Origin of the sequence: Mesorhizobium sp. B2-4-7 (assembly GCF_006442685.1) — a bacterium.
Taxonomy (GTDB): domain Bacteria; phylum Pseudomonadota; class Alphaproteobacteria; order Rhizobiales; family Rhizobiaceae; genus Mesorhizobium.
The window spans coordinates 1-55,664 of sequence record NZ_VFVH01000012.1 but is presented as its reverse complement, the minus strand read 5'-3'; the positions used below and the strand labels follow the sequence as shown (position 1 = coordinate 55,664).

Genomic DNA, 55,664 nt, shown 5'->3' with positions numbered 1-55,664 from the left:
GGCGCCGGGCCTTTGCGGATGCGGCCGGCGGTATCGTATTGCGAACCGTGGCACGGGCAGAACCAGCCGCCGAAATCGCCTTCCTGGCCGAGCGGAATGCAGCCCAGATGCGTGCAGACCTGAACCATCACCATCCAGGCTTCCTTGCCGGGCGTGGTGCGGTTGGCGTCGGTCGCCGGCGCGTCGGCCGGCAGGTTGGCGTTGCGGGCGATCGGATCCTTGAGATCGGCGAGATTGACGGCCTCGCCGTCCTTCATCTCCTTTTCGGTGCGGTTGCGCACCACGACCGGCTTGCCGCGCCACTTGACGATCAGCGACATGCCCGGCGTCAGCGAGGAGACGTCGACCTCGACCGAGGCGAGCGCCAGCGTCGAGGCATCGGGGCGCATCTGGTCGATGAACGGCCACGCGACGGCGCCCGCGCCGACCACGGCGGCCATGCCGGTGGCGACGTAGAGAAAATCTCGACGGTTGGGATCCTGGGTGTCGGTTGCGCTCACGGGTGCCTGATCCTTTCGCCTCTTCCGTGCCGGTGGCGAGCCTTGTTCCCCGCTCATTCACGCCAACCCGACAGCGCATGGCGAACAGGCTAGCGAATTCCTCCGGCATTTGGACTTCGGTTTATGCGTGAAGCCCGTTTTTGTCCAGACGGGTGAAGGCACAAGGGCAGATTGTCGCGGGGACGAAATCCGGCACCGCGCGACAAGACGGCGAATGGCTGTGAAACACCGCCAAACAGCCGGGAAACAGTAGCGAATCCAGGGGCCAGCTTCGCCTCGACACCTGGCTTCGGGGGGTCTATCCTGCCCCCATGGCGCATGTCATAGACCGCGAGGAATGGGCTGTTCGCCCCGACCGCTGGAAGGGCGAGTTGCAATGTGCCCCCTACGGTTCCAACTCCTGCCTGATCTTCAACTACCTGCCGGAGACCGGCGGCGGACCGCGCCTGCATTCCCATCCCTACGCCGAGATCTTCGTCATCCGCCAGGGCATCGGCCTGTTCACGGTCGGCGGTGAGGAGATCGAGGCCTCCGCCGGCCAGATCGTCATCGTGCCGCCCGGCACGCCGCACAAATTCACCAATCTCGGCCCCGGCCCGCTGGAGACGACCGACATCCACGAGAACGGCACTTTCATTACCCAGTGGCTGGAGTGATCCAGGACCAGGTGATTCCTGGAAAAGCGCAATTCCTGGAAAAGTATGAAACGGTTTCCGTCCGCAAACGGGTCAAACAATCCAGCCCTGTCGGTCTTCCGATCGCCGCCTAGATCTATGGCATAGGCAGCCGGCAGGGTCAGGACATGCAAACCTCGAACATCGAAATCGAAGGGCTTAGCATAGCGATCCGCGAGGCGGGCCCGGCTGAAGCGCCTGCATTCCTGCTGCTGCACGGCTGGCCGCAAAGCTCCTATGCGTTCGAAGGGGTGATCGGCCGGCTGGCTGCCGAGTACCGTGTCGTCGCACCTGACCTGCCGTGCATCGGCGGCTCGCAAGGCATGCCTGAGGCCGGCGACAAGAGAACTCTGGCGAGGCTGATGAGAGGCGTTGCCGAGGCCTGCGGGCTGCGGCACCTCTTGGCGGCCGGTCATGATGTCGGCGGCCAGATCGTGTTCGCCCTGCTGCGCGACCATCCCGAGATCCTTTCCGGCGCGGCGATCATGGATGTCGCTGTTCCGGGTGTCGCGCCATGGGAAGAGGTCATTCGCAATCCGCGGATCTGGCACTTTGCCTTCCATGCCGTCCCGGCGCTGCCGGAAACGCTGGTGAGCGGCCACCAAAGCACCTATTTCGACTTCTTCTTCAATGTGCTTTCGAAGGATCGGACATCGATCCCGGCGCAGGCCAGGGAAATCTATGCGAGAGCCTATTCCCGGCCTGAAAGCCTCCAGGCCGGTTTCGATTGGTATCGCGCCTTCCCCGAAGATGCCAAAGCCAATGCCGCGCGGCCCGCGACGCCGACAGCGATTCCGGTGCTGTATCTCAGGGGCTCGGCCGAGTCCGGCGATGTCGGCGACTATGTCGAGGGCCTCAGGGCCGCCGGGCTTTCGAATATCGAGGGCGACATCATTGCCGACAGCGGGCACTTCATCGCCGATGAGAACCCGGAGGCGCTCGCCGCCCGCCTGGCGAGATTCCACAGAGAGATCGGTGCAGCAAGCGCCAGCCTTACATCGCGCCAAGCCTGACCAGCACGGCCTTCGGGATGTTGTATTCGCGGATGACGGCATCGTGCTTCCGAAGGCCGCACAGTTCGCGCTGGATGAAGTAGCCATGCACCGCCACCGCCGCCTCCTTGAGCAGCCGGGGACGCAACTGCTCGTCGCCATTGTTGCGCAGCCGGGCCAGCGTTTCTTCGACGCGTTGTCCGGCGCGGCCGAGTGCCGCCGCCTTCTCGGCGAGGACTTCATGGCCGAGCGCGTCGAAGGCGGCTTCGGCGGCCGAGGCGCTGGTCAGACGGGACGGCGGGCGCAGGGACATTTTCAACCTCCTTTCTCGAAGATCATCCGGTGCGTGACGAATTCTTCGCCCGCCACCGGCGCGAAGCCAAGCCGCTCATAGAAGCCGAAGGCTTCCTGCGGCGCACGGGTGTTGAGCACGGCGAAATAGTGGCGTGCCCTGTCGACAACGGTCTCGACCAGCATGCGGCCAAGGCCCGTGCGCCGATGGCGCGCGCCGACGAACAAATGCCGGACCCGGCCATGGTTCCTGCCCTCGAAATAGGGATCGATGTTCAGCCCGCACACGCCGGCGAGTTCGCCGCCGTGCCATGCTCCGAACAGTGCCTCGCCGTGTTTCAGGAACTTGTTGCGGCCGCCTGCCCAGCCGTCGCGAAGCCGCACCAGCATCCAGTAGCCTTCCCGCCGGCTCTCTTCCATCAGCGCATCGAAGGCCGGTGTCGTCGGCCGCAGCCGTTTCAGCAGATAGTCGGTCTCATGCGTCGCGCCCATGCCGCTACTCCGCCGGCCGCGTCTCTTCCAGCACGGCTTCCTCATGATAGAGGAAGCCGCCGGACTGACGCTTCCACAGCCGCGCGTAGAGCCCGTCGAGCGCCACCAGTTCGTCATGCGTGCCTTGTTCGACAATGCGGCCGCCGTCGAGCACGACGAGGCGGTCAAGCGCGGCGATCGTCGACAGCCGGTGGGCGATGGCTATGACCGTCTTGCCTTCCATCAGCCGCGTCAGGTTTTCCTGGATCGCCGCCTCGATGTCGGAATCGAGTGCCGAGGTCGCCTCGTCCAATATCAGGATCGGTGCATCCTTGAGGAAGACACGCGCGATCGCCACGCGCTGGCGCTGGCCGCCCGACAGTTTGACGCCGCGCTCGCCCACATAGGCCTCGTAGCCCTGTCGGTCGCGATTGTCGCGCAAGGTCAGGATGAAATCATGCGCCTCGGCTTTCCTGGCCGCCGCGATCACCTGCGCGTCGGTGGCGTCGGGCATGCCGAGTTTGATATTGTCGCGCAGCGAACGGTGGAAAAGCGCTGTGTCCTGACTGACGACGCCGATATTGGCGCGCAGCGAATTTTGCGTCACCTGCGAGACATCCTGGCCGTCGATGGCGATCTTTCCGCCTTCGAGTTCGTACAGCCGCAGGATAAGGTTGGCGAGCGTGGTCTTGCCGGCGCCGGACGGCCCGACCAGCCCGACCTTTTCGCCCGGCCGCACCACGAGATCGATGCCGTTGAGCACGCCGAACCCCTTGCCGTAGTGGAACTCGACATTCTTCACCTCGATGCGCCCGCCGGCCACGAACAGTTCCCGGGCGTCGGGTGCGTCGACCAGACCGAGCGGCTGCGAGATCAGCGCCTTGGAATTCTCCAGCACACCGAGATTGCGCAGGATGCTGTTGAGCTGCATCATCAGCCGGCCAAGCAGCATGTTGAGCCGCAGCACCAGCGACAGCGTGAAGGCGACCGCGCCGACGGTAATCGAGCCCTCGACCCAGAGATAGACGGCAAAGCAGCCGATCGCCGTGATCATGATGCCCGACAGCGTCGTCAGCGCCATGCGCACGCCGGTCAGCCGGCGCGTGAACGGGCGCAACGCGTCGAGATAGATGTCGAAGCCGCTCCTGATGTAGCGGTCGTCGCCATCGGCGGAGAACAGTTTCAACGTCTGCACGTTGGAGTAGGAATCGACGATGCGGCCGGTGATCATCGACCCCGCCTCGGCGGTCGCCTCGGCATGTTTGCGGATTGCCGGCAGATAGAGCCTGGCCAGCCAGGCGAAGGCGGCGATCCAGATCAGCACCAGCACTGCGAGCCTGATATCGAGCCCCGCGACCAGCGCCAGCGTCGTCACCGTATAGACGATCATGAACCAGACGACCTCGATGAAGCTTTCCATCAGGTCGCCGGTCGCTTGCCCAGCCTGCCAGACTTTTGTCGCGATGCGGCCGGCGAAATCGTTCTGGAAGAAGGAGTAGGACTGGCGCGACACGTGCCGGTGCGCCTGCCAGCGCACCAGATTGTAGAAGCCGGGCGTGATCGTCTGCTCGTCGACCAGGGCCGACAGGCCGACGACGATGGTGCGGACGACCAGCACCACGACGATCATGAACACAAGTTCCGGCCCGGCGGCCGTCCACAGCGCATGCCAGCTGCGTTCGCCGGGAAGCTGGTCAAGGATGTCGACCAGCCGCCCGACAAAGTAGAACAGCCCGGCCTCGACCAGCGGCGCGATGCCGCCGATGACCAGCATGGCGAAGAAGGCGAACTTGGCCTGGCCGACATAGTGCCAGAGAAAGCCGGCGACGCCGGACGGCGGCCGAAGATTCGTGGGCTCCCTGAACGGATAGACCCAGTTCTCGAACCAGCGATAGACGGCTGTCATCATGCGGCGGCGGCCATCATTCAGCGGCTTGTCCCTTTGCGCCAACGTCATTGGCAACAATGTCGTTTGCAACATTGATCGGGCCTTCATCGAGCAGGAAACCGCCCGACTGGCGCTGCCAGAGCTGCGCGTAGAGCCCGCCCTTGGCCACCAGTTCCTCGTGCGAACCTTCCTCGATGACGCGGCCCTGGTCCATCACCACAAGCCTGTCCATCGCCGCGATGGTCGACAGCCGGTGGGCGATGGCGATGACGGTCTTGCCTTGCATGAGCTTGTAGAGGTTCTCCTGGATGGCCGCTTCCGCCTCGGAATCCAGCGCCGACGTCGCCTCGTCAAGGATAAGTATGGGCGCGTCCTTCAACATAACGCGAGCGATGGCGATGCGTTGCCGCTGGCCGCCGGACAGTTTGACGCCGCGGTCGCCGACATAGGCGTCGAGTCCCTTGCGGCCGCTATGGTCCGAAAGCCCGGCGATGAAGTCCAGCGCCTCGGCGCGCCGCGCAGCCTCGACAAGCATGTCGTCGCTGGCGTCGGGCCGGCCATAGAGGATGTTTTCGCGCACCGAACGATGCAGCAACGAGGTGTCCTGCGTGACCATGCCGATCTGGGCGCGCAGCGAATCCTGTTTCACCGCCGCGATCTCCTGGTCGTCGATCAGGATACGGCCGGCTTCGAGGTCGTAGAACCGCAGCAGAAGATTGACCAGCGTCGACTTGCCGGCGCCGGAGCGGCCGACAATGCCGACCTTCTCGCCCGGCTTCACCGCCAGCGACAGGTTCTCGATGACGCCCTTCTGCTTGCCATAGTGGAAGCGGATGTCCTCGAAGCGTATCTCGCCTTTGGAGACCGTGATCTCCTTCGCACCGGGCCTGTCCTCGACAAGGCGCGGCAGCGAAATCGAGGCGATGCCGTCCTGCACCGTGCCGATATTCTCGAACAGGCCCGACATTTCCCACATGATCCACTGCGACATGCCCCACATCCGCAGAACCAGGCCGATGACCACGGCGACCGCGCCGATCGTCACCGCCTGGCCCAGCCACAGCCACAACGAGATGGCGGTAACCGAGAACAGGAGAAGCGCATTCAGGATGTAGAGCGAGCCGAACAGCACCGTCACCAGCCGCATCGACCGGTAGACCGTGTCGAGGAAGCCCATCATGCCCTCCTTGGCGAAGGAGGCCTCGCGGCGGGCATGGCTGAACAGTTTGACCGTCTGGATGTTGGAGTAGCTGTCGACAACGCGGCCGGTCATGACCGAGCGCGCATTGGCCTGTTCCTCGCCGACCTTGCCCAGCCGAGGAATGAAATAGCGCAGCAGAAGGATGTAGCCGACCATCCACACGCCGAGCGGTGCGGCCAGCCGCCAGTCGGCCGAGCCGACGATGAGCAGCATGCCGAGGAAATAGACGATGACGTAGTTCAGGACGTCGATCACCTTGATCACGCATTCGCGCACGGCGAGCGCCGTCTGCATCAGCTTGGTGGCGATGCGGCCGGCGAATTCGTCCTGGTAGAAGCTCATCGACTGCTTGAGCAGATAGCGATGCACCTGCCAGCGGATACGCATGGGATAGTTGCCCATCAGCGTCTGCTGGTTGAGCAGCGAATGCAGCCATACCGTGCCAGGCAGCGCGAACAGCACGATGAAGGCCATGCTGGCGAGCTTCCAGCCCTCCGTCTGCAGGAAGGTTTCGCGGTTCTGCGCCGAAAGCCAGTCGACGATGCGGCCGAGGAAGCCGAACATCCACACTTCCGCGATGGCGATTGCCGCCACCAGCACCGCATCGACCAGGATATAGGGCCATGCGCCGCGCGTGTAATGCAGGCAGAAGGCAACCAGCGTCTTGGGCGGCTCGACCGGCTCCGCGCCCGGGAACGGATCGAGCCTTTTTTCAAACCAGCTAAACAACAACATAGGTCATGCTCATGAAATCTGTTTCCGCTCACGCGGCGCGTGAACGTGCGAAGTCCTCGGACCGCATGGCGCCGAGGGCCGACGGTCCGGAATCATCCGGACCGTCGGCCCTGCTTCGCGCTATATAGGGGTTCGCGGGCTTTTCGCCGACAGGCTCTTTTGTTGATCCTGACGGTGCGGTGTCGACAAGGCGGATCTTCGCGCCCGGCCGGATCGCCCGGATGAGACGGCGCACCAACGAGGGCCGGCTCGGGTCGGGAACCGCGCGCGAGAAATCGACATCCGGCAGCATGCCGCGATGCGGACGCCGGCGAACCTCGGCGTGGACCGCCGACGAATAGGTTTCGCCGATCAGCAGCGCCCAGGTCGGCAGCCGGTGGATATGCAGGCTCCTCGAGCCCGGTATTCTGTAGGGATCGAACATCGGTCCGTCCTCCGTGCGAAAATAGAGAAAAAAAGGGTGTTCGACGTCCTGCCGCGGGATCGGCAGCTGATCAGTCGAGACGCGTTGGGGCGGGGCCATCGGCCCCTTCGGCAGCTTGAAAAACATCGCAGGATTCCTTCGAAGACCAGGGAATGGTTTCGGCGGAAATCGGTGCGGAAGCGTCTAAGAGATCAGGAGAACCGTCGTACCGAAACCGCCAGCGGGCATGTAGGCCCACGGAGAGGGTGCTGGATGTGCATGGCCATCATGAATTACCCCTCCTTCGGTTCGGGTTGACAATGTACGCTGTATACCCGACTTCGCAGAAAATGGCCACCCGCAGGTCCAGCAATTTCCAAAACCGCGAAGCCGCTGTGGCCGATTTGCCACTTAATAGAAGGATGCGGAAATGAACGACCGTCTCCGCATCGCCCTCTACCAGCCTGACATCGCCGGCAACACCGGCACAATCCTGCGCTTCGCCGCCTGCCTCGGGATCGGCGTCGACATCATCGAACCGGCCGGCTTTCCGCTCTCCGATAAAGCGCTCAGGCGCGCCGGCATGGATTACCTCGAAATGGCTGCCCTGACCCGGCATGTCGACTGGCACGCCTTCGAGGAGTGGCGCAAGGCCCGCGCGCGCCGGCTGGTGCTGCTGTCGACCAAGGCCGCGACCCCATACACCAGCTTCAACTTCGCCACTGGCGATATCCTTTTGTTCGGCCGTGAATCCGCAGGCGTGCCGGATCCGGTCCATCAGGCGGCGGACGCGCGGCTGACGATCCCGATGCAGGCCGGCGCGCGCAGCATCAATGTGGCGCTCTCCGCCGCCATGGTGGCCGGCGAAGCCACGCGACAACTGGGCCAGAATGCCATCCGCTGAAGCGGCGGCCACGGTCCCGCCGGCGCCCGCGACACGGCCCTCGCCCGTCATTCTCACCCAGGCGCACATCGCCATCTCCTGTCGTTTGCATGTCGATGGCTTCTTCGCTACAAGCTCAACTTAACTTGAGGTCAAGCGGAAAAGTGCGAGATGGCGCCAGCAGCGGAATTAACGGTTGGCCAAGTGGCCGCGCGCAGCGGTGTCGCGGTGTCGGCGCTGCATTTCTACGAAGCTCGCGGCCTGATCCGCAGCCACCGCACGGCAGGCAACCAGCGCCGCTACGGCCGCGACGTACTAAGGCGCGTGGCCATCATCAAGATCGCGCAGGAGGTCGGCATTTCGCTGGCCGAGATAGCGACGGCGCTTCAATCCCTGCCCGAGGGCCGCACCCCGACGCGCGACGACTGGAGCCTGCTGTCGACCGCCTGGCGCGACGGGCTCGACCGCAAGATCGGTCAATTGAAGAAATTGCGCGACGGGCTGACCGACTGCATCGGCTGCGGCTGCATGTCGATCGACAAATGTCCGCTCCGCAACAAGGATGACCGGCTGGCCAGGGAAGGAACAGGGGCGAGAAGGCTGGTTCTTCCTTCTCTCGGTTCACGGAGAGAAGGTGCCTGAGCGTAGTGAAGGCGGATACAAGGGGCGACGCCTGTATTGGGTTGTCCCCGTAAACAGGGCGAGGAATTCTAATCCGCCGCCGGCAGGCGCCTTATGGTGAATTCGATCAAATCGCCCGGCCGTTCGAACCAGCTTTCGATCTCGGTCCAGTAAGCCTGCTTGGGGAAGCGCTCGAACCATTCCTTTGCCTTGAGGCGAGCGTCCGAACGCGGCAGGACGAAGGTTTCGCGCAAAAATCCGTCGCGCGGCATGCGCGCGCGTTCAGCCCGGCTTTGATCGAGCCTTTTCTTCAGGCCATCCAACGGCGGTCTTGCCGGGGTGCGCACGAAGGTCTCCTTGCTCCGATCAGATCAGACTTGACCCTTTCCCCTAAGAGATTAGGGATCGCGCCGGCAAAAGACGAGTCATTTGTAGGGGCCGGCCGCCCCGAAACCGGAGACAGCACTTGGAACGACCTGAAATACCGGTTGGCCTGCCCGCCGACATCGAAGAAAAGAAGATGAAGGCACGGCTGTGGTTCGAGGCGCTGCGAGAACGCATCTGCGGCGCCTTCGAGCAGATCGAGCAGGATCTCCAGGGCCCGCTCGCTTCATGGTCGCCGGGCCGGTTCGAAAGGACGCCGTGGGAGCGTGACTCCGGCAAGGGCGGTGGCGGAACCATGTCGATGATGCACGGCCGAGTCTTCGAGAAGGTTGGCGTCCACACCTCGACGGTTTACGGCGAATTCTCGCCCGAATTCAGGAAGCAGATGCCCGGCGCCGAGGAGGACCCGCGCTTCTGGGCATCCGGCATTTCGCTGATCGCGCACCCTTGGAACCCCAACGTTCCGGCCGTGCACATGAATACGCGCATGGTCGTCACCTCGCGCCACTGGTTCGGCGGCGGCGCCGACCTCACCCCGGTGCTCGACCGACGCCGCACACAGGACGACCCTGACACAATGGCCTTCCACCGCGCCATGCAGTTCGCCTGCGAGAAGAACGCCGGCATCGCCGACCATGCGAAATTCAAGGCCTGGTGCGACGAGTATTTCTTCCTTCCGCATCGCAACGAGCCGCGCGGCACCGGCGGCATCTTTTTCGACTGGCTGCATTCGGGCGAGGACAAAGGCGGCTGGAATGCCGATTTCAACTTCGTCCAGGATGTCGGGCGCGCTTTTCTCGTGGTCTACGGCCATCTGGTGCGGGGTAATTTTAACGAGAACTGGACCGATGGCGACCGCGACGAACAGCTCATCCGTCGCGGCCGTTACGTCGAGTTCAACCTGCTTCACGATCGCGGCACCATCTTCGGCCTGAAAACCGGCGGAAACGTCGCCTCGATCCTCTCCAGCCTGCCGCCGGAGGCTCGCTGGCCGTAAAAAGATGGTGAGCGCGCCGTGAGCCGCATTGATGTCCCATTCGCTGCGAAATGGGCACCGAATGTGGCGCGGGAGCCGTCGCAAAGTTTCTTTTTCGTCTAATAGGCATCGGAAAAGACTAGGCTATTTGTCGGGACGGGTCGGGAAGCGCCGGCGGTTCGCCTGCGCAATTCCAGGAGTGCAGAGCGGTTCTCCGTTCGGAATTGCGTCAGAACGAAGCGGATCGCGACTCGACGCAACCGGACGGCCCAGGACGATGCGGGACACCTCTGCCAAAAGGGTGCCCGCGCTTTCCAGGAGTACTTCGCAATGCGCAAGATCATTGTTTCGGCCGCAGCGGCTGCCATTCTTGCTTCCGGTTCGGTGGCATTCGCCGCCGTCAAGCACACCACCGGCACGATCAAGACCTTTGATACGGCGTCCAAAAGCCTGGTTCTCGACAATGGATCGTCTTTTACGCTTCCCCGGACCTTCAAGGATCCTGGCCTGAAGGTCGGCGAGAAGGTCAGAGTTTCATGGGACATGAGCGGCAAGGATAAGGTTGCCGAGGCAGTCAAGATCATGAAGTGATGACCTGCCCATAGGGCTGGCGTAAGAGGGCGGAGCAGCGCTGCTCCGCCTTTTTGTCGTTGACGGCAATCAATGCCACCCCATCTGTGTTATGGTTTCACCCGCTCGTGGTCCAACCAGTCTCAAGGTCGGACAACGCGCCAAGAAGATGCGGAGTCCCTGCCGCCTTTTGCAGGACGGTCGACCGGACTCCATGGAGGAAAAGGAGAAATCCCATGAAGGAATTCCACTGCGGCTCGCTCGTTCCAGGTTGTGAATGGCACACGCGCGCCGAGGAGGAAGCCGAGGTCATGCGCCGTGCCGTCGAACATATGCGCGAGACGCATGGCGAGACGATCATCCGCGAAACGATGATCGAAGCGATCCGCTCGCGCATCGAGAAGGTCCGCGACGCGGCCTGATTTGGAGCAAGTTCCGGAAATCGCGGCGATTTCCGCCCGGATTGCGTTGACTGATGCTTTATCCGGCCTTCAGGGCCTGCGCGGCGCGCTTGAGCAGCGCGTCGCGATCGGGCCCAAACCCGGCATCGACCCATTCCGCTTCGAGATTCCTGAGGATCGCGCCGAGTTTTGGCCCGGGCATCCCCCCGATCGCCGTCAGATCGGCGCCCTTGAGCGGAAACACGGGCCTTTCCCATCTCAATGCGAAGGCGAGAAGTCGGGAAAAGCCGCCTGCCTCGATGAGCGCATCGGTCTGGTCCACCGCGCGCACCCGTGCCGCTGCGAGTGACAGGCGAAGCCGGTCGACGACCCCCTGCCGGTCGCCGCGGTAGAGCGTCTTGGCCAGTTCGCCTTCGGTCGTTTTCGGCGCGATCCCCGGCGTAAGCGCCCAGTCGCGCAAACGGTTTGCTTCCGCCGTCGACAGTCTCAGCCGCTCGACCAGCGTCTTCATGCGCGCCGCATCCGGCGGCACGATCGCCTCCAGCCTGAGCAGCGGGTCCGCGGTCCAGCCCAGATCCTTCTCGGCTCTGGCCAGGCCGTGGATCGCGTCGATGCCCCATTTCTCGCTTTCCGGCAGCACGCTGGTCAAAACGCTCGCCTGCCGCATCCACAACAGCGCGCGGGACGGATCGGCCGCCGACAACAGTTTCTTGAGTTCGGACCAGACGCGCTCGGCCGAGAGCTGCACGAGCCCTCCCTTCAGCCGGGCGCAAGCCTTCAGCCCCTCGGCGTCCGGCCGGCCTTCGCCATACCAGGCGAAGAAGCGGAAAAAGCGCAGGATACGCAGATAGTCCTCGCGGATACGCGCTTCCGGATCGCCGATGAAGCGCAGCCGGCGCCCCTCTATGTCGGCGACGCCGCCGACCAGATCGACGACCGTGCCGTCGGCTTCCGCGTAGAGCGCATTGATGGTGAAGTCGCGCCGTTCGGCATCAAGCTTCCAGTCTCGCCCGAACGACACCTTGGCGCGGCGGCCGTCGGTCTCGATATCCGCGCGCAGCGTGGTGATTTCATAAGGCTTGCCGCCGGCAATCACGGTGATCGTGCCGTGCTCGATGCCGGTCGGAACCGTCTTGAACCTCGCCGCCTCGGCGCGGCGGATTGTCTCCTGCGGTAGGCAGGTGGTGGCGATGTCGATGTCGGCGACGGGCTGGCCGATCAGCGTGTTACGCACCGCGCCGCCGGCGACCCGCGCTGCCTCGCCGCCGCTCGCCAGAATGGCAAGCAGGCGCTGCAGATGCTTGTCGCCGAGCCAGTCGGCCCTGTCAGCGATCGAGACCTTCACCCATAGAGCCTTTCATAGAGCGTGCGGATGATGCCGGCGGTGACGCCCCAGATGCGCCGGTCGCCATAGGGCATATCGTAGAAGAACCATTCGAGATCGTTCCAAATGCGGCTGTCCCTGATGTGGTTGGCCGGATCCATGAGGAAGCGCAGCGGCACTTCGAAGGCCAAGTCGACCTCCTCGGCATTGAGTGTCAACTGGAAAGGCGGCCGCACGATGCCCAGCACCGGCGCGATCCTGTAACCGCTGCCCGCGACATAATCGGGCATGCGGCCGATGACCTCGATATGGTCCCGGCCAAGGCCGATTTCCTCGAAAGCCTCGCGCAGCGCCGCCGCTTCCGGACTGGCGTCGGTCGGATCGATCGTCCCGCCGGGAAAGGCCACCTGCCCGGAATGGTTGCGCAGCGTCTCGGCCCGCTTGGTCAAAAGAACCGTGGCATCGTCCTGGTGATCGACGATCGGGATCAGCACCGCCGCTTCGCGCAGCGGTTTCGCCCGGTGGAGGCGCGGATGGCCTGGATTGAAGCGATGATCGCCATAGTCGTCGCCGGCATGCGCCTGCGGCTGCGCGGCAAAGCGCGCGCGCAAATCGGCAATGGAAAAGGGCGTCGGCGTCACCTGGTCCATCATGAACTGTCCGTCACGCGCTCAGCTGCCTCAGCCTGTCGGCCGGCATGATCGGATAGGCCTGGCCTTTCGAACGAACGGCAAACATCAACCTGCCGCCGATCTCGATCTCCTCGCCATGCTCGACCAGTTCGTACATCACCGGCCGCGCCACCAGCGCCTCCAGCCGCCCGCGCACCAGCACATAAGGCTTCAGCCCGCCGGTCTCGTGCTCGTCGACGAAGCGCAGCGGCCGCTCCGGTCCGGCCTCGACGACGTCGCCGACATTGGTGCGGAACGTGATGATCTGGCCCTCGCCGCTGCCCGAGACATCCATCTCGACGGCGATGAAGGGTGCGTCGGCGACGCGGATGCCGACCTTTTCCACCGGCGTCACCAGATAGGTCCTGCCGTCCGCGTCCTTGCGCAGCACCGAGGAAAAAAGCTGTACCAGCGGCATGCGGCCGATCGGCGTGCCGAGATAGAACCAGGTGCCGTCAGCCTTGATTTCCATATCCAAATCGCCGCAGAAGTCGGGATTCCAGCGCTCCACCGGGGCCGGCCCCTTGCCGGCGCGGGCCGCACGCGAGATCAGCGCCTCGAGGCCGCGCGCCTCGGTCGCGGCCGCCAGGCTTTGCTGTCTTTGTTCGGAGCCCTCTGCCATCGTCACGAAATAGTCACTGTTGTTGCGCTTGTCAGCCTAACTCTGTGATTTAAATTTGAAGGCAGGCGCCAGACGGAGCCGAATCGCGGCATTCTGCGTCAAGCTGGTATTTCCAACCACAAGGATCGATGCTGCATGAGCGTGATGGTCAAGGAAAGCCCGATCAGCGAAAAAGACATGATCGCCGAGGCCGAGAAGGCGCTGGCCGACATTTCTAGGGTCCGCGACGGGGTCGGTCGCATCATCTTCGGCCAGGAAAGTGTCGTCGAACGCGCTCTGGTGGCGCTTCTGGCCGGCGGCCACGCGCTGCTGGTCGGCGTGCCGGGCCTCGCCAAGACCAAGCTGGTCGAGACGCTGGGCATCGTGCTCGGCCTCGATTCGCGCCGCATCCAATTCACCCCCGACCTGATGCCCTCGGACATTCTCGGCTCCGAGGTGATGGAGCAGGACGAATTCGGCAAGCGCTCCTTCCGCTTCATTTCCGGGCCGATCTTCGCGCAGTTGCTGATGGCCGACGAGATCAACCGCGCCTCGCCGCGCACCCAGTCGGCGCTGCTGCAGGCCATGCAGGAGTATCACGTCACCATTGCCGGTGCCCGCCACGACCTGCCCTCGCCTTTCCATGTGCTCGCGACGCAAAACCCGCTGGAACAGGAAGGCACCTATCCGCTGCCCGAGGCACAGCTCGACCGTTTCCTGATGCAGGTCGACATCCTCTATCCCGAACTCGAGGCCGAGCGCCGCATCCTTTTGGAAACCACTGGGGTCGAGGACGCGAAGGCACAGAATGTGCTGCAGCCGGCGCGGCTGAGGGATATCCAGACGCTGATCCGCCGCATGCCGGTGCCTGAAAGCGTGGTCGAGGCAATCCTGGCCCTGGTGCGCTCGGCGCGCCCCGGCCAGGGCAACGCCGAAACCGACAGGCATGTCGCCTGGGGCCCGGGTCCCCGCGCCAGCCAGGCACTGATGCTGTGCACGAGGGCGCGCGCGCTCTATGATGGGCGGCTGGCGCCGTCGGTCGACGATGTGCGGGCTCTGGCCGAGCCGGTGCTCCAGCACCGCATGGCGCTGACCTTCGCCGCCCGCGCCGAAGGCACCAGCGTGCGCGATGTGGTGGCCAAGCTCGTGAAAGGGATTTGATGGCGCGCATCGGCGAGCTCCAGGCTCCGGCAGCGACGCGCGACGCGCTCGCCCGCGGCCGGTTGCGGGCTTCGCTCGTGCCCGACTTGCTGGTCGAGGCGCGCCGCATCGTCAACACCGTGATCGCCGGCTGGCATGGCCGCCGCAAGCGCGGCATCGGCGAGAATTTCTGGCAGTTCCGGCCCTATGTCGAAGGCGATTCCTCGCGCATCGACTGGCGCCGCTCGGCCCGCGACGACCACACCTATGTGCGCGACCGCGAATGGGAAGCGGCCCATACGGTGTGGCTGTGGGCCGACCCCTCGCCGTCCATGCTCTACAAATCGACCGGTGCCGCCGTTTCCAAGCAATCGCGCGGCCTGGTGCTGGCGCTGGCCATGGCCGAGCTGCTGTCCCGTAGCGGTGAGCGCATCGCCTGGCCCGGCCTTACCGATCCGTTCACCGCCCGCAACGGCGCCGAGCGCATCGCCGCCCAGCTCATGCATGCCGGCGACTTGCCGGCCAAGCCCGATCTCTCCGGCATCCGCCGCTTCTGCGACATCGTCATCGCCAGTGATTTCCTCGACCCGGTCGAGGAAACCATGGCCTGGCTCGACGTGCTCGCCCGCCATGGCGTGCGCGCGCATCTGATCGAGGTCGCCGACCCGGCCGAGGAGACATTCCCCTATGCCGGCCGCACCGAATTCACCGACCCGGAGAGCGGCGAGAAGCTGACCGCCGGCCGCGCCGAGATGCTGGCCGATGAGTATCGCCTGCTCTATGGCGCCCGACGCCAGGAACTGGCCAGCTGGTGCAAGCGGCTCGGCTGGAGCTTCACCGTCAACCACACCGATCGGCTGGCTTCCGACGCCCTGGTACGCCTGCACATGGCGATGACCGATGGCGGTCAGCCCGGGCTGACCGCTGTTGGCCGCGCCGGCATGATCGCTGGTGGCGATCAGCCCAGGCCGATCGCTGGCGATCGCGGCGGCATGATCGCTAGTGGCGATCAGCCAGGAAAGGCCGTCGCATGAGCTGGCTGCCGCTTTCCTTTGGCGCGCCCATGCTGCTGTGGGGTCTTTTGGCGCTGCCGGTGATCTGGTGGCTGCTCAGGCTGACCCCGCCCAGGCCGCAGACCGAGGTGTTTCCGCCGCTGAAGATCCTGGCGCGCGTGCTGAAGCGCGAGGAAACCCCGCAGCAGAGCCCCTGGTGGCTGACGCTGCTCAGGCTGCTGATGGCGGCGCTCATGGTCGCCGCCCTTGCCGAACCGGTCTTCAATCCGCGCGAGAAACTGCCGGCCGAGGGCGCGGCCCTGGCGCTGGTCGTCGACAATGGCTGGGCAAGCGCCGCCGACTGGAACAAGCGCATCGCAACCGCCGAGCGGCTGATCGCCGACGCCGGTTCGAACGGCGTGCCGATCATCATCGCCTTCACCGCCGAAAAACCCAATGCCGAGATCGGCCCCTTCGATGCGGCCGCGGCGCTCGACCGCCTGCGCGCGGCAAAGCCCCGGCCGATCCCGACCGACCGACCGGCGGTCTACGCGCGCGTCGCAGCCGCCCTGGAGCGCCTGCCGGGCGCCAGCGTCGCCGTGCTGGCCGACGGCCTGGCGGCGAAGGGCGACGAGGCCGCCTTCAACACGCTTCTGTCCAAAAACGCTGCCCGGGTCGTGTGGGCCGTCGCCGACCGGATGCCGCTGACCGGCCTGACGGGCGCCGAGAACGAGGTCGACGGTTTTGCCCTCACCGCCATCCGGCCGCCCGGCGATGCGGCCCCGGCGCAAGTCACCGCCGGCGCCTTCGACGACAAGGGCCGCCGCATCGCCGATGCGACGCTGACTTTCGCACCCGGCCAATCCACCGCCACCGGCACCATGGCGGTGCCGTTCGAGCTGCGCAATGATTTCGCTTCGATCGCGCTCGATGGCGAGCGTCAGGCGGGCGCGGTGCGCGTGCTGGACGAAAGCTCCAAGCGCCGCCGCGTCGGACTCCTGTCGCAGGCCGAGGCCGACCAGGCGCAGCCGCTGCTGTCGCCGCTCTACTACATCAGGCGCGCGCTGCAGCCCTTCGCCGACCTGGTCGAACCTTCCAGCGCCGACCTGGCCGACGCCATTCCGCAGATCCTCGACCAGAAGCCGGCGATGATCGTCATGGCCGATATCGGCACCATTCCCGCACAGATCAGGCCAAGGCTAGTCGACTGGGTTGAAAAGGGCGGCACGCTGGTGCGTTTCGCCGGGTCGCGGCTGGCCGCCGCCGGCAATGACGACGACCTTCTGCCGGTGCGTCTGCGCACCGGCGAACGCTCGCTCGGCGGCGCACTGTCATGGACCACGCCGCAGCCGGTCACCGAATTCCCCAAGGCTGGCCCCTTCGCCGATCTGGCGCCGCCGACCGAGGTGACCGTTTCCAGGCAGGTGCTGGCCGAACCGACGCCCGATATCGTCGAGCGCACCTGGGCAGCGCTTGCCGACGGTACGCCGCTGGTCACCGGGCTGAAGAAGGGCAAGGGCACGCTCGTGCTGTTCCACGTCACGCCCGAAGCGACCTGGTCGAACCTGCCGATCTCCGGCAGCTTCGTCGAGATGCTGCGCCGCATCGTGCAGCTGTCGCGCAACCAGGGGGCCGCCATCGCCAATGCCGAAGCCGCCGCCACCTCGCTGGCGCCCTACCGCATGATAGCGGCCGACGGAATGCTGGTGCCGCCGACGCCGGATGCGCGCCCGCTGGTGCCGGGCGCCGGCGCTCTGCCGGTGACCTTCGAGAACCCGCCCGGCCTCTATGGCTCGGAGGCCGGCGTTTTCGCCCACAATCTGCTCGATGCGACAAGCACGCTTGCGCCGCTGGCGCGCCCGCAAATCACTGTCCCGGTCACCACAATTCAGTATGCCTTTGACGAATCGCGTAATTTGAAGGGCGCGCTGGTGGCCGCTGCGCTGGCGCTGATGGTGCTCGATACGCTGGCGGTGTTCTGGATGGGCGGCCTGTTGACGCGCAGGCCGCGCCGCGCTGCGGCCGTAACCACCATGGCGGCCATTCTGATCGGGCTCGGCGCGCTGTTCGGCCATGTCGGCCCCGCGCGCGCCGACGATGCCAAGCCTGGCGACACCGCCGCGATAGAGGACATCTCCAAGACCCGGATCGCCTATGTGCTGACCGGCGTGCCCGGCGACGATTCGATCAGTCGCGCCGGGCTCGAGGGCCTGACCCGCTTCCTCATCGAGAAGACCGCGCTCGAGCCGGGCGCGCCGGCCGGCGTCGACATCTCCAAGGACGAGCTTTCGTTCTTTCCCCTCATCTATTGGCCGATCGATCCGGCCGCAGCCATGCCCAGCCAGGCCGCGATTGCCCGTATCGATGCCTATATGCAGCAGGGCGGCACCGTGCTGTTCGACACGCGCGACCAGTTCGCCAACGGCATCGGCGCCGACTCGACCAGCCCCGCCACCGAGCGGCTGCGCGACATCCTCGGCAACCTCAACGTGCCGCCGCTGGAGCCGGTGCCGTCGGATCATGTTCTGACCAAATCCTTCTTCATCCTGCCCGAATTCCCTGGCCGCTTCGCCGGCAGCCCGCTCTGGGTCGAGGCATCGCTCGACGCCAGCAATGCCGAAAACCGGCCGGTGCGTACCGGTGACGGCGTCTCGCCGATCATGATCACCGCCAATGATTTTGCTGGCGCCTGGGCCGTCGACGAGAATGGCGACCCGCTGCTGCCGACCGTGCCCAACGATCCGATGCAGCGCATCTATGCGCTGCGCGCCGGGGTCAACATCATGATGTACATGCTGACCGGCAACTACAAATCCGACCAGGTGCACGTGCCCATATTGCTTGAACGGTTGGGCCAGTAAGATGACGCTCCTTCTTGCGCCCGCCCCGCGGATCGGCCCTCCCTGCAAGGGGGAGGGTAAGACGTGAACTGGTCGATCTCCTTCGAACCGCTGATCTCCTGGCCGCTGCTGGCCCTGGTGCTGGTGCCGCTGGCCCTGCTCGCGGCCGTCGGCCTGTGGTTTCGCCAGCGCGGCGCGGTCCTGCGCCTCGTCGCATTGCTGGCGCTCGCCGCCGCTCTCTTCAATCCGGTGTTCCTCAACGAGGAGCGCGAGCCGCAGCAAAGCGTGGTTGCCCTGATCGTCGACCGCAGCCAGAGCCAGGACATCGGTGAACGGACCAAACAGACCGACGAGGCGCTGGCCGGGCTTGAGCAGCGCCTCGGCCGCTTCAAGCAGTTCGACGTCCGCGTCGTCGAGGCCGGCAAGTCGGAAGCCGCCGAGGAACGCACGGAAACGCGGCTGTTCGGCGCGCTCGAAAACGCCTTCCGCGACGTGCCGCCCTCGCGCATCGGCGGCGCCGTCATGATCACCGATGGCGAAGTGCATGACGCACCCGCCGGCGCGCCTGATTTCAATGCCCCGCTGCACGCCTTGATCACCGGCAACGACCACGAGAAGGATCGCCGCATACGTTTCGAGAACGCGCCCCGCTTCGCCCTCGTCGGCAAGCCGCTCGATATGACCTATCGCGTCATTTCAACCAGCAACGAGACCGGGCCGGTCGATGTGCGCGTTTCGGTCAATGGCGAGCAGGTCGCGGTCGAGCATGCCACCGTCGGCCAGGCCATGCCGCTGCACGTGACCATTCCCAGCGCCGGGCGCAACATCATCGAACTCGCCATCGATCGCGAGCCGGGCGAGCTCACCGACACCAACAACCGCGCCATCGCGCTGGTCGACGGCATTCGCGAGAACCTGCGCGTGCTGCTCGTCTCCGGCGAGCCGCATGCGGGCGAGCGCACCTGGCGCAATCTGTTGAAATCCGACGCCTCGGTCGATCTCGTCCATTTTACCATCCTGCGGCCACCGGAGAAGCAGGACGGCACGCCGATCAATGAATTGTCGCTGATCGCCTTCCCGACGCGGGAACTGTTCGTCGAGAAGATCAAGGATTTCGACCTGATCATCTTCGACCGCTACCAGCACCGCGACGTGCTGCCGATCCTCTATTACGACTACATCTCCGAATATGTCGAAAAGGGCGGCGCGCTGCTGATTGCGGCCGGACCCGAATATGCCGGTGAAAGCTCGATCGCGCGTACGCCGCTGATGTCGGCGCTGCCGGCGATGCCGACCGGCGAGGTCGTCGACAAGGCGTTCTATCCTCGCCTCACCGACATCGGCCAGCGCCATCCGGTGACGCGCGGTCTCGACGGCTCTGCCAGCGAGCCGCCGCACTGGAGCCGCTGGTTCCGCACCATCGGTGTGCAGAATCCCGAAGGCGAGGTGGTGATGAAGGGAGCCGACAACCGGCCGCTGCTCCTGCTCGACCGCAAGGGAGAAGGTCGCGTCGGCATGCTTCTGTCCGACCAGGGCTGGCTGTGGGCGCGCGGCTTCGAAGGCGGCGGCCCGCATGTCCAGCTCTACCGCCGAATCGCCCACTGGCTGATGAAGGAGCCAGAACTCGAGGAGGAACGGCTGACCGCCGACGGGCGCGGCATGGTGCTGGAAATTCGCCGCCAGACCATGGCCGACGACCCCGGCCCGGCCCAGATCATCACGCCCTCCGGCAAGACCATCACCGTCAAGCTCGAGAAATCCGAACCCGGTGTCTTCCTGGGCAGCGCCCAGACCTCCGAGATCGGCCTTTACCAGGTCGGCAATGGCGACCTTACCGCGCTCGCCCATGTCGGGCCGGTCAACGCACCCGAATTCGCCGACGTCGTTTCCACGCAGGACCGGCTGAAGGCTCCCGCCGAAGCCACCGGCGGCAGCGTTCGCAGGCTTGCGGGATCGACCCTTGGAGGCGGCGACGTGACCTTGCCCTCGATCGTCCCCATACGGTCCTCGGGCGAAGCGTCCGGCGCCGACTGGATCGGCCTGCGCACCACCGACGACAGCGTACTCAAGGCGGTCTCGCGCGTGCCGCTGTTCAGCGGCTTCCTCGGCCTCGGCCTGCTGCTGCTGGCGATGGGTTCGATGTGGTACCGCGAGGGACGATAGGAGCATTTTCCCTCCTCCCCTTGTGGGAGAAGGTAAGAAACCTGCTCTACTCCTCCGGCTCCGTCGTGAACATTAGCGGATAGCCCTTGGCCTTGCCGGCGTCGGTGGCCCGTGTCGCCTTTGTCTCGGCGACGTCCTTGGTGAAGACGGCGACGACGCAGACGCCGCGCCGATGCGCCGTGATCATCACCCGATGCGCCTGGTCTTCGCTGAGCTTGAACTCGCCCTTCAGCACCGTCACCACGAATTCACGCGGCGTGAAATCGTCATTGAGCAGGATGACCTTGTAGAGCTTCGGCCGCTCAGTCTTGGGTAGGGTCTGCGTACGGGGTTTTGTCGTGATTTCAGGCATGGGAACCGGCAATTGCGCGAGCCTCGGCTACGCCCCTATTTTCGCACGGGCGAAAGCGAGCGTCCAATCACAGAGCTATGTGGGAAGTGCGGCCCGCGGTTCAACGGCCCTGGCGGCCGAAGCCGCTCCGGGAGGGCAAGTTTCCGGCAGCATCCGACCGGCGTTCCATCCAGGATGCGACCGGCCAGGCGACGACGCAGATCAGCGTCACGCTGGCAAGTGCGATGAGCAGCCAGGTCTGCGCGGGCGTGATGTAATCCCAGTCGGTGGAAATCACAGGCGCGAACAGTGACGGCTCGGTGCGGCCGCTGGCCGGATCCGGCACGGGACTGGCGGTGAACAGGATCATAAGCCGGGCGGCGCCGGTGGCGACCAGGCTGCCGAACACGATCGAGCGCAGAATGGACGAAAGCCGCCTCTTCATGCGGATTGTCCTACGGCGCCGGCCTTGCAATCGGGTTAAGGCCGATCGAGACAAAGCCGCCGGCGCCGGCTTCGGCCACATCGTTCGGACCTGTCCGTTCGCTTCACTGCCGATACACGGCCTTCGGCTTTTTCGGACAGGAAGAAGGCCGCTCCAGCAAAACGCGACTGGAGCGGCCTTGTCATAAGGCAGGCAGTGTGCCCGACCTGGATTAAGCCTTCGGAGCGACCTTCTTGTCGGTCTTCTTGACAGTCTTCTTCGCCTTCTTGTGCTTCTTGGCAACGACCTTCTTCACCGGAGGCTTGGCGGTCGTGGTCGCCGGAGCGGTGGTCGTCGAGGAAGCAGCCGGAGCGGCGGTCGTGGTGGCAGCGGCGTTGCCGAGAGCCGGCATGGCGAAGGCGAGAGCAACGGCGAGACCGGTGGCGGAGAGGATGGACTTTTTCATGGCTTCATTTCCTTTTCATGCGGGTCGGGTTTCGAGTGTCACTGAACCGGGTCGTTCGGTGTCACCCCCAGCAACTTCAAAGCGTTGGCGAGCATCCGGATACCCTGTGCCTGTCTCTTGGCGGCGCAGTACCGGTTGCCCTTTCTCTGAAGTGCCTTTGCCGCGGTGACCTGCGTTGCCGTGGCATGGGTTTCGAGGGCTTCATCGAATTGGTGGCTGAGATTGGCACACCGCTCGGTCCGGGTGGTGGGCGTCACTTTTGCATCCGATTGTCCAGCAGCGGCTGTGACGAGCGAAATGCCCATCAACGCACCCAACAAACTGATCGACAACCTTGGCATCGGTTAATCCGTGAACCCGGAGACTTGCGTCGCGGCCAAATGACCTGACCGCCACGGCACCGTTATGCCGGCCTAGTTTTTCAGGAGTTTTTCCCGATTATAGAATTTTGTTTCTGGATTGTGTCTGTGCGCCCCGGCGGGAGGCCTCCAGCGCATTCGGTGTGGAGATTGCCAGATTTACCTTGCCTTGAAATCCAAGGCACTGGCCAACATATGGCCCGAATTCTATCGTGTGGGTGGCCGCCTGCCGGCTTGGCAGGTCAACGAAGACAGGATCCCCGTGAAATCCGACGCACACATACTGATCGTCGACGACGACAAGGGCATTCGCGACCTGCTGCAGGAGTTCTTCCAGAAGCGCGGCCTGCACACATCGGTTGCCGCCGACGGCACCGAGATGGAAACGATCCTGCGCCGTGCACAGGTCGATCTCATCGTGCTCGACGTCATGCTGCCCGGCAGGAGCGGGCTGGAACTGTGCCGTGACATCCGGGCCCAGTATTCGACGCCGATCATCATGTTGACCGCCGTCACCGAGACGACAGACCGCGTGGTTGGCCTCGAGATGGGCGCCGACGACTATGTGCCCAAACCTTTCGACCCCCGCGAATTGCTGGCCCGCATACGCGCCGTGCTGCGGCGCAACGGTGCCCCCGAGCCCAAACGCGTCACATCGAAGCAGATCTACCGCTTCGCCGGCTGGACGATGGATTGTTCGCGGCGCCGGCTGACCGCGCCCGACGATGTCAGGGTCGAACTGACCATGGCGGAGTTCAATCTGTTGCAGACCTTCGTCAAGAGCGCACAGCGCGTGCTGACCCGCGACCAGCTCATCGAACTCTCCGGCGGCGATAGCGATTATTCCTTCGACCGCAGCATCGACATCCTGGTCAGCCGGCTGCGGCGCAAGATGGAAGATGACCCCAAGACGCCCAAGCTGATCCTGACGGTGCGCAGCGGCGGCTATCAGTTCCTCCCCGAAACGACTTCCGAATGAGACGTTTCCTGCCGCAGACCCTGCCTGTGTGGGTGCTGCTGATCGTCATTGCCGGCCTGTTGATCAGTCAGGTCGCGACGCTCTACATCGTGTCGCGCGACCGCGCGGCCGCCAATGACGTGGTCGATCTCTACCGCCTCAACGACCGCGCCTATTCGCTGGTGCAGCTGATGCATGCCGCCACGCCCGAGGAGCGCAAGGCGACCGCATCCGGCCTGTTCAACGCCACCTACGCTCTCACGGTTTCAGACACCCCCGCGGTCACCTCGTCGATCGCCGGCGACGATGAACTCGCCGAGCTGGAAGACATTCTCGTTGGACGGCTGTCGAAGTTCGGCGTCACCGACGCGCGCGTCCGGCGCGATCCGGCGACGCAGGAATCCGACAGCCCCGGCGGCGAGGTCATGAACAGGGACGTCGGCCAGGTGGAACGCGATCTCCTGGTGCTGGCGGCGAATTTCGCCCAGAGTGACAAGCTGACCGCCTCGCTGCGCTTCGCCGACGGCCAATGGCTGAACTTCACCGAGCCGATCACGCCGGTCGGCCCGATCCTGAGCTTCGACAGCCTGCCGCTCTATTCGCTGATAGCGGGGCTGGTGGTGATCATGTCGATCTGGTCGCTGCGCCGGCTGACCGCGCCCTACCGGATGATGGAAACCGCCGTGAACCGGATCGGCAATGACCTCAAGAGCCCGCCGATCGCCGAAAGCGGCAGCCGCGAGGTGCGCGCCGCCGCCAAGGCGATCAACGCCATGCAGGCGAGATTGCGTGAATATGTCGAGGACCGTGAGCACCTGGCCGCCGCGCTGGCGCACGACCTGCGCACGCCGATGACCAGGATGCGGCTGCGCCTGGAACTGTTGCGCAAGTCGGCGGTTCGCGAGGCGCTGGCGCACGATCTCGCCGATGTCGAAAGCATCGCCAGTTCGGTCATCGACTTCGCCACTTTCGAGGTGAACGAGGAAAAGAGCGAGCGCATCGACTTCTGGTCGCTGGTGGAATCGATCGCCGACGGCTACACCGAGGTCTCCTTCGACAATGACGATACGCGCTCGCGCGGCCTGATCTGCATGGCGCGGCCGGTCGCGCTCAAGCGCTGCATCACCAACCTTGTCCAGAATGCCGTCACCTACGGCAAGAAGGCGCATCTCTGCCTGTACCGGTCGGGCGACATGATCACGCTGGCCATACGCGACGAAGGGCCGGGCATTCCGCAAGCCCAGATCGACGCCGTGTTCGGATCTTTCGTGCGCCTGGAACAGTCCCGCAACCGCCAGACCGGCGGCCTCGGCCTCGGCCTCACCATCGCCCGCAACATCGCGCGTGCCGCCGGCGGCGAGATCCGCCTGTCCAACCATCCGGACGGCGGCCTGCTGACGGAGCTGCGTCTGCCGCTGGCGACTTGAGACGCGACTGAGGGATTACCGCCGCAGCACCGCGCTCAGCACGTCCCTGATGCCGATCGCGCCGACGAAGCGCGACTGGTCATCGAACAGCGCCACGGGCGCAGTCTGCGACCGGTGCATGGCCAGCATCACGGTCTTCAGCGACGTTCCGGGATTGGCCCAGAACACCTGGGCCGCTTCCTCGGGCTGGCCTTCGACCTCGGCGCAGGACACCCATACCGCCGGCTTGCCGTCACGCTCAGCCGCCGCCACGAGGCCATGGTCGTCGATCTTGAAGCGCGTCGTCTTGCGCCGGTCGAGCCACACCCAGCCGTCCTTGCCCTGTTCGAGATCGCGGCGGTCGCGCATCACGTTCCAGGCGGTGAGCACCGACAGCGGATTCACATTGGCGATGAAGTCGCGGACATAATCGTTAGCGGGCTTGAGCACGATGTCCTCCGCCGCGCCGGTCTGCACGATGCGTCCGCCCTCCATGATTGTGATGTGGCTGCCGATCTTCAGCGCTTCCTCGAGGTCGTGGCTGACGAAGATGATGGTCTTCTTCAGTTCGGCCTGCAGCTGCAGCAACTCGTCTTGCAGCTTGGTGCGGATCAGCGGGTCGAGCGCCGAGAACGGCTCGTCCATCAGAAGGATCGGCGCCTCGGTGGCGAAGGCGCGCGCCAACCCGACGCGCTGCTGCATGCCACCCGAAAGCTCATGCGCGTATTTCTTCGACCACTGCTCGAGATTGACCAGCTTGAGCTGCCTGTGGACGCGCTCCTTGCGCTCGGCATCCGGCACGCCGGCAAGTTCGAGGCCAAGCCCGACATTCTCTTCCACCGTCCGCCACGGCAGCAGGCCGAACTGCTGGAACACCATCGCAACCTGCTTCTGCCGCAGGCGCCGCAAGGTAGCCTCGTCGCAGGTGACGACATCGACGGTGCGGTCGCCATCCTTGACCAGAACCTGGCCGCGCGAGACGACGTTCAGGCGATTGACCGCTCTCAGCAGTGTCGACTTGCCCGAGCCGGACAGACCCATGAGGACGGAAATCTCGCCCTCATGCACGGTAAGGCTGGCGCCGGCACAACCGAGCACATTGCCGGTCTGCTCGAGGATCTCGGCGCGCGTCGCGCCCTTGTCGATGAGCGCCAGCGAACCCGCCTGGTCGGCGCCGAAGACGATATCGACGTTCCTGAAATCGACGGCGACGGTCATTTCTTGCCTCCAACGCCAATGCGGGTCATGCGGTCGAGCACGATGGCGAGCACGACAATGGCGAGCCCGGCCTCGAGGCCGAGATCGATGCGGCGCGAACCGAGCGCGCGGTTGATCTCGGTGCCGAGCCCGCCGGCGCCGATCAGCGCTGCGAACACCACCATCGACAGCGACAGCATGATCGACTGGGTCAGGCCCGCCATGATGGTGGGCAGCGCCGAGGGCAGTTCGACCTTCCACAGCAGCTGGCTCCTGGTGGCGCCGAACGCCTCGCCGGCCTCGATGATCGATTTGGGCACGGAGACGACGCCGAGATGCGTGAGCCGGACCGCGGTCGGGATGACGAAGATGATGGTGACGATGAGGCCGGGCGCGTTGCCAAGGCCGAACAGAGTCAGCACCGGGATCAGGTAGACGAAGGTCGGCAGCGTCTGCATCAGGTCGAGCACCGGCAGCATGAAGCGGTAGACCTTCGGCTTGTGCGCCGCCCAGATGCCGAGCGGCACGCCGATGGCCATCGCCATGGCGGCGGCGGCCACGACCAGCACCAGCGTCTGCACCGTCTGCTTCCACAGGTTCTGGTTGATGATGAAGATCAGGCCGAGGAAGACGCCGATGGCGAGCGGGCGCGAACGCTGCAGCAACCAGGCGATGATGGCGATGATGAGCGCCAGCAGCACCGGCGGCACGACCAGCAGGAGGTCGACCAGGCTGTCGAGAATGAAGTTCAGGCCGTTGGAAAAGGCCCTGAAGACGGTGTCGAAATTGTCGGTGAGAAACCCGAAGAACGCCTTGCCCCATGGGCCGATGGGAATCTTGTAGCTGACCAGGAATTTGGAAATCGGATCCATCTTGCCCCCTCTCCTACCGGCATCGCTTTGCCGCGGTGTCCGCTGTCGTCACGTCATCTTCTCACAGCATATGAAAAAGGGCAGCCTTTTCCAGTGGCTGCCCTTTTGTTCTCACGCGCGCATGCCGAAGTCAGTCGGCTCAGCTTCCCAGTGCGGTCTTGATGGCCGCTGCCGCGTCGCCGCCGTCGAAGGTGGTCACGCCGGCGATCCAGGGTGTCACGGCATCCGGATTTTTCTTCAGCCAGTCGGTGGCGACGGTCTGGGCGTCGCCACCCTTGAGAATGGCGTCCATCAACTGGCCCTCCATGTCCAGGTTGAACTTGAGGTTGGCGATGAGCTTGCCGGCGTTCGGGCACTCGGTGGTGTAGCCCTTGCGCACATTGGTGTGGACGGTGGCGGCACCGAAGCCGCTGTCGCCCATGCCGTCGAGATAGGCGATCTTCATGGCGCCCATCACCGGGTGCGGCGTCCAGCCGAGGAAGGCGATCCACTCATTGTTCTTCATCGACTGCTCGGCCTGCGTCAGCATGCCGGCCTCCGAGGATTCGACCAGTTCGAAGCCTTCGAGATTGTCCTTCGGGTTCTTGATCATGTCGAGGATGATGCGGTTGCCGTCATTGCCGGCCTCGATGCCGTAGATCTTGCCGTCGAACTTGTCCTTGAACTTGCCGAGGTCGGTGAGTGTCTTGACGCCGGCATCCGCCACATAGGTCGGCACGACGATGCCGTAGCCGGCGCCGGTCAGGTTCGTGCTGATGGTCTCCACCGAACCGTCGGCCGTGTAGTCCTTGATGTCGTTGGTCATCGACGGCATCCAGTTGCCCAGGAAGACATCGAGGTCCTTGTTCTTCAGCGACGCCATCGTCACCGGCACCGACAGCTGGATTACCTGCGGCTCGTAGCCGAGCGCCGTGAGCAGCACCGAGGCGATGCCGGTCGTCGCCTGGATATCGGTCCATCCGACATCGGAAAGGCGTACCGCCTTGCAGCTAGCCGGATCCCCGGCGAAGGCAGCGCTCGTCGACAAGAAAGCCGCAAGGCCGAGGCCTGCGACGAAGGAATTCATACGCGACATGAACTTTCTCCCATTTCGATTCTTTGGCGAGGCGAAGTCACGGTTTTTGTGCCCGCCTTGTTTCGTCAGCCAAACACCATTCTCGTGCGGTTTCAAGCATTAAGGCAATCACGATCAACGGCGCTGGCTGGCCGATCAGCGACACGTCAGCCGCTTTTTCCATGCGAGCCGGCTTTTTTGGTGGAAGGCCTGCCAGGGGCCTTCCCCGGGCCCGGCCAAGTGGGCTTAAAAGGGCGCCATGGCCAAACTGTATTTCCACTACGCGACGATGAATGCGGGCAAGACGACGATGCTCCTGCAGGCGTCGTACAATTACCGCGAGCGCGGCATGACGACGATGCTGTTCGTCGCCGGCCACTACCGCAAGGGCGACACCGGCCTGATTTCGTCACGCATCGGACTGGAAACGGAAGCCGAGATGTTTCGTGACGGCGACGACCTGTTCGCCCGCGTCGCCGAACATCATCAGCACGGTGCCGTGCATTGCGTCTTCGTCGACGAGGCGCAGTTCCTCGAGGAGGAGCAGGTCTGGCAGCTCGCCCGGATCGCCGACCGGCTCGACATTCCGGTCATGTGCTATGGCCTGCGCACGGATTTCCAGGGCAAGCTGTTTTCCGGCTCGCGCGCGTTGCTGGCCATAGCCGATGAGCTGCGCGAAGTGCGCACCATCTGCCGCTGCGGCCGCAAGGCGACGATGGTGGTGCGCCTCGGCCCCGACGGCAAGGTCGCTCGGCAGGGCGAACAGGTGGCGATCGGCAAGGACGTCTATGTCTCGCTCTGCCGTCGCCATTGGGAAGAAGAAATGGGTCGCGCCGCCCCCGACGATTTCATCGGCTTTGTCGCGCCTTGACCGGGCTGTGGCATCACGGCCGCCACACTTGCCGCCATCGATCGGCTTTCGCGATCCCGCCACGATGCAGCGTTTGTTAAGGCCCCGGTCCTATTCTGCGTCCTCTCGTTCCAGCCAGAACTCGTCGGGGATAGCCATGTTTCGAGCCGCTTCGTCTGCCGCAGCCTTTCTGCTTGCCGGCGTCCTTGCCGCCCATGCCGGCGGCGATCCGGCACTGGGCAAGAGGGTCTTCAACCGATGCCTTGCCTGCCATGAAGCAGCGAGCGACCGCGACAAGGTCGGCCCGCATCTGATGGGTGTCGTCGGCCGCGCCGCCGGCAGTGCCGAGAGCTTCCTCGGCCATTACTCCGAAGCGATGAAGAGTGCAGGCGCCGCCGGTCTCGTCTGGGACGAGGCCAACCTCGCCGAGTATCTGAAGGCGCCGCGGCAAAAAGTGCCCGGCAACAAGATGGCCTTTGCCGGCCTGAGCAGCGATGACGACATCGCCAACGTCATCGCTTATCTGAAGGCCGATCCCAAGCCCTGAGCCAGGATTATTCCGTCCCGCGACGGACGCCGAGCTGCCACCGTCCTCACCGCGCTCAATGCTCTGTCGGATTTCAGGCATTCGTGGCAGCGGGGATTGAATGCCTGGCCGTCATCCGCCGACGTTGAAGTTCAACGACAGTTGAACCACGCGCATTCGAAACGATCCTTTCGCCATGATCGCCGATCGATTGCGTTTCAAGGGCGCGGGCAAGGTTTTTGTTTTCGAAGCGCCCGTGTCTTCACGTCTTTCAATCCCCTGAAGCCCCACATATATTCGCCGCTGTTCGCAATCAGCGACCTGATGCCGGAGCGGGAGGCCCTTATGGCGACATTGCAGAATTTCGATGCTGAAATTGCCAGGACCAAGCAGGTCGTCCAGGACATGCGCACCAAGATAGACCAGTCCGGCGCCGTGCTCGACAAACTTGCCACCGCCGACAAGAAGATCGGCGACGCCAATTTCGACATCGAGAACGCCCGCATCGAAGACGTGCTGAAGCAGCAGAAGGTGATGGAAGGCAACATCGCCGACCTGATCATCGGGCTGGAGGACGCCACCAACGTTTTCGGCGCCGAGTTCGAGAGCATGAAGAACTACACCGGCTGGGAAAACTTCATCGGCATCTTCTCCAGCCAGCGCAAGCAGCGTCTGCGCACCGACCGCGTCCGCAACATGTCACTGGCGGGCAACCTGCAGGAACTGCTGGCCAAGTCCGACACCATCGTCGGCATATTGAAGGCGCAGAAAGAAGTCCTCGACCAGCGCTACAAAACCTCCGAGACCAGCCTGTCGCAGGTTATCGAGCGCCGCAAGGCCACCATGTCCAACCTGGAAACCGTGCAGAAGCGCATCGAGGAGCTCAATCCGATGCTGCTCGACATCGAAAACAAGATCGCGGCCTCCACCAGCCAGAAGGAACGCACGCAGCTCGAAGGCGAACGTTCCAAGCTCGCCACGGAATACAATGAGAAGCAGGCCAAGGAACAGGAGTTGCTGGCCGAGAGCCAGACGCTGGAGCGCTACACCTCGATGTTCCAGACCTTCGTCGATTCGCTCAACAACCAGATCGCCGCACAGTCGACCCTGATCAACAAGCTGACCATCGACACCGAGCAGCGCATCGTCCTCTACAAGGCACTGGAGGATTCGCTGAAGACCGCCGCCCAGCAGGATGTGGCCCACAAGATCAACACGCTGGGCAGCCAGGTCGACAACACCGCCGAGGAGACCATGGCCGGCATCGGCGCCGCCTCGCAGAAGCACATTGGCGACCTGCTCGAGATGCACGAGAAGAATATGGTTGCCACCGCCGACATCCAGCGCCGCAAGAAGCTGGCCGACGACGCCTTCGCCCGCCGTTTCGACGAAGTGCTGAAGAAGCACAATTCGGCCAATTACGTGCAGTCGTAATTGCCGCCCGCACCGGTGCGACAATGCCATGGCCAATAGCATGACCTCCGAAAACGACGCGGCGGCGCGGTATTTCTCGGCAATCACGGCAGCGCTCAGCGGGCTGGAAGTGTTCATGCGCGACGATCGCTCGCCGCTCTACCGGCACGGCATCGTCGCCAAGATCGTCGCGGAATACATCGCCCGGCTCGACAAGTCGTTCTCCTGCTGGCGCAACCGGCTGGGCTTCATGGACACGTTCCGCATTTCGCGCGCCGAAAGCGGATTCCCGGTGTTCCAGAACCTGCTTGAGCTCGAAAACGACCGCCGCCAGGCTGACACGCGGCTCGCCAACATCCCGCTGGCCGACGAATTGCGCGAGGAGATGGCCGACTTCATCCTGCGCCACAAGGAATTCCCCCAAGCGCTGCAGAAGTCGATGGCCGAGAGGCTTTATCTCGAGGACGTCAAGAGCGAGCAGACCTTCGGCCCCTTCACCCTGGCGCAGACGGCCAAGGTTTCCGTCAATCCGAAGACGGCGCGGCCCTACTACCTCGTCCATTGGGCGACCTTCGACGGCAGCGCCAACCTGCCGCTGGTCTACATGGTGACGGTGGAAGATTCCTCCGAAGACATGATCCGCCAGCTCGTCGACCGCAATGGCAAGCTCAACGACCAGATCGACATTCCATTGCCAGTCGATGGCCTGCTCAATCCCGAGCTTGCCCATCGCTTCGACGATTTCACCGAGAAGAACTCGGCCTATACGCTGTCGCCGGCAACGATCGCCGTCAACCTCGACAAGGATTTCGAGCCGCTGCACCCCAAGCAGCTTCGGCGCGTCGTGCTCGGCCCCTTCTATTCGGCCGGGATCACCGACAACAATTCTACGGTGACCGAGGTTCTGGCCAAGGTGCGCAAGCCGGAGAACGCCTGGCTGCTGACCTGGACCATCCAGGAGGTTTACTCCAAGGGCGAAAAACCCGGCCGCAGGGGGCTGTTTTCAAGCGAGAAGACGACGCAGGAGTTCTTCATCAACACCGACGACCTCGAGGCCGCGCGCCAGGGCGTGTCGAGCTACGAGAACCACGCATTGATCCCGCACGAGGCCTACCAGGCGCTCTATGCCGCCGGCGAAGCGCAGAAGATCTTTTCCGGCTACAAGGTTCACATCCTGTCGAATGGGCAGGTCATCTCGGACGTCTGACCGTCACACCACGGAGCAACCTTCATGGATACCGGCCTGACCACCATCCCGGAAGCGGCGATCGAGAAGCACCGCGCCACCGCGCAGAGCTTCATCACCCGCATCGTCGTGCTGGAAGACCCGTCCAGCTCCTCCGGCACCGCGCTTGCCGGCACCAATCGCCGCTTCGTCTCCACCGTCTCTGTCGGTTCGGTGCGCCGCACGCGCGAGGTCGAGCTGGCGAAGACCGTCGGCGCCGTTCACCCCGACGACCAGTTGCTGACCATCCCGCAGCACACACTTTTGTTTCGTGCCCGGCGCGGCACGGCGCTCGCGCTCGCCATATCGGATGTTTTCGCCGAAGGCTCGGATCTCGAAAGCCTGCAGGCCAGGAACACCCGCGCTCCCCTCGAAGGCGACGAGGCCACCACCTTCAAGAAGCTTCTGTCGGCCTCGGCTTACATTTCCGCCTTCAGCCTGTCCTCCTACCTGTTCCAGCTCATCGACAGCGATGGCGAGGCGCCCAACGACATTCCCGAGCCGGATTTCCTCTTCGACACGCCGCAGGACGCGGTGAAGTCGATCCTGGCCGGTCTCGACAAGGCGATTTCGGGTGCATCCGACGATGCCGACCTGATGACCAGGGCGCGCGCCTTCGCCCGCGTCGCCATCGATGGGCTGCTGTCGCGAAAGGGCCGCTTCGACGGTATCGGCCCGTTCGAGAACGCGCATATCCGCATCGATGCCGACGATTTCACGCTCGACGGCTTCGACGTCGCGCCGGGCAAGCGTTCCAGGCCGCTGGTGATGACCTTCAAGAAACCGGAAGAGGTCGTCGGCAACCACATCGCCAAATATCAGTCGGTCAAGCTCGCCAAGATGTTGATGGCCTATGATTTCGAGCGCGAGCTGAACCCGTTCGTCGAGCTCGGCGGCTTCCTGTTCACCTTCATCGGCGACGGCGCGCCGGGCACCGGCAAGACGACGCTGATCCAGATGATTGCCGGTCTCGTCAATGGTTACTGCCAGGTCGCCGGTTATCCCTTCGCCTACGAGAATTTCGGCGTCGACCAGATCTCGTCCTATCAGGGCAAGTCCGGCCAGAACTGCCGCCAGTTCATCAACAATGTGTTGAACCCGCGCGTCATCGGTTTCGGCACCATCGACGACGTCGACCAGGTGGCGGCGCGCCGTTCCGACGACCGCGCCTCGGCCGGCCAGCAGGAGATCACCGGCGTGCTGATGGACGCCTTCGCCGGTGCCGCCACAGTGGTGCGCGGCAACTGCTCGTTCGGCATGTTCTCCAACTATCCCGAAAATGTCGACGATGCGCTGCGCCAGCGCGCCGGCGCCCGCTGGCTGGTCGACGGGCCGCAGACGCGTGACGATTACATCGACATTTTCGTGCTGCTCGCCGGCAAGAACCACAAGATCCCGCTCGGCGACCACGAACTCTACGCCGCGCAGGAGATCCAGCGCGCCGTGGCCGAAGCCTATGAGGAGCACAAGAAGCCGCGGGAGGACGGGCTGATCCGGGTCCATGAGCGCTACATGAAGGAGAATGGCGCGCCCAAGACCATGGCCGACATCGGCACCTATCTGCACCTGATCAAGCAGGCCGAGCCGCGCTTCACCGGCCGCGCCATCAAGAACGTCACCGACGCCATCAAGATGCGCGCCATGGACATCGAGCTTCCCGACGACTGGTTCGAAAAACCAGAGGTTTTCATGCACAAGAGCTATGACGAGAAGAAAGCGATGATCGAGCAACTGCGCGGCCCGTTCTCGATGGACATGGTCATGCAGGAGATCAACCGCTACGCCGACAGCGAGTTCCGCTACTCCGACAAGTCCGACGACTCCGCCGTGGAAAAGCTGCTGCGCGACGCGCGGCTGCGCGAACGGGCAGCGCGTGAGATGGAGGAGATGAAGAAAAAGGGGCTGTGGAATGCTTGAGCTTCCTTCGAAGCCAGCAGGTGCTGAAAGGTTTGGCGCTAGCGCTGACGCCCCCCCTCTCCCCGTCCTTCACGGGGAGAGGGTAAGGGTGAGGGGCAGCGCATGCGTGGACCATTAATCGAGACGACCAAGCGAGCAAGACGATTGGGTCAGTCGGACAATGACGCCGAAGATGCGCTTTGGATGGAATTGCGCGACCGCAGACTGAACGGGTACAAATTCGTGCGACAGTTTCCGATAGGCAGCTACTTTGCTGATTTTGCCTGCAGAGAATGCCAGCTGGTTGTCGAAGTGGACGGCAGTCAACACGCTGACAACAAATATGATCGGGTCCGTGACCAATTCATGGTTTCAAATGATTGGTCTGTACTCCGCTTTTGGAACGCGGACGTATTAAAGGAACGAGACGCGGTGCTCGAGACTATATTGGCGGCTATCGAACGGCGCCTCGATCGCCATATCGAGACGAACAATCTTCGATTTATCGCCGCCAAAGGCTATGGGGAGACATGTCCTTGACCGTCAGCGCCGCCCCTCACCCTTACCCTCTCCCCGTGAAGGACGGGGAGAGGGGGGCGTCAGCGTTGGCGCTTCGCCTTACCAAGCAAAGCCTCTTGGGCTCTTCGACATGAACGCCCGCAAACCCGATCTCCTGCGCGACAACGAGCTCATTTACGGCCGGCTGCTCGTCGTCGACGAGCCGCATCTCATCGAGCGCTACAACAAGGCGCTTGCCGCCTTTGGCCTCGAGCCCACCAAGCTGAAGAGCTTCCAGATCGACCGCACCGGTTTTTCGCCGGAAGTGGCGGAGGAATGCGGCAACTACGGCTACCTCGATCCCAATGAGGTCAACCGCCGCTTCATCATCCTGACGCCGTCGCAGATCGACCTGCCGGTGGTGCACACCGCCTTCTCCAACACCTCGCAGCTGATGTTCGAGTTCATGTCCAGGAATCAGCGCGCCATAGACGCGCTGACCATCAAGGATGTCATCTACGGCGAGATCGAGGATTCCATTCCCAAGGTCAACGATATCGAGGATCTGCTGTCGATCAACCAAGTCGAATTCAAGGTGCTGTCGGCCGAAGATGTGCTGGGCAAGGCCGCGGAGCTCGGCAAGCTCGTCGACCGCCTGAAACAGGAGCCTGACGCCTGGCGCGACAACGCCATGCTCACCCGCATGGTGGAACTGGCCAAGATCTGCGGCGACATCCGCGAGAACGCGCTGGTGCCCGACCAGGTAATCTTCCGCCACAACGCCTACTGGACCAGCCATTTCGGCGGGCTCTACGTGTTCGTCGACCCCGACATGACGACCGTCATCAGCGATCCGGCGGCCCCCGGGTTCCGCCGCTCGCGGCCGTGGCAGGTAAGCTATCTCTCGATCAAGGACGCCGACAAGGTGTTCAAGTTCCTCGCCGCCACCGGCCGCATCGAACTGCCGCGCGCCTCCTGGATCGAAGCCTCGGGCTATCTCGAGCACCGCGCCGAGATGGTGGTGCGCGCGCTGATCCGCGACGCCGAGCCGGATCGCAATCTGACCGACGTCGACAAGGTCTGGCTGCAGACCTGGATCCAGGGTCATGCCGACCTGATCACCAGGGACGGCAATTTCCCCTTCCTCAACGCCGCCAAGCGCGAGATTGCCCAGCTCGGCCATCTCAAGATCGAGGATGTGTTCCCGCAGCAGCGCTTCCTGGTGGTCCGCGCCAAGCCCGACCATCCCGACGCCTGGCTGACCAACCGGCTGATCTCGGATTTCGTGCCGTCGGACTTCGTCTCGCGCTACGTCTTCAACAAGCAGGGCTTCTACAAGGACTATGAGGGCTTCAGCGACGCCTGGCGATCGCATGTTGTGGACATTCTGAAAACCACATATCTGAAGGACAAGGTGGCGTTCCGCACGCGCCTTTACGGCCTGACTGACTAGAACGAAACCGGCCGTCATTTCGTTCTAACTTGTTGTATTGGCGCATGATGTTATCCAGAAAAGTCTGTAGCTTTTTGGCATCGTGCTTTGAGGGGTGACACAGCCATGCTCGATCCGATCGTGAACTTCTTCGTCAGGATTTTCCAATGGATCGGCCGCGGCATCGGGCTCCTGATCGGCGTCATCTTGTGGCCGTTCATCTGGGCCGGGCGCTGGTATACGCAGCGCGGTTGGATCCTCAAGGCCCTGGTCGGCCTCGCCTTGCTCGTGCTGCTCGGCCTCTATGCCAATTTCTTCTACGCCACCCAGTGGTGGAACAATTTCAACCCGAGCTATCCCGACACCTACACGTTCGAGAAGCGCAACATCTCGGCGGGCGAACAGGTAGCCGCCGGTGCCGGTGCCGACACTGCCAGGACCTGCGGCAACTCCGGCATCGCCCAGATTGCCGCCGATTTGACCGACTTCAACGTTAACCAGAATGCCTGGATCTCGTCGATGATCCTCTACAAGCTCGGCCTGTTCGGCATCAGCTGGGACAACACGCCGTGGATGGACAACAAGGCCTCATTCCAGCGCGGCATCAACCAGGCGGTGCGCCGCACCGCGACCGAGCTCGCCGACAATCTCGGCCGTGTGCGCACGACATCGCAGATCGACGCCGACCTGCAGGATGCGCGCGGCAATCTGCAGTTCGACGAGTACACCTGGTATTTCGGTGTAAGCCCGTTCGGCCCGAAGACGCCGACCCCGAGCTATTATCGCGACGCCGTGCGCAAGCTGCGCTCCTTCAACGCCCGTCTCGCCACCTGCCAGGCCACCTTCGATGCCCGTGCCGACAATCTGAAGCAATATATCGACCGTATCGCCAGCGATATCGGCTCGACCTCGGCCATCCTCAAGGAGCGTGCCGAAAACCATAACAATGGCTGGTTCGATTTCCGCGCCGACGACCGCTACTGGTTCGCCTATGGCCAGCTCTACGCCTATTACGGACTGATGAAGGGCGCGCAGGCCGACTTCGAGGACGTCATCAAGGAAAAGCACCTGCAGAGCCTGTGGGATACGATGGACGCGCAGTTCGTCTCGGCGCTGCGCATCCAGCCCTTCATCATCGCCAATGGCCGCGAGGACGGCTGGCTGCTGCCCACGCATCTGACGACCATGGGTTTCTATGTGCTCAGGGTGCGTTCCAACATGGTCGAAATCAGCAACGTGCTGACGCAGTAGGGCTGGTCGGCCCAATGCATGTCACCCAAAAGTGGTCCGGCCTGGGAAGAACGATATGCATGGAGACAAATGCCTGAAGCGCGATGCGCTTTAGGCCGGCGATGGCGGATTTGCGCCGCCGTGTCTGTCGCATTCCGTGCATTGCGCGGCTGTTTTGAGACGGCGGACGCGTCACCGCTCTGGCTTCTATACGGCGCGGCAAGCGGAGCCAGAAAGAACCGGAGGCAGGTCGGCCCGCCGCAGAGGAATTTTCTTCATAGGAAACATAGTTGCATGAAAGTTGACGCCACGGCAGCGAGAGGGCTAGAACATGCCCTTGCCCGCGCGGCGTATCGAACATGCACCAGTGATCAACCCGTCCCCTCCACCGTCCAATCCAGAGGAAAGCCGTCATGGCAGAAGTGAAGTCCGACATCGAGATCGCCCGCGGTGCGAAGAAAAAACAGATCCAGGAGATCGGCGCCAAGATCGGCATCCCGACCGAACACCTTTTGCCCTATGGCCATGACAAGGCGAAGGTCTCCGCCGAATTCATCAAATCGGTGAAGGGCAATAAGGACGGCAAGCTGATCCTGGTCACCGCCATCAACCCGACCCCGGCCGGCGAAGGCAAGACGACCACCACCGTCGGCCTCGGCGACGGCCTGAACCGCATCGGCAAGAAAGCGATCATCTGCATTCGCGAAGCCTCGCTCGGTCCGAATTTCGGCGTCAAGGGCGGTGCGGCCGGCGGCGGCTACGCGCAGGTCGTGCCGATGGAGGACATGAACCTCCATTTCACCGGCGACTTTCATGCCATCACCACGGCGCACAACCTTCTGTCGGCGTTGATCGACAACCACATCTACTGGGGCAATGAGCTCGGCATCGACACCCGCCGCGTTGCCTGGCGCCGCGTCATGGACATGAACGACCGGGCGCTGCGCGAGATCATCTGCTCGCTCGGCGGCGTCGCCAACGGCTATCCGCGCGAGGCCGGGTTCGACATCACCGTCGCCTCGGAGGTCATGGCGATCCTGTGCCTCGCCACCGACCTGAAGGATTTGGAGAAGCGTCTGGGCGACATCATCGTCGCCTATCGCCGCGACAAGTCGCCGGTCTATGCCCGCGACCTCAAGGCCGACGGCGCCATGGCCGTGCTGCTCAAGGACGCCATGCAGCCGAATCTGGTGCAGACGCTGGAGAACAATCCAGCCTTCGTGCATGGCGGCCCGTTCGCCAACATCGCGCATGGCTGCAACTCGGTGGTCGCCACCACGACGGCGCTCAAGCTTGCCGACTACGTCGTCACGGAAGCCGGCTTCGGCGCCGACCTCGGCGCGGAAAAATTCTTCGACATCAAGTGCCGCAAGGCCGGGCTGAAGCCGGCGGCGGCGGTCATCGTCGCCACCGTACGCGCCATGAAAATGAATGGCGGCGTCAAGAAGGAAGACCTCGGCAAGGAAAACATCGAGGCGGTGAAGAAGGGCTGCGCCAATCTCGGCCGCCACATCGAGAACATCAGGCAGTTCGGCGTGCCGGCGGTAGTTGCCATCAACCACTTCTACTCCGACACGGATGGCGAAATCCAGGCGATGAAGGATTATGTCGCCTCGATGGGCGAAGAGGCGATCCTGTGCAAGCACTGGGCCAACGGCTCGGCCGGCATTGAGGATCTCGCCAAGAAAGTGGTGGCGCTGGCCGAATCCGGTGCCTCGCAGTTCGCGCCGCTCTATCCCGACGCCATGCCGCTGTTCGAGAAGATCAACACCATCGTCCAGCGCATCTATCGCGGCTCGGAAGCGATCGCCGACAAGTCGGTGCGCGACCAATTGCACGCCTGGGAGCAGGCCGGCTACGGCCACTTGCCGGTCTGCATGGCCAAGACCCAGTATTCCTTCTCGACCGACCCGAACCTGCGCGGCGCGCCGACCGGCCACACCGTACCGGTGCGCGAGGTCAGGCTTTCGGCGGGCGCGGGTTTCGTCGTCATCATCTGCGGCGAGGTCATGACCATGCCCGGCCTGCCCAGGGCGCCGTCGTCGGAAAAGATCTTCCTCAACGAAGCCGGCCAGATCGAAGGCCTGTTCTAGAAATCCTCAATTCCAAAAAGTGCTAAGGGCGCCGCAGCGATGCGGCGCCCTTTCTGTTTCCGGAAATTCCTACGCAGCGTTGCGCGACAGCGCCCGCTGGTTGGAGCCGAAGATCGTATCGCGTTCCGGCAAGGTGCCGGTCTTCAGGCACTCGATCCATTCGGCGGTCTTGAGCACGGCGGCGAAGCGCGACTGCAGGATGATTGTCACCACGCGGTGGATCTCCTCGGCCGAGGCATAGCCGGCGCTGTTGGCGTAAGGCACCGAGCCGGTCGCGTCGGACAGGAACTCGACGGCAAAGCCCATATGCACGGCATGGATGATGGTCGACAGGTCGCAATTATGCGTCATGTAGCCGACCACCACGATCGTCTCGACAGCGTTGGCGCGCAGCCACTCTTCGAGATCGGTGCCGGTGAAGGCGGAAGGCAGCGTCTTCTCGACATAGTGGTCGCGTGGCCGCCTCGATATCTCGGGATGCAATTCCGCGCCATGGCTGCCCTTGGCGAAGATTGGTGACGTCTCCGGCGCCATCTGCTTGACGACCACCACCTTGATGCCGGCCGCGGCTGCCGCGTCCATGGCGCGCGCCACGTTGACGACGCTGTCGCGGAACGGCGGATGCTGGATGGCGAGATTGCCGCCGTCATAGTCATTCTGGACGTCCACGACGACGAGCGCGCGGCGCGGCGTCTTGCTGGCTGGTTCGGACATGATGCATTCCTTTCAGGCTTGATGTGATGCCCGAGCATAGGTCCGCCACCATCGGACGAAAGTGGCCCGATTGACATCATTCGAAAGAATTGGGACAATCCGCATAACCCCGCGCAGAAATCCCCGGAAGACATGACCCACCAGATCGTCGCCGTCGTCGCCGTCCTCGCCTTCGACGGCATCAGCCCGTTCCATCTCTCCGTCCCTTGCCTGGTGTTCGGCGAGGATCGCACATCGTTCGGCCTGCCGCGCTTCGACTTCCGCATCTGCGCGATCGAGGCCGGTCCCGTCCACACCGAGGCCGGGCTGAGCGTCGCCGCGCCCCATGGGCTAGAGGGCCTCGATGGCGCCGACATCATCATCGTGCCGAGCTGGCGGGATCTCGAAGATCCGCTGCCGGAACCGCTGAGCCAAGCATTGCGGCGGGCCCACCGCAATGGTGCCCTGATCGTCGGCCTTTGCCTGGGAACATTCGCAGTCGCTGCTGCCGGACTGCTTGGCGGTCGGCGTGCGGCCACGCATTGGGCCTATGCCGAGCGGCTTCAGAAGCTTCATCCCGACATCGCGGTGGATGCCGAGGTGCTCTATGTCGACAATGGCGACGTGGTGACGTCGGCCGGCGTCGCGGCCGGGCTCGACTGCTGCCTCCATATCGTTCGCGCCCGCTACGGCGCCGAGGCAGCACTGCGGCTCGCGCGGCAGATCGTGCTCTCCCCGCACCGGCAAGGCGGACAGGCGCAGTTCATCGAGCGCCCGCTGGCGAGGAGCGCCGATACCGACAGGTTCACACAAGCACTCGACGCGGTGCGTGCGACGCTCGGCGATGCGCACAGCCTGGACCGCGTCGCCGAAGTCGCCGGCATGACACGGCGCACCTTCACCCGCCGCTTCCAGAAATCGATCGGCACCAGTTTCGGCGATTGGCTGATCGAGCAACGGCTTGAACTGGCGCAGCGTCTGCTCGAGGCGACGGAAAAATCGATGGACGTCGTGGCCTTCGAGGCCGGCTTCGGCAGCGCCGCTTCGCTACGCCAGCATTTTTCGGCGCGTCTCAGGACCTCCCCGGCGCAATACCGGCGTGAATTTTCCAGGCGGGCCGACCAGGGCGACCGGTCGCCGCACGCGCTTTCGCACTGAGCGCCCGCCGGGCACTCAACCGCGTTTGACCGCCCGCGCCGGATTGCCGACCACCGTCATGTTCGCGGGCACGTCGCGCGTCACCACGGCGCCGGCGCCGACGATGGCGCCCTCGCCGATGCTGACGCCGCCGAGGATGACGGCACTGCCGCCGATCCAGGCATCGGCACCGATCTCGACCGGCCTGGCGATTTCCAGCCCGGCTTGTCGCCCCGCGGCCTGCCTGTGATGCTCGGCGCAATAGATCTGCACATTGGGGCCGAGCAGCGTTCCCTTGCCGATGCGCACGCTTGCCGTGTCGAGAATGATGCAGCCGGCATTGAGAAAGACGCCGTCCCCGAGAAAGATGTTGAAGCCATAGGCACAGTGGACCGGCGCCTCGATGCGGGCGCCCTCGCCCGCGCCGCCGAGCAGATCCCGCAAGGCAGGCCCGATGTTGCCGCGCTGACGGGGCGCAAGCGAATTGTGCTCGAATACGGCGCCCGCAGCCACGCCACGCAGCGCCTCCAGTTCGTCATCCATGCACGTATACCACTCGCCCGCCGCCATTTTTGCGCGTTCGCTCTCAGCCATGCGGTGCCTCCGTCATCATTGCCACGCACCGTTGCGGCGTAAGAGAGCGCCTATGCAAGTACTGGCCAAATACCGGACCTATGGTAGCCTGCCTTTTCAGGGCTGTCCCGGCCCGGGATCGAGGGGGATGAACATGCTTTACATTCTTGCACTTCTGATCGGGGTCATTGCCGGCCTGCGCGCCATGACCGCGCCGGCCGCCGTCGCCTGGGGCGCCTGGCTCGGCTGGCTGCCGGTTGCCGGCACCTGGGCAAGCTTCATGAGCCACTGGGCCGCTGTCGGCATTTTCACTATTCTGGCTATCGTCGAGCTGGTCACCGACCAGTTGCCGTCGACGCCGAGCCGCAAGGTGCCGCAGCAATTCGGCGCCCGTATCCTGCTCGGTGCCTTCAGCGGCGCCGTGATCGGCGCCACTGGCGGCGCCACCATCGTCTGCCTGATCGCCGGCGCCATAGGGGCCGTTATCGGCACGCTCGGCGGCGCGGAGGCGCGCGGCCGGCTGGCGGCCGCCTTCGGCAAGGACCAGCCCGCGGCCTTCATCGAGGACGCGGTCGCGATCGTTGGCGGCCTCTTGATCCTGGCGGCGGTGGCATGACGGCGAAAACCTTCGATGCCATCGTCATCGGTGCCGGCCAGGCCGGCCCTCCGCTGGCCGGCCGGCTGACCGCGGCCGGCATGAGCGTGGCGCTGATCGAGCGCAAGCTGGTCGGCGGCACCTGCGTCAACACCGGCTGCATGCCGACCAAGGCCATGGTCGCCAGCGCCTATGCCGCGCATCTGGCGCGGCGCGCCGCGGACTATGGCGTGACCCTCTCCGGCCCGGTCGGCGTCGACTATGCCAGGGTCAAGGCGCGCAAGGACAAGGTGTCGAACGACGCCCGCGGCAACCTGGAAACCTGGATCGCCGACATGGATAAATGCACGCTCTATCGCGGCCATGCGCGTTTCGAATCCGCCAACACGGTGCGCGTCGGCGATGATCTCCTGACCGCCGGCAAGATCTTTCTCAACACCGGCGGCCGCGCATCGTTACCGGATCTGCCCGGCATTCACGACATCGACTTTCTCACCAACTCTTCGATGATGGACCTCGACGTGTTGCCGCGCCACCTCGTGGTGGTCGGCGGCAGCTACATCTCGCTCGAATTCGCGCAGATGTTCCGCCGCTTCGGCGCGGAGGTCACGATTATCGAAAAGGGCTCGCGGCTGATCGGCCGCGAAGACGAGGATGTGTCCGACGCCATCCTGTTGATCCTCGAAAACGAAGGCATCGCGGTCCATCTCGGCGCCGACGCCATAAGCTTCGCCAGGCAGGGCGAGGATATTGCTGTTGCCTTCTCCGCCGGCAAGCCGCCGGCCGTCGGCTCGCATGTGCTCCTGGCTCTGGGGCGAACGCCCAATACCGACGATCTCGGCCTCGACCAGGCCGGCATCGAGGTCGACAAACGCGGCTTCATCACCGTCGACGACCAGTTGCGCACCAGCGTGCCCGGCATCTGGGCGATGGGCGACTGCAATGGCAAGGGCGCCTTCACCCACACGTCCTACAACGATTACGAGATCGTTGCGGCCAATTTGCTCGACAATGATCCGCGCAAGGTCACCGACCGCATCGAGGCCTACGCTCTGTACATCGACCCGCCGCTCGGCCGCTGCGGCATGACCGAGGCGTCGGTGAAGAAGTCGGGACGCCGCGCGCTGGTCGGCCAGCGGCCGATGACCCGTGTCGGCCGTGCCATCGAGAAAGGCGAGACGCAAGGCTTCATGAAGATCCTCGTCGACGCCGACACAAGGGAAATCCTCGGCTGCTGCGTGCTTGGCCCCGGCGGCGATGAAGCCGTGCATTGCGTGCTTGATCTGATGTATGCCAAGGCACCTGTGGACACGCTGGCGCGCGCCATGCACATCCACCCCAATGTCTCGGAACTGCTGCCTACCATCGCCCAGGAGTTGAAGCCGCTGGTCTGAACTCCGGCTCAGCCGGTCGGTTCGGCCGCTCGGGCGGGTTCGGTCAGGGTCGTCTAGCCCGGCAGGGCACGGCACAAGCACCGCTGCCAGTGCCTCTTTGCTCTCCGCTTTCTGCATTGCTGCATTGCGGCAATGGCGCTTGTGCGCCATGGGGCGCTCGCGCAGTTTCCATTTGAACCGATTCAGTCTGGACCTCCCATGCCTTTGCCGATCCTTGCGCTTGCCATTGCGTCCTTCTGCATCGGCACCACCGAATTCGTCATCATGGGTCTGCTGCCGGAGGTCGCCGCCGACCTTGGCGTGACCATTCCCGCGGCCGGGCTGCTGGTCACGGGCTATGCGCTGGGCGTGGTCTTCGGCGCGCCAATCGTGGCGATGGCCACCGCGCATCTGCCGCGCAAGCCGGTGCTGGTCGGACTGGCCGCACTGTTCGTCGTCGGCAACCTGCTCTGCGCCATCGCGCCCAATTACTGGATGCTGATGGGCGCGCGCGTCTTCACCGCCTTCGGCCACGGCGCCTTCTTCGGCATCGGTTCGGTCGTCGCCGCCAGCCTGGTGCCCCGCAACAAGCGTGCCAGCGCCATCGCGCTGATGTTCGCCGGCCTGACGCTGGCTAACATCCTCGGCGTTCCCGCCGGAACGGCGCTTGGCGAAGCCTTCGGCTGGCGCGCCACCTTCCTGGCGGTGGTCGGCATCGGGCTGATCTCGGTCGCGGCGATCGCTTGGCTAGTGCCGCCGGATGTCACTGAACCAAGCGGCGACGGCTTGCGCGGCGAATTGCGCGTGCTCGGCAAGCTGCAGGTGTGGCTGGCCATGCTGATCGCGGCGCTCGCCTCAGCCAGCCTGTTTGCCGTCTTCACCTACATCAAACCCTATCTCACCGACGTGTCCGGCCTCTCGACTTCAGCGGTCACCTGGGTGCTCTTGCTGTTCGGCGCCGGCATGACCATCGGCAACATCATCGGCGGCCGGCTGGCCGACTGGAAGCTGATGCCGACGGTCATCGGCACGCTGCTGCTGCTGGCGGTCCTGTTTGTCGGCTTCATGCAGTTCGGCGCTATCGCCAGTGTCGCCATAGGCATCGTCTTCCTGTGGGGCATGCTCGTCTTCGTCGTCGTGCCGCCGTTGCAGATCCGTGTCGTGGAAGCCGCTTCCGAGGGACCGAACCTTGCCGCCACGCTGAACCAGGGCGCCTTCAATGTCGGCAACGCCAGCGGCGCCTGGATCGGCGGCGTGGCGCTCTCCTGGGGCGTTTCCTATGCCAACCTGCCGCTGGTGGGCGCGGCACTCGCTCTGCTGGCGGTCGCCGTAGCCGTTGCCTCGCGGGCACTGGACCAGCGCGCTCCGGTCGTCACTCTTCAACCTGCCGCGCAGTAGCTGCTTGCGCCCATAGCGCGACAGCCTGGACCAATCGACAAGCGCACAGTCGAAGAGGCATGTCTTCTCGCCTCTCGACGGAGAAAGACCCCATGCAGAAATCGATCGAACGCATAGCCGGCGACAGCGAAGGGGTTTCCTACGAATTCCCGCTGTTTCGCTTCGCTGGAACCGACGAATCCGCGCCTTCGGCCTATCTGCAGGCAGCACTTCATGCCGGCGAACTGCCCGGAGTCGTCGCCATTGACGCGCTGATGCCGATGCTGGCCAGGGCCGAGGCGGAGGGGCGCATCAAGGGCGACATCACCATCGTGCCCTGGGCCAATCCGATCGGCCGCGCCCAGTATCATTTCGGCGAACATCAGGGCCGTTTTCATCTGGGCACGCGCACCAACTTCAACCGCGGTTTCCCGCTGCTCGCTGCGCCCGACACGGCACTCCTGCCCGACACCGCGCATGGCACGCCCGACCAGCGGCTGAAGACGAGACTGGTGCAGCTTTCGCTCGGCCACGACATCGTGCTCGACCTGCATTGCGACGACGAGGGTCTCTCCTACCTGTATGTCCACACAAGCCTGTGGCCGGCAATGGCCGACTGCGCCGCCGCCATGGGCGTCGAGGCGGTGGTGCTGTGGAGTGAAGACACGGACGGCACTTTCGAGGGCGCCTCGATCATGCCCTATCAGAACGTTCCCGCCGATGTGGCGAAGCTCGGCCGGCGCGTCGTCACGACGGTCGAATATCGCGGCATCCTCGATGTCGATGGCGCGTTCGCGGCGTCGGACGCCGCGGGGCTCTACCGGCTGCTGGTGGCGCGCGGCGTAGTCGCCGACCCGGCCCTGCCCTCACCCGGTGCCTTCACCGGGGTTGTCGCGCCGCTCGAAAACATCGACATGATGCCGGCGCCCCGGGCGGGTGCCGTGCTCTATGACGTGGAGCCCGGCGACCGCGTCGCCAAGGACACGCGGCTTGCCGTCATCGTCCACGCACCGGGCGAAGCCGATGGCCGCACCGAGGTGTTCGCGCCGCAGGCCGGCATCGTCCTGACCCGGCGCTCGCGCCGCATCATCCGCGCCGGCGAGGATCTGTTGAAACTGGTGGGCGACAGGAAGAGCGCCGACGCAAGGTCCGGCACCCTGGAAGATTGAGCCTCCACCGAATCCAGTTGCGCGGTCGCTCAATCGCCGCTATGGGAATCGCCATGAACATGCGTTCGATCAAGACCGTTTGGTGGTGGGCCTGCTGACAGCGGCCTGTTCGAACGCGTGCGCGTGAAAAGAGAGGGTGGCCGCAGCGGAATGTCCGGGCGGCCATTTGTTTTTTCCAAGCCATTCCCGGGTCCGTTGCCCAAGAAGCTGATGGAGACGGCAATGACGATGAAGGTTCTGGACAACGGCGCAGAGAGTTTTGTGACCGGGGGTGGCATCACCATCACCCGCGAGCGCCACGACCGGCCCTATGAAGGCGCCATCGACGCCTATGTTGACGGGCTGAATGCGCGCCGGGGCGCGGTGTTTTCTTCGAACTATGAATATCCCGGCCGCTATACGCGTTGGGACACCGCCATCATCGACCCGCCTTTGGTGATCTCGGCGCGTGGCCGGTCCATGCGCATCGAGGCGCTGAACCGGCGGGGCGAGGTGCTTCTGCCGGTCATCGTCAAGACGCTCGGCGATATCGCCGAGATCACGATCGCCGAGGCGTCGAAAAAGCTGATCCGCCTCGACATCGCCAAGCCGGGCCGCGTCTTCACCGAAGAAGAACGCAGCCGCGTTCCTTCCGTCTTCACGGTTCTGCGCGCCATCACCGCCTTGTTCAAGACCGCCGAAGACGCCAATCTCGGCCTTTACGGCGCCTTCGGCTACGACCTCGCCTTCCAGTTCGATCCGGTCGACTACAAGCTCGAACGCAAGCCAAGCCAGCGCGATCTCGTGCTGTTCCTGCCCGACGAGATCCTGGTCGTCGATCATTATTCGGCCAAGGCCTGGACCGATCGATATGACTACGCCGGCAAGGGTTTTTCGACCGAAGGCCTGCCGCGCGACGAGATCGCCGAGCCGTTCAAGACTGCCGACCGTATCCCGCCGCGCGGCGACCATGAACCCGGCGAATACGCCAATCTTGTGCGCCGCGCGATGGACAGCTTCAAGCGCGGTGACCTGTTCGAGGTCGTACCCGGGCAGATGTTCTACGAACGCTGCGAGACCCAACCCTCCGAGATTTCGCGCAAGCTGAAGTCAATCAACCCCTCGCCCTATTCCTTCTTCATTAATCTGGGTGAAGGCGAATACCTGATCGGCGCTTCGCCCGAAATGTTCGTGCGCGTCAACGGCCGCCGTGTCGAGACCTGCCCGATCTCGGGCACGATCAAGCGTGGCGACGACGCCATTTCCGACTCAGAGCAGATCCTGAAGCTGCTCAATTCCAAGAAGGACGAATCCGAGCTCACAATGTGCTCGGATGTCGACCGCAACGACAAGTCGCGCGTCTGCGAGCCGGGTTCGGTGCGCGTCATCGGCCGCCGCCAGATCGAGATGTATTCGCGGCTTATCCACACGGTTGACCATATCGAGGGCAGGCTGCGCGAAGGCATGGACGCCTTCGACGCGTTTCTCTCGCACGCCTGGGCGGTGACCGTCACCGGCGCGCCGAAACTATGGGCCATGCGCTTCATCGAGCAGAACGAGAAGAGCCCGCGCGCCTGGTATGGCGGCGCCATCGGCATGGTCAATTTCAACGGTGATATGAACACCGGCCTGACACTGCGCACCATCCGCATCAAGGACGGCATTGCCGAGGTGCGTGCCGGCGCCACATTACTGTTCGACAGCATTCCCGAGGAAGAAGAAGCCGAAACCGAACTGAAGGCCTCCGCCATGCTCTCCGCCATCCGCGACGCCAAGACGGGCAATGCCGCCAGCACCGAGCGCACCACCGCGCGCGTCGGCGACGGCGTCAACATCCTGCTCGTCGACCATGAAGACAGCTTCGTCCACACGCTGGCCAATTACTTCCGTCAGACCGGCGCCAATGTCTCGACCGTGCGCACCCCCGTGCCGGAAGAAGTTTTCGACCGGCTGAAGCCGGATCTCGTCGTGCTGTCGCCTGGTCCCGGCACGCCCAAGGATTTCGACTGCGCCGCCACCATCGGACGAGCGCGCGCCCGCGAGCTGCCGATCTTCGGCGTCTGCCTCGGCCTGCAGGCGCTGGCCGAGGCCTATGGCGGCGAATTGCGGCAGCTGCATGTGCCGATGCACGGCAAGCCGTCGCGCATTCGCGTCTCCAAGCCCGGCATCATCTTCTCCGGCCTGCCCAAGGAAGTCACCGTCGGCCGTTACCATTCGATCTTCGCCGATCCGGTGCGGCTACCCGACGATTTCGTGGTCACCGCCGAGACCGAAGACGGCGTCATCATGGCCTTCGAGCACCGCAAGGAGCCGATCGCCGCGGTGCAATTCCATCCGGAATCGATCATGACGCTCGGCCACAATGCCGGCATGCGCATCATCGAGAACATCGTCGCCCACCTGCCGCGCAAGGCCAAGGACAAGGCCGCCTAGAGACGATGGTCGAAACGCGGGACACGATGGCGGTCGCGGCGAAGGCCGCGACCAGGCGCAAGGTCGCAAGGCTTGCCTTCTGGTCGATCGTCGTCGCTTGTGTGGTGCTCGCACTCAAGCTTGCCGCCTGGTACATCACCGGTTCCGTCGCACTTTATTCGGACGCGCTGGAATCGATCGTCAACGTCATCGCCTCGGCCGCCACGTTCTGGGCGATCCAGGTCAGCTACAAGCCTGCCGACCAGGACCATCCGTTCGGCCACCACAAGGCCGAGTATTTCTCGGCCGTCCTGGAAGGCGTGCTGATCGTGGTCGCGGCACTCCTGATCCTGAACGAGGTCTGGCAATCCTGGCTCCACCCCGTCCCGCTCCAGCAGCCTTGGGAAGGGCTTGCCGTCAACGGTGTGGCGACGGTCATAAACGCCTTCTGGGCCTGGGCGCTGATCCGTACAGGGCGCAACGCAAGATCGCCGGCACTGGTCGCCGACGGCCAACACATCATGACCGACGTCGTGACCTCGGTCGGCGTCTTCGCCGGCCTTGTCGGCGCGGTGCTGACCGGATGGCAGATCCTCGATCCGGCGCTGGCCGTGATCGTCGCGCTCAACATTCTTTGGCAGGGCTGGCATGTTATCGGCTCGTCGATGAACGGGCTGATGGACCGCGCAGTCGACACCCAGGAGCATATGCGCATCCGCGACATCATTTCGGCCAATTGCAAAGGCGCGCTCGAAGTGCACGAACTCAAGACACGCATCGCCGGCCGCGCCACCTTCATCGAATTCCATCTCGTCGTCGATGCCGACATGTCGGTCGGCGCCAGCCATGTCATCTGCGACCGCATCGAGGATGCGCTGCAGGCGGAAATCCCTTCCGTGCGCGTCACCATCCATGTCGAGCCCGATGATGAGGCCAAGCTGCCGAAGGGCACGACGGCGGTGCCGTTCGCGTGAGGCAGTTCACCACGTCTCGACTGACAGAGCTTTGATCCGCTCGAAGTCCCGGATATTGCGGGTCATCAGCGTAAGATCGCGCGCGCGCCTGCCCACCAATCAACGCATCGTAGGGACCAATTGGAGTTCCCAATGTGGCAAGCGTTGCCCGAATTTCTCCGGCATGTCTCGCGTCTTCCCGATCGAATTCGAGCACAGGAAACTGCAGAGCCTCGATACGCGCCAAATTTTCGACCCGTCGCTAGCTCTTTTCAGCACCATAGTACAGTTCGTGCACGACGATAGGCGAGACGGCAAAGTCCTGCGGCCTATGCCGTTTCAGCAGGCAAGCAGACCCTCATCGCCCTTCATGACCGCGATGACGGCATTGGTGTCGAGCAGGTAGATCACTTGAAGACGTCGCCCAAGGCAGCTCGATCCTGCCCGTCCTGACGTTCCAGCGCTGCCTCTGCGAAATCATTATCAAGCGGTCCAATCACTTGGTCGAGCCACGCCCAGTCCTGCGCAAGCGGTTCCAAGATGACGGTTTGCCCGTGACGGCGTATCGAGACCTCCTCTGTGTCGAAACGGAACTCCTTCGGCAGGCGCACGGCTTGGGACCTGCCTGACCAGAACACTTTTGCTTTGTCCATCGTGCTATCCTCAAATGAGATATAGCAAAGATATATCCCTTCGCGCTGACCTAAACAGGGCTCCGCTCAAGGCGCGCAAGCCGATTGCGGCATCGGTTCCAGCCGGTAGATCTTATCGTCCGACTTCGTCTTGCCGTCGGCTGCCTGTGAACAGAAATCGACGATCGCCAGGCTGTTGTTGGGATTGGCCAGCATCATCATGCCATTGGCGCCGCGCTTGAGGAAAATCTCCTTCTGCGTGATATCGCAGGAGAAATCGCTCATCTTCGAACTCGCCGCGCAGCGCCACTGGTCGGCCTCGCCCTGGCAGGAATAGACCTGCGTGACCTTGCCCGACTGTTGCCGCGTCGTGACCGAAACGGCGATGTCGGCGCCGTCAGGCCAATTGGCAAGGTCGCCGCCCGCCGCGAATGAAGCCAGTTCGACCGGCCCACGGAACACGCGGATCGACTGCGTCAGTTGGTCGGGATGCGAACCGAAATGCGCGGCATCGTAGTCGCGTCCGTAGCAGAAGGCCTGGTCGGGCTTCAGCCGGTCGCGCAGCGGCGGACCCATCGCTGGGTCGATCGGGTCGATGCGGGCGAACTCCGCCTTGCAGGTCGCTGCCGGCATCGGGTCGAGACGGAAATTGTCGTCCCGCGACCCCAGCGCCTGCCTGTTGTATTCAGTCGTGCCGAGTTCCTCCTCGGAACCGGCATCGAGATAGACATCGGGCTGCAGGTCCGAAAGGATCAGCCGGCCCTTGTGGTCGACTTTCAGCGACGCCAGCGTGCGGTCGCATTCCATGCCGCAATGGATCGGGTTTGATGCGCCATCCTCGGATTGGTGACTACACCAGCCGCCGGCCCATTCCGGAGCCTTGGCGCCACGCACCGTGGTTGTGACGAAGCCATTGTAGGACGTGCCGGCATTCGCGGCCGGTTCCTCGTTCGGCCTGCTGACCGGATCATGGCCGTAGTAGAAGAAGATTCGGGCCACCTTCTGCTCCGGATGCGCCTTGAGGTGGTTGGCATCGTAGATGCGGCCGAAACAGGCGTCCTGACCGTTGGGACTGAGTTCGGTGAGCTTGGCCGCCTCGTCGGCGAAAGCCGTCGCGCCCAGCAGGCTCAACAAGGCCGCTCCGGACAGGACGCTTGCCAGTCTCTGTTCGAACGCCATGTGACCCTCCGCATCGGCAGGACGCGACGCCGATTTATGCTACACTCGGCGTCGCGGCCACGCAATTCGCGGCCATCTGTCAACCCGGGGGGAACCATCGCCATGCGTCGACGCGACATGTTCCGCGCGATTCTCGTCGGAGCCGGCACGCTGATTGGACTGCGGGTGGCGCAAGCCGCGGCCACCGAGGCCACGAGATTGAAGGTCGCCTATCATCTCAGTGACCTCGACAAGGTCAATTTCGTGCTGGGCAACATCAAGAACCATTACGAAGGCACCGGCGGCAATGTCGATATCGCGCTGGTCGTCCATGGTCCGGCTCTTGCCGGTTTCAAGTCGAAGGGCATATCGGCGGCGATCTCCGGTCGTTTCACCGGTCTCATCCAGCAAGGGCTCGATCCGCATGCCTGCGCCAACACCATGCACGGCATGGATATTTCGCTCGCCGACCTGCTCGACGGTTTTCATGCGGCCGACAGTGGCGGCGTCGTCAAGCTCGCCGAACTGCAAAGCCAGGGCTATGCCTATCTCAGGCCTTGAAGCTGCATGGACTGAATGCAAGGGTAGCAAGACCAGCTAAGAACCGCGAAATCCCGGAGAAACGACAGTGCCAGCGACAACCACTCCCCTCGGGCTTGTCATTCCCGATCTCGCCGGCAAGGCGGTGCTGGTCACCGGCGCCTCGACCGGCATCGGCGCGGCGCTCGCCTTGGCTTATGCGGCGCAGAAATGTCTGGTCGCACTGCACTACAATTCCAGCCGTGACGCCGCCGAGAAACTTGGCAAAGCCATTCGCGACAATGGCGGCGAGGTGTTTCTCGTCCAGGGCGATTTTTCCCTGGCCGCCGACGTCGAACGCGTCGTCGAGGACAGCGCGCAGCATTTCGGCCGCCTCGACGGGCTGGTCAACAATGCCGGCGGCATGCTCGGCCGCGTGCCCTACGCCGAGCAGACAGAGGCGCATTACGACGCGGTGATGGATCTCAACGCGCGTTCGGTGCTGACCGCGTCGCGCAAGGCGATCCCGTGGTTGAAGAGACAAGGCGGCTTCATCGTCAACACCTCGTCCATCGCCGCGCGCAACGGTGCGGGCGGTGGCGCCGGGCTCTACGGCTCGGCCAAGGCTTTCGTCTCCAACGTCACGCGCGGCATGGCCAAGGAACTGATCGGCTTCGGCATTCGCGTCAACGCGGTGGCACCCGGCACCATCCTCACGCCGTTCCACGAACGCTACTCGACCGAAGAGCAGATCAGGGGCATGGTTGCCACCATTCCGCAGGGGCGCGCCGGCACGGCTGAAGATTGCGTCGGTGCTTATCTGTTCCTCTCCTCCGATCTGTTGAGCGGCTACATCACCGCCAGGTGATCGAGGTGAATGGTGGCCAGTTGATGCCTTGAGCCGCGACCTGCATACTGACGAACGGTATACTCTTGTCGAAAACGCTGAAGGGAGACGAAGGGATGTACGGTCTGATCGGCAAGATGCGGGCGGCCCGCGGCCAGCGCGACGCTGTCATGGACGTCCTGCGCGCCAGCACCGGCGCCCTGCCCGGCTGCCTGAGCTATATCGTTGCCACCGACCCGGCCGATGCCGATGCCATATGGGTCACGGAAGTGTGGACTGACCAGGCAAGCCACAAAGCCTCGCTGCAGCTTCCCGAAGTCCAGGCGGCCATCGCCAAGGCAAGGCCCTTCATCGCCGGCTTCGAGTTCCAGGTGGAAACCAACCCCGTCGGCGGCTTTGGATTGGCTGACGACAAGGCGGGCTGATCCGGGTGGATGACTCGACCCAAATCGTGAACATTAGCGATGCGAAGGCCAATCTTTCACGTCTCGTTCAGCGAGCCGCCAACGGCGAACCTTTCATGATCGCCAAGGCTGGCAAGTCATTGGTCAAGGTCATTCCTATGGATCAATCGGTGCCGGTACAATCGCGACGGGTTGGCTTTATGGCTGGTCAGTTTTCGGTGTCCGACCGTTTCGATCGCATGAGCGGTGGAGAAATCGAGCAACTGTTCGGCACAGACATCTGAGGCGATCGCTTTTCGATGCAGCGGGGGTTCGCATCCCTTACCGCTCAGTCTAAGACCAGAACATGGATTCCTCGCCCAAGCAGCCGTCTCCTGGCCAGCCGGCCGTCGAGCGCATGGCGCGCATGCGCAAGCCTTGGCAATGGCTGGCCCTCCTCGTCATTTCCGTGCTGTTTGCCGGTGCGCTCGAACTGGCCGCGCTGCCGGCGGCGCTGCTCATCGGGCCGATGCTGGCGGCCATCGTCGCCGGCACCAACGGCGCTACCGTGCGCGTGCCGCGGCTTCTGTTCGGCTCCGCCCAGGCGATCGTCGGCTGCCTCATCGCCGCTTCGATCTCGGCCGACATTTTTCGCGTCTTCTATGCCGAATGGCCGCTGTTCCTCGGCGCAGTGACAGCCACCGTCGCGGCGTCCAGCCTGCTCGGCTGGCTGATCAGCCGGTGGCGCATCCTGCCCGGCACGACCGCCGTCTGGGGATCCTCCCCAGGCGCGGCCACCGCAATGGTGCTGATGGCCGGCGCCTTCGGCGCCGACCAGCGCCTCGTCGCCTTCATGCAGTATCTGCGTGTCATCCTCGTCTCGATGACGGCGGCCATTGTCGCCAAGATGTGGGTCGACACGTCAGGCGTCGAAATCCCGCCGATTATCTGGTTTCCGCCGATCGATGCCCAAGCCTTAGCAGCAACCATTGGCATCGCGCTGGTCGGCGGGCTGGCGGGAAGGCTTTGCCGGTTGCCTTCGCCCTCCTTTCTGGGCACCTTCATCTTCGGCGCGGTGATCCACCTTGGCCTCGGCGTGCCGATGCAATTGCCGCCTTGGCTGCTGGCTGTCAGTTACGCCATGGTCGGATGGTCGATCGGGCTGAACTTCACAAGGCCGATCCTGCGCCATGCGACACGTGCCCTGCCGCAGATCGTCGCTTCGATCGTGGCTCTGATCGCCTTTTGCGGCGGCCTCGCCTTCATGATCAGCCATCTGCTCGACATCGATCCGCTGACCGCCTATCTCGCGACCAGCCCCGGCGGCATGGACAGCGTCGCCATCATCGCCGCCGCCGCCCAGAACGTCGACATCTCCTTCATCATGGCGCTCCAGTCGGCGCGTTTCCTGATCGTGCTGCTTGTCGGCCCGAGCATCGCGCGGCTGGTAGCGCGCGCGGTGAAGGAATAGGCTGCTCCGCCCCGGCTGCCGGCATACTTATGGATCGATCCTAATCCTCGTCGTCGCCCTCGGCCTGCGCGTCGCGACGCCAATAGGCCGTTACCAGGTGCCGGTCGCGGCCCAGGCCCCACTCCTTGCGCACGATCTTGCGGATCTCGCGGAAGTCCGTGAACTCGCATCCGGCCCAGACGTAGAGGTTATCGGCAAGCGCCATGTGGCTGCGCTCGCGCAGGGCGGCCGCCAGCAGGCCGGCGGTGCCGGCCGCGCGGTCGTGCCGGTAAAGCCAGGTGATTTCGATGTTGTCGCCTTGCGCCAGCGCGATGCGGTCGTCCGGGCCATCGACCTCGATGAGCGCCTCGACGCGGGTTGACGGCCGCAGTTCCCCCAGAATCCGGCCAATTGCCGGCAGCGCTGTGTCGTCGCCGACCAGCAGCAGGGTCGGCGCCGTCGGCGTCTCGCCGCCGCTTGGCCCGATCATGCCGATGACGTCTCCCGCCACCGCGTTCTGCGCGAATGTGGCGGCGGGCGTGTCATGGCCGGGGTGCAGCACGAAATCGACATCGAGCCAACCGCTTGTCGGATCCACCGCCCGGATCGTGTAGATGCGGACGGTGAGCGCATCCTCACCGGCAGGCCACACAAGCAGGCCGTCGGCGCCTATCGAGGGCCAAACGGGCGGCCTGCCCCGCGGCGGCAGCAGCAGCCGGATGTGCAGGCCGCCATGGGTAAACCGGCCAAGATCATCGCCTGCAAAGCGCAGGCGCTGCATGTGCGGAGAAATCCGCTTTGACGACACCACCGTGATTTCGCGGAAGAAGATCGGGGTGCCGGTGTCGCTGCCGTCGCCTTGCCAGCGCAGTCCGCTCGTCGTTCCGAGATGCTGCGCGACGTGGCCGGCGACCGTCATCTTCATGTAGGACAGGCAGGTTTCGTCTACGGCCGAGACGCGGATCAGCATGGAGTCGCCCTCGAGTGCCGCGCTCAGCGAACCGTAGTACAGGCGAAGTTCCCATCGATCGGCAACACCGGTCTCGACCTCGAATTCGCTGTGCTCGGTGCGCAGCCGGTCCATCACCGACCTGATCGCCGCATCGCTGATCCGGGTTTGCGCTCGCAGTTGGTCCATCGTTCGCGTCTTTCGAAACGGTTTGAAGCAATCGGCCGCAGGAGGGCCGCGCCGGCAGCGGCATGCCATAGACGTTCCGAAGTTTCCACAGAAACTTGAATACATAAGTCATCTTATATATTGAACCGCTACGTCCCGTTGGCGGCCAGGTCCGGCCTCGGCCTGTTGGAAGGGCACGCACGTCGGCGACGACGTCAGACGGAACGTGGCCCGGCACGCGCCCGGCTGTCGGCATGGCTTTCGGTACGGCTGTCGTAAGCAGATGAGTTGTCCGGATTAGGTAGCACGTGAGTTGTCCGGTTTTATCGCCAGCGGATGGAGGCTG

General features: G+C 64.0%; 56 protein-coding genes and 2 pseudogenes (1 of these 58 running past the window's edge). 34 read left to right on the top strand and 24 right to left on the bottom strand.

Translation table 11 applies throughout. From position 1 onward, the window contains the following. A protein-coding gene (gene petA, locus FJ946_RS26040) for a ubiquinol-cytochrome c reductase iron-sulfur subunit (protein WP_140496036.1) crosses the window boundary here: on the bottom strand, positions 1-500 show its 5' portion. It extends 61 nt beyond the left edge of the window; only the first 500 of its 561 coding nucleotides appear in the window; its start codon is at positions 498-500; its stop codon lies beyond the left edge, outside the window. A gap of 311 nt (positions 501-811) precedes the next feature. Between petA and FJ946_RS26035 the strand changes: the two genes are divergently transcribed. After that, complete coding sequence (locus FJ946_RS26035; RefSeq protein WP_140516914.1) at positions 812-1,156, top strand: cupin domain-containing protein; 345 nt, start codon at positions 812-814, stop codon at positions 1,154-1,156. A gap of 146 nt (positions 1,157-1,302) precedes the next feature. Then, positions 1,303-2,187: an alpha/beta hydrolase gene (locus FJ946_RS26030; RefSeq protein WP_140516916.1), complete on the top strand. Its 885-nt coding sequence runs from the start codon at positions 1,303-1,305 to the stop codon at positions 2,185-2,187. On the opposite strand, the gene FJ946_RS26025 is transcribed toward FJ946_RS26030, so the two are convergent. The 5 genes from FJ946_RS26025 to FJ946_RS26005 are packed head-to-tail and all read right to left on the bottom strand — an operon-like array spanning position 2,168 to position 7,302. Further along, on the bottom strand, positions 2,168-2,479 hold the full coding sequence (locus FJ946_RS26025; RefSeq protein WP_140496039.1) for a DUF6665 family protein: 312 nt from the start codon (positions 2,477-2,479) through the stop codon (positions 2,168-2,170). The two genes, FJ946_RS26030 and FJ946_RS26025, sit on opposite strands and share 20 nt — an antisense overlap. Positions 2,480-2,481: 2 nt before the next feature. Further along, positions 2,482-2,949, bottom strand: a complete 468-nt coding sequence (locus FJ946_RS26020) for a GNAT family N-acetyltransferase (protein WP_140567084.1) — start codon at positions 2,947-2,949, stop codon at positions 2,482-2,484. A 4-nt stretch (positions 2,950-2,953) separates the two neighbouring features. Further along, positions 2,954-4,837: an ABC transporter ATP-binding protein gene (locus FJ946_RS26015; protein ID WP_140567086.1), complete on the bottom strand. Its 1,884-nt coding sequence runs from the start codon at positions 4,835-4,837 to the stop codon at positions 2,954-2,956. Between the two features lie 13 nt (positions 4,838-4,850). Continuing rightward, positions 4,851-6,752 (bottom strand): ABC transporter ATP-binding protein, encoded by a 1,902-nt coding sequence (locus tag FJ946_RS26010; protein ID WP_140567089.1) that lies wholly within the window; start codon positions 6,750-6,752, stop codon positions 4,851-4,853. A 28-nt stretch (positions 6,753-6,780) separates the two neighbouring features. After that, positions 6,781-7,302 (bottom strand): hypothetical protein, encoded by a 522-nt coding sequence (locus FJ946_RS26005; RefSeq protein ID WP_181173421.1) that lies wholly within the window; start codon positions 7,300-7,302, stop codon positions 6,781-6,783. 283 nt (positions 7,303-7,585) lie between these two features. On the opposite strand from FJ946_RS26005, the gene FJ946_RS26000 reads away from it, so the two are divergent. Further along, positions 7,586-8,059, top strand: coding sequence for a tRNA (cytidine(34)-2'-O)-methyltransferase (locus tag FJ946_RS26000; protein ID WP_140496042.1), 474 nt, complete (start codon positions 7,586-7,588; stop codon positions 8,057-8,059). A 150-nt stretch (positions 8,060-8,209) separates the two neighbouring features. Further along, on the top strand, positions 8,210-8,680 hold the full coding sequence (gene soxR / locus FJ946_RS25995; protein ID WP_140567091.1) for a redox-sensitive transcriptional activator SoxR: 471 nt from the start codon (positions 8,210-8,212) through the stop codon (positions 8,678-8,680). Positions 8,681-8,748: 68 nt separating this feature from the next. Here the strand turns inward: soxR and FJ946_RS25990 are convergent, their stop codons facing one another. Then, positions 8,749-9,006: a hypothetical protein gene (locus FJ946_RS25990; protein ID WP_023770299.1), complete on the bottom strand. Its 258-nt coding sequence runs from the start codon at positions 9,004-9,006 to the stop codon at positions 8,749-8,751. 119 nt (positions 9,007-9,125) lie between these two features. Between FJ946_RS25990 and hemF the strand changes: the two genes are divergently transcribed. The 3 genes from hemF (at position 9,126) to FJ946_RS25975 (ending at position 11,011) form a co-directional block, all read left to right on the top strand. Beyond that, positions 9,126-10,040: an oxygen-dependent coproporphyrinogen oxidase gene (gene hemF, locus FJ946_RS25985; RefSeq protein ID WP_140556107.1), complete on the top strand. Its 915-nt coding sequence runs from the start codon at positions 9,126-9,128 to the stop codon at positions 10,038-10,040. 309 nt (positions 10,041-10,349) lie between these two features. Continuing rightward, positions 10,350-10,610, top strand: coding sequence for a DUF1344 domain-containing protein (locus FJ946_RS25980; protein ID WP_140567094.1), 261 nt, complete (start codon positions 10,350-10,352; stop codon positions 10,608-10,610). A 215-nt stretch (positions 10,611-10,825) separates the two neighbouring features. Continuing rightward, positions 10,826-11,011, top strand: a complete 186-nt coding sequence (locus tag FJ946_RS25975; protein ID WP_140496047.1) for a DUF1059 domain-containing protein — start codon at positions 10,826-10,828, stop codon at positions 11,009-11,011. Between the two features lie 58 nt (positions 11,012-11,069). Here the strand turns inward: FJ946_RS25975 and FJ946_RS25970 are convergent, their stop codons facing one another. Genes FJ946_RS25970 through FJ946_RS25960 form a run of 3 tightly spaced genes read right to left on the bottom strand, consistent with a single transcriptional unit; the run spans position 11,070 to position 13,607 of the window. Continuing rightward, on the bottom strand, positions 11,070-12,335 hold the full coding sequence (locus tag FJ946_RS25970) for a CCA tRNA nucleotidyltransferase (protein WP_140567097.1): 1,266 nt from the start codon (positions 12,333-12,335) through the stop codon (positions 11,070-11,072). Next, positions 12,332-12,964: a CoA pyrophosphatase gene (locus FJ946_RS25965; protein WP_140524963.1), complete on the bottom strand. Its 633-nt coding sequence runs from the start codon at positions 12,962-12,964 to the stop codon at positions 12,332-12,334. The genes FJ946_RS25970 and FJ946_RS25965 overlap by 4 nt, the downstream gene beginning before the upstream one ends. 13 nt (positions 12,965-12,977) lie before the next feature. Further along, the gene (locus tag FJ946_RS25960; RefSeq protein ID WP_140517010.1) at positions 12,978-13,607 is read right to left on the bottom strand and encodes a DUF1285 domain-containing protein; all 630 of its coding nucleotides are present in this window, start codon (positions 13,605-13,607) and stop codon (positions 12,978-12,980) included. A gap of 135 nt (positions 13,608-13,742) precedes the next feature. On the opposite strand from FJ946_RS25960, the gene FJ946_RS25955 reads away from it, so the two are divergent. From FJ946_RS25955 to FJ946_RS25940, 4 genes are all read left to right on the top strand, one after another. Beyond that, positions 13,743-14,747 (top strand): MoxR family ATPase, encoded by a 1,005-nt coding sequence (locus FJ946_RS25955; protein WP_140496049.1) that lies wholly within the window; start codon positions 13,743-13,745, stop codon positions 14,745-14,747. Next, positions 14,747-15,760, top strand: coding sequence for a DUF58 domain-containing protein (locus FJ946_RS25950; RefSeq protein ID WP_140524921.1), 1,014 nt, complete (start codon positions 14,747-14,749; stop codon positions 15,758-15,760). Before FJ946_RS25955 ends, FJ946_RS25950 begins: the two co-directional genes overlap by 1 nt. Next, positions 15,757-18,579, top strand: a complete 2,823-nt coding sequence (locus FJ946_RS25945) for a DUF4159 domain-containing protein (RefSeq protein WP_140567100.1) — start codon at positions 15,757-15,759, stop codon at positions 18,577-18,579. Before FJ946_RS25950 ends, FJ946_RS25945 begins: the two co-directional genes overlap by 4 nt. 63 nt (positions 18,580-18,642) lie before the next feature. Continuing rightward, positions 18,643-20,721, top strand: a complete 2,079-nt coding sequence (locus tag FJ946_RS25940) for a hypothetical protein (protein WP_140567102.1) — start codon at positions 18,643-18,645, stop codon at positions 20,719-20,721. A 46-nt stretch (positions 20,722-20,767) separates the two neighbouring features. Here the strand turns inward: FJ946_RS25940 and clpS are convergent, their stop codons facing one another. From clpS to FJ946_RS25920, 4 genes are all read right to left on the bottom strand, one after another. Continuing rightward, positions 20,768-21,073: an ATP-dependent Clp protease adapter ClpS gene (clpS, locus tag FJ946_RS25935; protein WP_140496053.1), complete on the bottom strand. Its 306-nt coding sequence runs from the start codon at positions 21,071-21,073 to the stop codon at positions 20,768-20,770. A 100-nt stretch (positions 21,074-21,173) separates the two neighbouring features. Further along, complete coding sequence (locus tag FJ946_RS25930) at positions 21,174-21,497, bottom strand: hypothetical protein (protein WP_140496054.1); 324 nt, start codon at positions 21,495-21,497, stop codon at positions 21,174-21,176. A 211-nt stretch (positions 21,498-21,708) separates the two neighbouring features. Beyond that, positions 21,709-21,942, bottom strand: coding sequence for a hypothetical protein (locus tag FJ946_RS25925; protein WP_140496055.1), 234 nt, complete (start codon positions 21,940-21,942; stop codon positions 21,709-21,711). 38 nt (positions 21,943-21,980) lie between these two features. Next, positions 21,981-22,283 (bottom strand): hypothetical protein, encoded by a 303-nt coding sequence (locus FJ946_RS25920; RefSeq protein WP_140567105.1) that lies wholly within the window; start codon positions 22,281-22,283, stop codon positions 21,981-21,983. Between the two features lie 280 nt (positions 22,284-22,563). On the opposite strand from FJ946_RS25920, the gene FJ946_RS25915 reads away from it, so the two are divergent. Together FJ946_RS25915 and FJ946_RS25910 are read left to right on the top strand one after the other, a co-directional pair. Beyond that, positions 22,564-23,280, top strand: a complete 717-nt coding sequence (locus tag FJ946_RS25915; protein ID WP_140561408.1) for a response regulator transcription factor — start codon at positions 22,564-22,566, stop codon at positions 23,278-23,280. Next, positions 23,277-24,686: an ATP-binding protein gene (locus tag FJ946_RS25910; protein ID WP_140567108.1), complete on the top strand. Its 1,410-nt coding sequence runs from the start codon at positions 23,277-23,279 to the stop codon at positions 24,684-24,686. The genes FJ946_RS25915 and FJ946_RS25910 overlap by 4 nt, the downstream gene beginning before the upstream one ends. Before the next feature lie 15 nt (positions 24,687-24,701). Here FJ946_RS25910 and choV read toward each other — a convergent pair whose 3' ends face one another. From choV to FJ946_RS31500, 4 genes are all read right to left on the bottom strand, one after another. Beyond that, complete coding sequence (gene choV, locus FJ946_RS25905) at positions 24,702-25,883, bottom strand: choline ABC transporter ATP-binding protein (RefSeq protein WP_140496059.1); 1,182 nt, start codon at positions 25,881-25,883, stop codon at positions 24,702-24,704. Then, positions 25,880-26,734: a choline ABC transporter permease subunit gene (choW, locus tag FJ946_RS25900; RefSeq protein ID WP_140567114.1), complete on the bottom strand. Its 855-nt coding sequence runs from the start codon at positions 26,732-26,734 to the stop codon at positions 25,880-25,882. Before choW ends, choV begins: the two co-directional genes overlap by 4 nt. Positions 26,735-26,873: 139 nt before the next feature. Further along, positions 26,874-27,809 carry a choline ABC transporter substrate-binding protein gene (locus FJ946_RS25895; RefSeq protein WP_140567116.1) on the bottom strand — a complete coding sequence of 312 codons (936 nt, stop codon included), beginning with the start codon at positions 27,807-27,809 and terminating at the stop codon, positions 26,874-26,876. A gap of 37 nt (positions 27,810-27,846) precedes the next feature. Further along, positions 27,847-27,972, bottom strand: coding sequence for a hypothetical protein (locus FJ946_RS31500; protein WP_263483040.1), 126 nt, complete (start codon positions 27,970-27,972; stop codon positions 27,847-27,849). A 75-nt stretch (positions 27,973-28,047) separates the two neighbouring features. On the opposite strand from FJ946_RS31500, the gene FJ946_RS25890 reads away from it, so the two are divergent. The 9 genes from FJ946_RS25890 (at position 28,048) to FJ946_RS25850 (ending at position 38,951) form a co-directional block, all read left to right on the top strand. Beyond that, positions 28,048-28,659, top strand: a complete 612-nt coding sequence (locus FJ946_RS25890; protein WP_140516940.1) for a thymidine kinase — start codon at positions 28,048-28,050, stop codon at positions 28,657-28,659. 136 nt (positions 28,660-28,795) lie between these two features. Continuing rightward, entirely contained in the window at positions 28,796-29,185 is a 390-nt protein-coding gene (locus tag FJ946_RS25885; protein ID WP_140567119.1) for a cytochrome c family protein, read from the top strand. Between the two features lie 324 nt (positions 29,186-29,509). Further along, positions 29,510-30,598 (top strand): hypothetical protein, encoded by a 1,089-nt coding sequence (locus FJ946_RS25880; RefSeq protein ID WP_140496064.1) that lies wholly within the window; start codon positions 29,510-29,512, stop codon positions 30,596-30,598. Positions 30,599-30,638: 40 nt separating this feature from the next. After that, on the top strand, positions 30,639-31,784 hold the full coding sequence (locus FJ946_RS25875; RefSeq protein ID WP_140496065.1) for a hypothetical protein: 1,146 nt from the start codon (positions 30,639-30,641) through the stop codon (positions 31,782-31,784). 24 nt (positions 31,785-31,808) lie between these two features. Continuing rightward, the gene (locus FJ946_RS25870; RefSeq protein WP_140496066.1) at positions 31,809-33,719 is read left to right on the top strand and encodes an ATP-binding protein; all 1,911 of its coding nucleotides are present in this window, start codon (positions 31,809-31,811) and stop codon (positions 33,717-33,719) included. A gap of 102 nt (positions 33,720-33,821) precedes the next feature. Then, complete coding sequence (locus FJ946_RS25865) at positions 33,822-34,238, top strand: DUF559 domain-containing protein (RefSeq protein ID WP_140524926.1); 417 nt, start codon at positions 33,822-33,824, stop codon at positions 34,236-34,238. 109 nt (positions 34,239-34,347) lie between these two features. Continuing rightward, positions 34,348-35,649 carry a DUF6638 family protein gene (locus FJ946_RS25860; RefSeq protein WP_140567122.1) on the top strand — a complete coding sequence of 434 codons (1,302 nt, stop codon included), beginning with the start codon at positions 34,348-34,350 and terminating at the stop codon, positions 35,647-35,649. Positions 35,650-35,754: 105 nt separating this feature from the next. Further along, on the top strand, positions 35,755-36,879 hold the full coding sequence (locus tag FJ946_RS25855; protein ID WP_140496068.1) for a DUF2333 family protein: 1,125 nt from the start codon (positions 35,755-35,757) through the stop codon (positions 36,877-36,879). 392 nt (positions 36,880-37,271) lie between these two features. Beyond that, entirely contained in the window at positions 37,272-38,951 is a 1,680-nt protein-coding gene (locus tag FJ946_RS25850; protein WP_140496069.1) for a formate--tetrahydrofolate ligase, read from the top strand. 69 nt (positions 38,952-39,020) lie between these two features. Here FJ946_RS25850 and FJ946_RS25845 read toward each other — a convergent pair whose 3' ends face one another. Beyond that, a complete protein-coding gene (locus tag FJ946_RS25845; protein ID WP_140556122.1) occupies positions 39,021-39,665 on the bottom strand; it encodes a cysteine hydrolase family protein in 645 nt (214 codons plus the stop codon). A 132-nt stretch (positions 39,666-39,797) separates the two neighbouring features. Between FJ946_RS25845 and FJ946_RS25840 the strand changes: the two genes are divergently transcribed. Continuing rightward, positions 39,798-40,802 carry a helix-turn-helix domain-containing protein gene (locus tag FJ946_RS25840; RefSeq protein ID WP_140567125.1) on the top strand — a complete coding sequence of 335 codons (1,005 nt, stop codon included), beginning with the start codon at positions 39,798-39,800 and terminating at the stop codon, positions 40,800-40,802. Positions 40,803-40,817: 15 nt separating this feature from the next. Here the strand turns inward: FJ946_RS25840 and FJ946_RS25835 are convergent, their stop codons facing one another. After that, positions 40,818-41,375, bottom strand: a complete 558-nt coding sequence (locus FJ946_RS25835; RefSeq protein ID WP_140567128.1) for a sugar O-acetyltransferase — start codon at positions 41,373-41,375, stop codon at positions 40,818-40,820. Between the two features lie 133 nt (positions 41,376-41,508). Between FJ946_RS25835 and FJ946_RS25830 the strand changes: the two genes are divergently transcribed. The 6 genes from FJ946_RS25830 to FJ946_RS25805 all read left to right on the top strand — a co-directional run bounded on the left by FJ946_RS25830 (position 41,509) and on the right by FJ946_RS25805 (position 49,233). After that, the gene (locus FJ946_RS25830) at positions 41,509-41,970 is read left to right on the top strand and encodes a DUF4126 domain-containing protein (protein ID WP_140567131.1); all 462 of its coding nucleotides are present in this window, start codon (positions 41,509-41,511) and stop codon (positions 41,968-41,970) included. Further along, the gene (locus tag FJ946_RS25825; protein WP_140567134.1) at positions 41,967-43,343 is read left to right on the top strand and encodes an FAD-containing oxidoreductase; all 1,377 of its coding nucleotides are present in this window, start codon (positions 41,967-41,969) and stop codon (positions 43,341-43,343) included. The genes FJ946_RS25830 and FJ946_RS25825 overlap by 4 nt, the downstream gene beginning before the upstream one ends. A gap of 198 nt (positions 43,344-43,541) precedes the next feature. Continuing rightward, positions 43,542-44,720 carry an MFS transporter gene (locus tag FJ946_RS25820; protein WP_140496075.1) on the top strand — a complete coding sequence of 393 codons (1,179 nt, stop codon included), beginning with the start codon at positions 43,542-43,544 and terminating at the stop codon, positions 44,718-44,720. Positions 44,721-44,812: 92 nt separating this feature from the next. Beyond that, positions 44,813-45,868 carry a succinylglutamate desuccinylase/aspartoacylase family protein gene (locus FJ946_RS25815; RefSeq protein ID WP_140524933.1) on the top strand — a complete coding sequence of 352 codons (1,056 nt, stop codon included), beginning with the start codon at positions 44,813-44,815 and terminating at the stop codon, positions 45,866-45,868. 222 nt (positions 45,869-46,090) lie between these two features. Next, the gene (locus FJ946_RS25810; protein WP_140567137.1) at positions 46,091-48,280 is read left to right on the top strand and encodes an anthranilate synthase; all 2,190 of its coding nucleotides are present in this window, start codon (positions 46,091-46,093) and stop codon (positions 48,278-48,280) included. Positions 48,281-48,285: 5 nt separating this feature from the next. Then, positions 48,286-49,233, top strand: a complete 948-nt coding sequence (locus tag FJ946_RS25805; protein WP_140567140.1) for a cation diffusion facilitator family transporter — start codon at positions 48,286-48,288, stop codon at positions 49,231-49,233. A gap of 6 nt (positions 49,234-49,239) precedes the next feature. On the opposite strand, the pseudogene FJ946_RS31325 reads toward FJ946_RS25805, so the two are convergent. From FJ946_RS31325 to FJ946_RS25790, 3 genes and pseudogenes are all read right to left on the bottom strand, one after another. Beyond that, positions 49,240-49,623, bottom strand: a pseudogene (locus FJ946_RS31325) (type II toxin-antitoxin system VapC family toxin). After that, positions 49,620-49,865 (bottom strand): type II toxin-antitoxin system VapB family antitoxin, encoded by a 246-nt coding sequence (gene vapB, locus FJ946_RS25795; RefSeq protein ID WP_140561430.1) that lies wholly within the window; start codon positions 49,863-49,865, stop codon positions 49,620-49,622. Before vapB ends, FJ946_RS31325 begins: the two are co-directional and overlap by 4 nt. Before the next feature lie 66 nt (positions 49,866-49,931). Beyond that, on the bottom strand, positions 49,932-51,023 hold the full coding sequence (locus FJ946_RS25790) for a hypothetical protein (protein WP_140567143.1): 1,092 nt from the start codon (positions 51,021-51,023) through the stop codon (positions 49,932-49,934). 102 nt (positions 51,024-51,125) lie between these two features. Between FJ946_RS25790 and FJ946_RS25785 the strand changes: the two genes are divergently transcribed. The 5 genes and pseudogenes from FJ946_RS25785 to FJ946_RS25765 all read left to right on the top strand — a co-directional run bounded on the left by FJ946_RS25785 (position 51,126) and on the right by FJ946_RS25765 (position 54,222). Beyond that, a complete protein-coding gene (locus FJ946_RS25785; RefSeq protein WP_140567146.1) occupies positions 51,126-51,563 on the top strand; it encodes a DsrE family protein in 438 nt (145 codons plus the stop codon). Positions 51,564-51,630: 67 nt separating this feature from the next. Continuing rightward, positions 51,631-52,421, top strand: a pseudogene (locus FJ946_RS25780) (SDR family oxidoreductase). Positions 52,422-52,484: 63 nt separating this feature from the next. Further along, complete coding sequence (locus tag FJ946_RS25775) at positions 52,485-52,793, top strand: putative quinol monooxygenase (RefSeq protein WP_140567149.1); 309 nt, start codon at positions 52,485-52,487, stop codon at positions 52,791-52,793. A gap of 5 nt (positions 52,794-52,798) precedes the next feature. Beyond that, positions 52,799-53,056 carry a type II toxin-antitoxin system prevent-host-death family antitoxin gene (locus tag FJ946_RS25770; RefSeq protein ID WP_140524939.1) on the top strand — a complete coding sequence of 86 codons (258 nt, stop codon included), beginning with the start codon at positions 52,799-52,801 and terminating at the stop codon, positions 53,054-53,056. A 62-nt stretch (positions 53,057-53,118) separates the two neighbouring features. Beyond that, positions 53,119-54,222, top strand: coding sequence for an AbrB family transcriptional regulator (locus FJ946_RS25765; protein WP_140567152.1), 1,104 nt, complete (start codon positions 53,119-53,121; stop codon positions 54,220-54,222). 40 nt (positions 54,223-54,262) lie between these two features. Here the strand turns inward: FJ946_RS25765 and FJ946_RS25760 are convergent, their stop codons facing one another. Continuing rightward, on the bottom strand, positions 54,263-55,339 hold the full coding sequence (locus FJ946_RS25760; RefSeq protein WP_140567155.1) for a siderophore-interacting protein: 1,077 nt from the start codon (positions 55,337-55,339) through the stop codon (positions 54,263-54,265). Positions 55,340-55,664: the final 325 nt, after the last annotated feature.

Coding starts and splice junctions, on each gene's coding strand:
- FJ946_RS25895 (WP_140567116.1), bottom strand. CDS start 27,809: ATGTCGCGTATGAATTCCTTCGTCGCAGGCCTCGGCCTTGCGGCTTTC.
- FJ946_RS26000 (WP_140496042.1), top strand. CDS start 7,586: ATGAACGACCGTCTCCGCATCGCCCTCTACCAGCCTGACATCGCCGGC.
- FJ946_RS25825 (WP_140567134.1), top strand. CDS start 41,967: ATGACGGCGAAAACCTTCGATGCCATCGTCATCGGTGCCGGCCAGGCC.
- FJ946_RS26035 (WP_140516914.1), top strand. CDS start 812: ATGGCGCATGTCATAGACCGCGAGGAATGGGCTGTTCGCCCCGACCGC.
- FJ946_RS25950 (WP_140524921.1), top strand. CDS start 14,747: ATGGCGCGCATCGGCGAGCTCCAGGCTCCGGCAGCGACGCGCGACGCG.
- FJ946_RS25760 (WP_140567155.1), bottom strand. CDS start 55,339: ATGGACCAACTGCGAGCGCAAACCCGGATCAGCGATGCGGCGATCAGG.
- FJ946_RS26025 (WP_140496039.1), bottom strand. CDS start 2,479: ATGTCCCTGCGCCCGCCGTCCCGTCTGACCAGCGCCTCGGCCGCCGAA.
- FJ946_RS25850 (WP_140496069.1), top strand. CDS start 37,272: ATGGCAGAAGTGAAGTCCGACATCGAGATCGCCCGCGGTGCGAAGAAA.
- FJ946_RS25820 (WP_140496075.1), top strand. CDS start 43,542: ATGCCTTTGCCGATCCTTGCGCTTGCCATTGCGTCCTTCTGCATCGGC.
- FJ946_RS25920 (WP_140567105.1), bottom strand. CDS start 22,283: ATGCCAAGGTTGTCGATCAGTTTGTTGGGTGCGTTGATGGGCATTTCG.
- FJ946_RS25835 (WP_140567128.1), bottom strand. CDS start 41,375: ATGGCTGAGAGCGAACGCGCAAAAATGGCGGCGGGCGAGTGGTATACG.
- soxR (WP_140567091.1), top strand. CDS start 8,210: ATGGCGCCAGCAGCGGAATTAACGGTTGGCCAAGTGGCCGCGCGCAGC.
- choW (WP_140567114.1), bottom strand. CDS start 26,734: ATGGATCCGATTTCCAAATTCCTGGTCAGCTACAAGATTCCCATCGGC.
- FJ946_RS25785 (WP_140567146.1), top strand. CDS start 51,126: ATGCGTCGACGCGACATGTTCCGCGCGATTCTCGTCGGAGCCGGCACG.
- FJ946_RS25810 (WP_140567137.1), top strand. CDS start 46,091: ATGACGATGAAGGTTCTGGACAACGGCGCAGAGAGTTTTGTGACCGGG.
- vapB (WP_140561430.1), bottom strand. CDS start 49,865: ATGGACAAAGCAAAAGTGTTCTGGTCAGGCAGGTCCCAAGCCGTGCGC.
- FJ946_RS25960 (WP_140517010.1), bottom strand. CDS start 13,607: ATGGCAGAGGGCTCCGAACAAAGACAGCAAAGCCTGGCGGCCGCGACC.
- FJ946_RS25890 (WP_140516940.1), top strand. CDS start 28,048: ATGGCCAAACTGTATTTCCACTACGCGACGATGAATGCGGGCAAGACG.
- FJ946_RS25865 (WP_140524926.1), top strand. CDS start 33,822: ATGCGTGGACCATTAATCGAGACGACCAAGCGAGCAAGACGATTGGGT.
- FJ946_RS25775 (WP_140567149.1), top strand. CDS start 52,485: ATGTACGGTCTGATCGGCAAGATGCGGGCGGCCCGCGGCCAGCGCGAC.
- FJ946_RS26010 (WP_140567089.1), bottom strand. CDS start 6,752: ATGTTGTTGTTTAGCTGGTTTGAAAAAAGGCTCGATCCGTTCCCGGGC.
- FJ946_RS25965 (WP_140524963.1), bottom strand. CDS start 12,964: ATGGACCAGGTGACGCCGACGCCCTTTTCCATTGCCGATTTGCGCGCG.
- FJ946_RS25930 (WP_140496054.1), bottom strand. CDS start 21,497: ATGAAGAGGCGGCTTTCGTCCATTCTGCGCTCGATCGTGTTCGGCAGC.
- FJ946_RS26020 (WP_140567084.1), bottom strand. CDS start 2,949: ATGGGCGCGACGCATGAGACCGACTATCTGCTGAAACGGCTGCGGCCG.
- FJ946_RS25830 (WP_140567131.1), top strand. CDS start 41,509: ATGCTTTACATTCTTGCACTTCTGATCGGGGTCATTGCCGGCCTGCGC.
- FJ946_RS25765 (WP_140567152.1), top strand. CDS start 53,119: ATGGATTCCTCGCCCAAGCAGCCGTCTCCTGGCCAGCCGGCCGTCGAG.
- FJ946_RS25975 (WP_140496047.1), top strand. CDS start 10,826: ATGAAGGAATTCCACTGCGGCTCGCTCGTTCCAGGTTGTGAATGGCAC.
- choV (WP_140496059.1), bottom strand. CDS start 25,883: ATGACCGTCGCCGTCGATTTCAGGAACGTCGATATCGTCTTCGGCGCC.
- FJ946_RS25790 (WP_140567143.1), bottom strand. CDS start 51,023: ATGGCGTTCGAACAGAGACTGGCAAGCGTCCTGTCCGGAGCGGCCTTG.
- FJ946_RS26030 (WP_140516916.1), top strand. CDS start 1,303: ATGCAAACCTCGAACATCGAAATCGAAGGGCTTAGCATAGCGATCCGC.
- FJ946_RS25870 (WP_140496066.1), top strand. CDS start 31,809: ATGGATACCGGCCTGACCACCATCCCGGAAGCGGCGATCGAGAAGCAC.
- FJ946_RS25945 (WP_140567100.1), top strand. CDS start 15,757: ATGAGCTGGCTGCCGCTTTCCTTTGGCGCGCCCATGCTGCTGTGGGGT.
- FJ946_RS25815 (WP_140524933.1), top strand. CDS start 44,813: ATGCAGAAATCGATCGAACGCATAGCCGGCGACAGCGAAGGGGTTTCC.
- FJ946_RS25875 (WP_140496065.1), top strand. CDS start 30,639: ATGACCTCCGAAAACGACGCGGCGGCGCGGTATTTCTCGGCAATCACG.
- FJ946_RS25910 (WP_140567108.1), top strand. CDS start 23,277: ATGAGACGTTTCCTGCCGCAGACCCTGCCTGTGTGGGTGCTGCTGATC.
- FJ946_RS26005 (WP_181173421.1), bottom strand. CDS start 7,302: ATGTTTTTCAAGCTGCCGAAGGGGCCGATGGCCCCGCCCCAACGCGTC.
- FJ946_RS25855 (WP_140496068.1), top strand. CDS start 35,755: ATGCTCGATCCGATCGTGAACTTCTTCGTCAGGATTTTCCAATGGATC.
- FJ946_RS25860 (WP_140567122.1), top strand. CDS start 34,348: ATGAACGCCCGCAAACCCGATCTCCTGCGCGACAACGAGCTCATTTAC.
- FJ946_RS26015 (WP_140567086.1), bottom strand. CDS start 4,837: ATGATGACAGCCGTCTATCGCTGGTTCGAGAACTGGGTCTATCCGTTC.
- FJ946_RS25840 (WP_140567125.1), top strand. CDS start 39,798: ATGACCCACCAGATCGTCGCCGTCGTCGCCGTCCTCGCCTTCGACGGC.
- FJ946_RS25955 (WP_140496049.1), top strand. CDS start 13,743: ATGAGCGTGATGGTCAAGGAAAGCCCGATCAGCGAAAAAGACATGATC.
- FJ946_RS25925 (WP_140496055.1), bottom strand. CDS start 21,942: ATGAAAAAGTCCATCCTCTCCGCCACCGGTCTCGCCGTTGCTCTCGCC.
- clpS (WP_140496053.1), bottom strand. CDS start 21,073: ATGCCTGAAATCACGACAAAACCCCGTACGCAGACCCTACCCAAGACT.
- FJ946_RS25885 (WP_140567119.1), top strand. CDS start 28,796: ATGTTTCGAGCCGCTTCGTCTGCCGCAGCCTTTCTGCTTGCCGGCGTC.
- FJ946_RS25805 (WP_140567140.1), top strand. CDS start 48,286: ATGGTCGAAACGCGGGACACGATGGCGGTCGCGGCGAAGGCCGCGACC.
- FJ946_RS25880 (WP_140496064.1), top strand. CDS start 29,510: ATGGCGACATTGCAGAATTTCGATGCTGAAATTGCCAGGACCAAGCAG.
- FJ946_RS31500 (WP_263483040.1), bottom strand. CDS start 27,972: ATGGAAAAAGCGGCTGACGTGTCGCTGATCGGCCAGCCAGCGCCGTTG.
- FJ946_RS25980 (WP_140567094.1), top strand. CDS start 10,350: ATGCGCAAGATCATTGTTTCGGCCGCAGCGGCTGCCATTCTTGCTTCC.
- FJ946_RS25845 (WP_140556122.1), bottom strand. CDS start 39,665: ATGTCCGAACCAGCCAGCAAGACGCCGCGCCGCGCGCTCGTCGTCGTG.